The sequence below is a fragment of the Mesorhizobium muleiense genome (assembly GCF_900099905.1).
In the GTDB taxonomy this organism is placed as follows: Bacteria; Pseudomonadota; Alphaproteobacteria; order Rhizobiales; family Rhizobiaceae; genus Mesorhizobium; species Mesorhizobium muleiense.
Genome location: NZ_FNEE01000005.1, coordinates 111,372 through 166,548 on the forward strand (window position 1 = coordinate 111,372; position 55,177 = coordinate 166,548).

Genomic DNA, 55,177 nt, shown 5'->3' on the forward strand with positions numbered 1-55,177 from the left:
TCCTGGTGTTGGCCGGACCGAAAATATCGACAAGCTGGTAGAAGTCGGCGGCATTGTCCGGATGCAGCCGCACGCAGCCATGCGAGGCCGGCTGTCCCAAGCGCTTGACGAAATTGGTCGCATGCACGGCGTAGCCACCCTTGAAGAAGACCGAATGCGGCATCGGCGCGTTGTCATATTTCCTCGAATACCACATCTGGTGCATGCGGGTCGGCTTGAACGAGCCGATCGGGGTGACATGCCCCTTGCCGCCGGTCGAGACTTTCCACGCGAAGGTCGGTCGCCCGTCGACGAGGACTTCCATCGTCTGCTGCGAGAGCGAAATCCGCGCCACGATCTGATTGGCGGCATCGGCGACGCCGTTGCCGGCGCCGAACAAAAGAGCCGCGCCCGCGGTGACGGCGGCGGCGATGTTGATGAGCTTGGCGGAAATGGCCGTGTGCATGTTGTCCCCTGTCTGCCGGGCATGGCCGGCTCCAATTCGATGACTGGCTTGTCGTCGGGTCACGTTTCGAATTGATTTCGCACGGCGGTTTTTTCTGTTTCGAATCTGTTTCCTCTGGTTAACGGCCGCAGGCCCATGCCGAGGCGTTTGCAAGGGTGAAAGCAAGAACAGGACGGTCTGCCCGGTCGAGCCCGGACCGGAAAAGCTACTGCCATCTCCTGGCAGAAGCGCGGTCTTCCCTCACATGAAAGAAAGCTCGAAACCAATCGGCAACAAAGCGCGGACTCGAGCGGCATGATGTTGATACAGGCCACCGGCAAAGTTGACCCAACGAAAACAGCCGGCACAAACCAAGATGAACATGCAATCGAACGTGATCTCCTGGTTCAGGATAAGCATAGAAGCAGCGTTGATTTGCATGCCGCACTGTTTTCGCCACGGTCTGGATCGTGTCCAGCCTGCGCATAACCGGCTCAAGGCCCTCTGGCGGGTCGGTTTTGGGCTGAAGAAGATGCGCGGCACCTCCGGCAACTTGCAGCCGAGAGGACCGAAGGCCCGCGCCGCAACGGGGGGCTCCGATGGCGGCGCGGGCACTTCGGGGTTTTCCCTGAAGCGAACGTGAAACCAAATTTGGGGGACGAAAACGATGAACACGAAATTTGCAGCTTCGGTGCTTTCCGCACTGCTCTACGCACAGGGCCTGCTCGGCTTTGCCGGCCTCGCCACCGTGCTTCTCAGGGATCGTGCCCATGCCAGCGAATTCGTCGCGGCCAGCGAAATGCCGTCAGGTCCGTCGCTTCTCGTGGTGCGCTGAGCGCCTGGGCCTGTGGACAGTATGGGAGGGGCTCGCTGGTGAGGGGCTGGGCCTCAGTCGGCGAACTGCGTCGGCGGATCGAACCGGTAGCCCGCACCCCGTATAGTGGTGATGGTTTCGGTGTCGAGCTTGCGGCGCAGTCGCACGATGCGCGAATCGATCGAGCGATCGAAGGCATCGGCATTTTCGGCGGGCGCGGCGGCAATGATATCGTCGCGCGTCAAGACCTTGCGCGGACTGGCAAGGAACAATCTGAGCAGCGCCACCTGACCCGGCGACAACTGTTCTTCCGTGCCGGAGCGATGCATGACCATGGCCGACCGGAGGTCGACCGTCGCGTTCTCCAGCACGACCAATTCCCCGGCGTTCCGGCCGCGCCGTGCCAGCAAGCCGCCGATACGGGCGGCGAGTTCCCTGACGTTGAGCGGGCTCTCGACGACGTCGGCGGCGCCGAGCTCGAGCGCCAGAACCTTGTCGACGAGATCGGCCGGCCGGCAGATCAGGATGAAATCCGGCCCGCCCTCGCCGCCATGGCGCTTGAGCAGATCACGCCCTTCCGCCTGGCTGAGGCTGTCGCCGACGACAACGACATCGATGCCGTTTCCGGAAAGCAAGGATTCGGCCTCCCACGGCTGCCGCACTGCGCGCACGTCATGACCGCGCCGTTCGAGATGGTCGGCCAGATCGGTTGCGACCACTTCGGCGACGGAAACAAGCGCGATGATGGATCGTGTAGCCATTTTTTTCCACCCTGCAACCCGGCAACCCAAGATGAGTGCTGGACATGATGTTTATACCCAATCTACTTTCCGCTGGAAGCGGGAGCGAGAGCATCGTGCGGGCACGAATTGTCGTCGTCGAGGACGAGCCGGATCTGAGGGACGCGGTTGCCGAGTATCTCGACGCCAGCGGCTACGATGTCGCTACGGCCGAGAGTGCCAGCGCTGCGCGAACCTTGCTGGAAACGCAGTCGTTTCACTTGGCCATCCTCGACATCGCCATGCCGGGCGAGGACGGCCTGTCGCTTGGCCGCTGGATGCGCTCGAAAACGCCGATCGGCATTATCTATGCCACTGCCGCCGGCACCGCGCTCGACCGCATCGTCGGGCTGGAACTCGGCGCCGACGACTACATCGTCAAGCCTTACGAATTGCGCGAGGTGCTGGCTCGGGTCCGCAGCGTGCTGCGCCGCGTGCCGCAGCCGGCCGAGCCGCAGGCCGCCAAGGCCGAAACAACTGCCAACCGCCGTTCCATGAGCTTCGGACCTTTCCATGCCGATCTCGACGGTCGGTTCGTCACCGGCACCAATGGGACGGTCATCGACCTGGCCAAGAGCGAGTTCGACGTGCTGGAGGTCTTCCTGACGCGTGCCAACCGCTTGCTGACGCGTGCGGCGATCTCCGAGGCTATCGGCTTCGCGGAAGATCCTGAATCCTCACGTGCAGTCGATATCCGCATCATGCGGCTGAGGAAGAAGATCGAGGCGGACCCGGCCAATCCGAAATTCCTGCGCACAGTCCGCGGCGAAGGCTATATCTTCTCGCTGCCGACCGGCGAAGGCAACTGAGCGGCGCGACCACTGGTAACCACTCTCGGTGGCACGACTGTGAAATGACGGCTGACCCATGACGGTTGACCATGACGGCTGAAGCACGCAGCGATAGGCACGGCATCAGGCAGGGCGCGGCGATGGCCGCTGTTCACATCGTTCGCCGGCTTCACGAAGCTGGCGACTGGCAGCGCGAGATGGGCAGCATCCTTGAAGCGCTGTGCGGGGCCATGGATTGCCAGCGCGGCATCCTGTTTCGGCTGCGCGAACTGCCCGGCCAAGGCTTTGCCCAATCGGTGGCGGCCTACTGGATCGACCCCCGATATGGTGGCGAGCTGGCATCGCCGACGGTGATCATGCAGTCGGTTGTCAATTCGGACCCACTGCTGGAACGGTTGGCGGAGGACGAGCGGCAAGGCAAGATCTTCGCGGGACACACGCGCGACCTCGAAGGCTTTCTGAGAACCGACTTCGAAAAGCAGCACATCAAGTCGTTCCTGTCGGTGTCGGTCTTTGCGCATGGCCATCTGTGGGGCACGCTGGCGGTCAACGACTGCGTGAACGAGCGCGAATGGACCAACGAGGAAGAGGCAACGCTGCACATCGTGGCGCTGGCCATCGGCGACGCCATCGAACGATCGCTTTCCGATGCCCACGCCAGCGAAGTCATCCGCCGCACCATGCTGCAGGCCTCGCTCGACGCGATCATCGTCATCGACGAGACCGGTTCGATCATCGAGTTCAATCCGGCCGCCGAAAAGATGTTCGGCTACCAGCGCAGCGACATCCTCGGCAAGGACCTGCTCGACACCGTCGTTCCGGAATATTATCGCAAGGGCTATGTGTCGGGCGCCGAATACATGTCGGGCCGCGGAGCGCCGATGGTCGGGCAGCGGATCGAGACCGTCACCCAGAATGCTGCCGGCGAGGTCTTTCCGATCGAATTGACGGCAACCGAGATGCGGGTCGCCGACCGCCGCCTGATCTTCGGCTCGATCCGCGACCTTCGCGACAAATTGCGTGCCGAGGAGGAGATCGGCCGCCAGCGCGAAAAGCTGCACCAGAACGAGAAGATGGCGGCGATGGGCTCGCTGCTTGCCGGCGTGTCACACGAGCTCAACAACCCGCTTGCCGTGGTCGTCGCCCAATCGACTTTGTTGCACGAGTTCGCTTCAGACCCGCAGACCAAGGTGCGCGCCGAAAAGGTGCGTGCCGCCGCAGAGCGCTGCGGCCGCATCGTCAAGAGCTTCCTCTCGATGGTCCGCCTGCATCCGGCGTCGCAGGCCGAGACCGACCTCAACCAGGTGGTCCGCGCGGCGCTCGAAGTGACCGCCTACGGCGCCAGGTCGACCGGCATCATTATCGACACCGATTTCGCCAGCGGCCCGCTGCTGGCCATGGCCGACGCCGACCATGTGACGCAAGTGGCCGCCAACTTCCTCATCAACAGCCAGCACGCTCTGGCCGGCATCGGCGGCGACCGGCTGATCAAGGTTCGCACGTTTCGCAGCGATCGCGGCAATCCCTGTTTCTCGGTCGAGGACAACGGGCCGGGCGTGCCGGAAGCGATACGTTCTCGCATCTTCGAATCGTATTTCACCACCAAGCCGGTCGGCGTCGGCACCGGCATCGGCCTGTCGATCTCGAAATCGATCATCGAACGGCACAATGGCAATGTCTGGTTCGAGGAAGTTCTGCCGAGAGGCGCCCGTTTCGTCGTCCAGTTGCCGGCGATCGCCGGCGGCGCGGCCGCCGCCGGCGAAAGCCCGTCGCGCTCGAGCGGATTGCGCCATGCCCTGATCATCGACGACGAGCCGGATGTCGCCGCCTCGCTGTCCGACATTCTGGAGTTGATGGGCATCAAGTCGCGGATCGTGCCGGCCTGGGCGTCGGCCGCCGCGACCTTGTCGGGCCATATGCCGCCGGACATCGTCTTTTCCGATCTGCGCATGCCCGGCACCAGCGGCATATCGATCTATCGCGAACTGCTCGCCGAAAAGCCTGATCTGGCGCGGCGCTTCGTTCTGGTCACCGGCGACCTGATCGGCGCGAAAGCCGAAATCGAGGCATTGCCGGCGCCGCAGCGGCCGCAGATCCTGGAAAAGCCGTTCAGCACGCTGGACGTGCGCGGGGTGCTGTCGGCCATCGCCGAGCAGGCCGCATTGGGCAGCTAGGACTTCGGACCGGTGGAAATCGATTTTTGAAAAAATCCGATGCTCAACAAAGGGCTTTCCAGAGAAAAAAGACTCCCGGCCGAGGATGCGGCGGGAGCCTGCCTGGAGCGCTGGAGGGGTCGCTCGGGCATCAAAAAACGTTCGGGATATCGGTCAGCGGCGCGGCATTGGCGATCACGCGAACCGCGCGGGCCTTGTGAATGCCGGATTGCTCGGCAATGACGCGCAGGCAGTCCGCACTCTCGGCGCCCCAGGCCTGCCCCTTGCAGACAAAATCGATCTCCGGCATCGGCAGCCGCGCGGTCTTGGTCGTGGTCGGCGCGCCCTTGACGATGTTTGCCGGCGGGTTCAGCGAAGCAAAGGCGGGACCAACCGTCGGCGCGAACGCCATGCCGACGAATGCGGCGGCGCCCAGCACCACGAACAGCGCCATCGGATGGTCGTTGGCGCGCTGGCGCAGCGCCAGCTTCGGCCGCCGGTCGTTGCGCTCCGGCGCCTGCAGGCGGCGGTCATTGCCGGCAGTCCGGATTTTCGTATACATCGTGCTTCCCTTCGTCGATCTTCTTTTTCTGTGGAAACGAACATAGCCGCACCCTGTAACGTACGAACGACGCACGCAAACTGACCGTGTAACAGCTTTGAAACGGGAATTCGGCGGGCGGTCATGCAGGGGCGATGGCGTTCGTTGCCGAACTGTTTTCGTCCAGATGCGTGTTCACGGGATCAAATCGCGCCGCCGCTCTGGCCCGGCGACGTCCGGTCGTCACCTTGAGACGCCCCCGCCTGCGACGATGAGGCGCTGGTGATTACTGCGGATTAAATTCCCTCAGGATTTTCTGTGCCGCAATGCGCCCAGCCACGATTGCGCCTTCGACATAGCCCGGAAACGACGGCGACAATTCCGAGGATGCGAAATACACCGGCGGCGCGCCGGCCAGGATGGTTTTTTCGGCCTCGGTGGCGCTCGTATCGATGATGAGATCGGCGTAGCCGCCACCGCTCCAGCGATCGTCGGTCCAGTCGCGACAGCTGAAGTCGATGAAGTCGTCCGCGTCCGTGCCGAGCGCCTGCCTCAGCCGCGCCATAACCTCGGTGCGCAACGCGGCATCTCCAAGTTCCCGCCAGCGGAGGGCAAGCGGCCCGCCGACAAAGACGACCAACGCGGGGTGGCCGTCGTCCTTGCTGGCGTCACAGGCAAAAAGTGCCGGCGGATCGCGCCACATCACCATGCCGCTCAGGCCCCTGGCGCGCCAAAACGCGGTGGCATAGCGCATTTGTACTTTGATCACCGCGCCGCTCTGCCAGACGCCGAGAGCCCTTTGCAAGGCAGCCGGCAGCGGCGGCGCGAAGTCCAGCTTCGAAGCCATCATCGGCGGCATGGCGATCAGCGCTATTCGAGCCGTGATCGAGCCCGTCGTCGACGCGAGACGAACGCCTCCCGGTCTGCGCTCGATCGTTCTGACCGGCGTGTTCAATCGCAGGCGGTCGCCGAGATCGCCAGCCAGATCATCCGCCAGGGACTGCATGGTTTCGAGCACGAAATACTGCAGTTCCGACACCTCGTTGGTGATACGACGGTCATTGTCGATGAGGTGCCAAAGCGGCAGTTTTTCGAGCGCTTGGCACCACAGGCCCTGGATCATCGAGCGGAAAGCCGCCTTGGCCTCGCCGGGATCGTTCTGGCGATCGAGCCAAGCGGCGACGGTCAAGCCGGCGATAGCCGGATCGCCCGGTGCGATCGCGTTCATGCGGTCGCGGATCGACATCGAGGCGTGGTAGATTCGCTCGACTTGCTTTGCGCCGGTCAGCGGCTGGGCGACGAACTCGCCCTTGGCATAGGTCTCGACCAACGTCTTGCCGCGCGCTCGCACCAGGGCCATCAGTTCCGGCATGTCCTCGCACAGGAACTGACCGCCGCTGTCGATCCGCTCGCCAAGCCCGTTCCACTGGGACTCGACCCGCCCGCCGACGCGGCCGCGCGCCTCGAGCAGCGCAAGATTAATGCCGGCCTTGCTCAATTCATGCGCGGCTGACAGGCCGGTAAAGCCGGCGCCGACGATGGCGACATCGGTTCGTACCGTCTGGCGCTTCAAGAGCCGGCCCTGAAGGTCTCGACGTCCGCAATCATCCGCGGCTTGAGCTTCGGAGACAGCGGTCCTGTCGAGATCATCAAACCCCGCTCGATCGAATTGCAGGTCGCTGGCTGCTCCGCCGGGCGACCCGCTTTAGCCAATGGTCTTTTCCAGCATGCTTATCCAGTTGCGGTAGGCGATCTTCTCGATCAGCGCGCGACCGAAGCCGTGCGCGGCGAACGCGTCGAGCAGCTTCGGCAGGCCGGTGACGTCGCCGATCACAGCCGGGATCATGGCGCCGTCGAAGTCGGACCCGAGCCCGACGCCGTCTTCGCCCAAAGCATGCAGCAGTGAATCGACATGGCGCACCATGACGTCGAGACTGGTATCGGCATTCATCCTGCCGTCTTCGCGCAAAAACCCGGTCGCGAAATTCAGCCCGACCATGCCGCCCGAGTCGCGGATCGCGCCGAGCTGCCATTCGGTGAGGTTACGCGAATGGCCGCAGATCGCATGGACATTGGAATGGGTCGCGACCAGTGGTGCGTCGCTGATCTCGGCGACGTCGCGAAACCCCTTCTCGTTGAGGTGCGAAAGATCGACCATGATGCCGAGCTGGTTGCAGGCCTTGACCAGCGCCTTGCCGGCATCGGTCAGGCCAGGTCCGGTGTCGGGCGTCGACGGGAAACGGAACGGCACGCCATTGCCGAAAGCGTTCGGGCGGCTCCAGACGATGCCGAGCGAGCGCAAGCCGGCCGCATGCAGCACGTCGAGCATGGTCAGTTCGGGGTCGATCGCCTCGACGCCTTCGATATGGAACACCGCTGCGATCGCCCCTTGCGCCATCGCGTTTCGCACATCGCCGGCGCTGCGGCAGACGGTGAGCGCCGACGCTCGTTCCAGCCTGAACAGGATCGAGGCCATGGCGATGGTGGAAGCAAGCGCGTCGGCGCGCGCAATTTCGGGCGGCAGGGGCTCGATCTCGCTTGGCGCGGGAGGAACCGCACTGCGCTTGGATTTCTCGACCGGCGGCGGAAAGATTGCGAACATGCCGCCGGCAAAGCCGCCCTGTTTCGCACGCGGCAGGTCGATGTGGCCACCCGATGTTCCCTCGATGAACAGCCTTTCGACATCCGCGTCTTTCGACTGATAGAGCCTGAGCAGCGTGTCGTTGTGGCCGTCGAAGACGGGGACAAGATCGGTTTCGGTCATCAAGGGATCATTTCGGTTCGATTGGTCGGGCGGGCAATATCCTACTTAGGCAAGGCAATACCCACTAGGCAAGTCGAGCGCTCGAACGATCGGGCAGGAGACGCCGAATTGAAGGCGAGGGGCTTTGGGCGCGTTCTTGCCTTCTCCCCTTGTGGGAGAAGGTGGATCGGCGCGCAGCGCCGAGACGGTTGAGGGGTGTTGGACAGAGTGCTGTCGGTGCCAAGCTGGAGCACCCCTCATCCGACCGAGCTTCGCTCGGCCACCTTCTCCCACAAGGGGAGAAGGGGGAGCCACTGGCGCCGGGATCGACGCTATTGCTTCAGCACGTCGGCCCATTCCTGGTGACGTCGGAACTGGGCGTTGGCGAACGGGCAGAGCGGAATGATCTTCTTGCCCGCCGCGCGCGCGTCCTCGACGGCGCGGGTAACGAGCCTAAGCCCCGCGCCCTGGCCGCGAAACGCATCCGGCACTTCGGTGTGGTCGATGATGATCTGGTGCTCGCCGACCTTGGTAAAAGTCATCTCCGCCTCGGCGCCGTCAGGCCCGCGCAGGAGATAACGGCCCTTGGAACCGCGATCCTCCAGTTCGACCTCCGGCAATTGGTCAGGCATTGCTTACGCTCCTTCTGCCGGCGTAGCGGACAGGAACCGCCGCGCCGCCTCGATCTCGTTCGACTGCACCTCATGGCCGCCGTCGTGCCACTCCACTGTGACATCGGCGCCATCGGCGCGCAAATGGGCTTCCAGCCGCGACGTCAGGTTGGGCGGACAGATCGGATCGCGCCTGCCTGCTGTGACCAGGATGCGGCGGCCGGCCAAGCCGCCCTTCACCTCCGGTTCGAATGGAATCAGCGGATGCATCAGCACCGCCGCATCGAACAGAGAGGGCGCCGCGAACATCACCGAGGCCAGGATGTTGGCGCCGTTGGAATAGCCGAGGCCAAGCACCGACGCGGGCTTTGCCGCCCCGATATGCGCCTTGACGAAGCCAATCATCTTGTCCGTCGCCCGCGCCAGGTCGTCCATGTCGTAGACGCCCTCGCCGGTGCGGCGAAAGAAGCGCGCAGCACCGTCTTCCGAGACATCGCCGCGCGGCGAAACGATAGTCGCCTGCGGCGCGAGATCACGCCCGAGCGACAGAAGCTGGTTCTCGTCGGCCCCGGTGCCGTGGAAGACGAAGAGCAGCGATCCATCAGGCGAACCCGGCAGTGTCTTGTAGGTGTAAGCGTCGTTGCTCATGGCCTTGTCCTTAATGCATGTCGCGCAAAAGTGCGCAGCGGTTTTGCGATGACCAAACTAAAGGCGCGTCGCCCAACCTGGTCAAACGCGATGCGCTTTTAGTCTTCCAGCTTCTGCAGATGTTGCTCGAGATACGGCCTCAGATGCTGGTGCTGCGACGGCAGCTTCAGCGCCTCGCCGAGATGGGCGGCGTCCTCGTCGCGGTCGAAGCCCGGCTCGTTGGTGGCGACTTCGAACAGCACGCCGCCCGGCGTGCGGAAATAGATCGCCCAGAAATAATCGCGGTCGATCACCGGCGTCACCTGGTAGCCGGTGTCCATCAGCGCCTTGCGCACTTCGAGCTGCTTGGCGCGGTTTTCGACAGCGAAGGCGACGTGGTGGACCGAGCCGGCGCCGAGATCGGCAAAAGTGGCGCCCGGCAGCGATTCGATATCGACGATGTTGGCACCGTTGCCGTCCTTCACCGCCAGCCTTTTTACAGTTCCAGACGTGTCGACTTCCTCATAGCCCATGAATTTCAGCAGCTCTTCCGTGGCGCCGCCATCCTTCAGCCTGAGCGACACCGAGTGAAAGCCGCGGATCGCCTCGTCGGACGGAACATCGCCCTTCGCCCATGGCGCACGGGTGTCGGCCTTGTCCTCGACCAGCGCAAACCCGTCCCCATCGGGACCGGCGAAGCCAAGGCGCTTGTCGCCGAAGCTCTCTTCGCGCGACAGCCCGGCGACGCCCTTATCGGCAAAACGCTTTTCCCAATAGGCAAGCGTGCCTTCGGGCACCGAATAGACCGTGGTGCCGACCTCGCCAACGCCGTGGCGGCCCTTGCCGATGTTGGGGAACGGAAAGTAGGTCATCACCGAACCGGGCGTGCCGAGCTCGTCGGCATAGTAGAGATGGTAGACATCCGGCGCGTCGAAATTGACGGTTTTCTTGACCCGGCGCAGGCCGAGCTTTTTTGTGAAGAACTCGTTGTTCTGGCGCGCATCCCTGGCCATCGAGGTGACGTGATGCAGACCCCTGATCTGGTTGAGCATTTTCCTGCTCCTTCCTTGTCCTGTGCGGCCCATGCCGCGGTCCACGCCAATATGAGGAGCCGCCAGCCGGCGGCAAAGGCCGCAAACACAGAATAGACTGTGCTCTATAAGTGAACAATAAAGCGACTTTTGTTCACCATTTTGCGAACACCTGAGGCTTGTGTCGCAACAAAAATTCGGCTCCCGTGATCGGCAGGTATTCGCGACAGGTTTTCAATGAAGGACACCCGCATTGGTCAGAAAAGACAGACGCCCGAATGTTCTCCTGATCACCTGCGACCAGTGGCGCGGCGACTGCCTGTCGGCGGCAGGCCACAAGGTGGTGCGAACGCCGAATGCCGATGCGCTCGCCGCCGAGGGTGTGCTGTTTCGACAGCATTTTGGCGGGGCGGCGCCCTGCTCGCCGGCACGCGCCTGCCTCTACACCGGCCTTTACCAGATGAACAACCGCGTCTGCCGCAACGGCACGCCGCTCGACGCCCGCCATGGCAACATCGCGCTCTCGGCACGCAGTCTCGGCTATGATCCGACGCTGTTCGGCTATACCGACGTGTCGCCCGATCCGCGCATGCTGGCGCCAGGCGACCCGCGGCTGAAAAGCTATGAAGGCGTGCTGCCCGGCTTCACCGTGCGCCAACTCCTGCCGGAGCACCAGAAACCGTGGCTGTCATGGCTCAAAGCGCGCGGCATCGATAGCAGCGCCGGTTTTCCCGATATCCATCGCCCAGCGGACGAAATCGTTGCTGCCACGACGGACGGCGCCGTGACCACCTCACCGCCCGTCTACTCGAAGGACGAGACCCCAGCCGCCTTCCTGACCGGCGAATTCGTCCGCTGGCTCGGCGAACAGGAGCGCGGTACACCGTGGTTCGCGCATCTTTCCTTCCTCAGCCCGCATCCGCCCTTCATCGTGCCGGAGCCTTACAACAGCATGTATGGCCCAGCCGACGGAACAGCCTTCCGCCGCGCCGCGAACTGGCAGGCCGAGGCGCAGAGCCACCCCTACCTCGCCTATGAACTTGACCAGCAGCAGCGGGCAAATTTCCGCCCCGGCGCCGAGGGCAAGGTGCGCGACTGGGGCGACGACAATTTTGGCCGCATCCGCGCGCTCTATTACGGCATGATCTCGGAAGTCGACGCGCAGCTTGGCCGCATCTGGCAGGCGGTCAAGGCGGCGGATGCCTGGGACGACACCATCGTCGTGCTGACCTCTGACCATGCCGAGATGATGGGCGACCATTTCATGCTGGGCAAGGGCGGCTTCTTCGACGGCAGTTTTCATATTCCGCTGATCATCCGCGACCCGCGTCGCCGCAAGGCGGCCGGCGCCAGCGTCGACCGCTTCACCGAAGCGGTGGACATAGCGCCGACATTGCTCGATCTGCTTGGCGAGGTATCCCCGCCGCATCTCGACGGACAATCGCTGAAGCCGTTCCTGGATGCCGGGGAGCCGGGCAACTGGCGCGGGGCCGCGCATTGGGAGTTCGACTTCCGCTCGGTTGCCGACGGTCATGCCGAGCGCCATTTCGGCGTCGGTCCGCGCCAATGCAATCTGGCGGTCATCCGCACGAAACAATTCAAATATGTACATTTCGGCGGCGGCCTGCCGCCGCTGCTGTTCGACCTGGAGCAGGATCGGAACGAACTGACCAATGTCGCTGCCGACCCGACCTATCTGCCGGTCCGCCTGGAGCTTGCCGAAAGGCTGCTTGCCTGGCGGGCCGAACATCTCGATCAGTCGCTGGCGCTTGCCGAACTGACCGAGGATGGCGTGGTCGGCCACGTCGCAGGCCTGCCACCTTTCCCATCATGAAAAGGCCCGCGCCGTTGCCGCCGCGGGCCTCTTTCATCGTTGGCGCAAGCTAGCGCATCATCATGCGCTGGGTGTCGCGGTTTTGCGCATATGTGGCCTTGTCATAGGGGGCCTGCCCCTCGAGCTGCTCCTTGGTGAAGTTCGTGTAGAGATAGCGATTGCCATCCTTGTCGGTCATGAATTTAAGGTTGTCCATGCCGATCGCCACTTCCTTCTCGCCAACCCCGAGGAAACCGCCGACGTCGATGATGACGGCGTCGACCTTCTTGTCGCCCGTCAGCACGACGTCACCAATCTCACCGAGGTTGACATCGTTGGCGCCATAGACGGTGGTTCCAACCAAATCCTCGGAGCGGATTTTGTCGACCGGCATTTCAGTCAGCGCCGACTTGTCGATCGCCGCGGTCTGTGTCTGGTCGGGTGTTGCGTCAGGCGTTGTTGCAGCCGGTGCCTCGGCCGTCTTGTCCGCCGGTGCCGGAGCAGTGGTGTCAGGCGTTGCTGCAGCCGGAGCCTCGGCCGTCTTGTCCGCCGGTGCCGGAGCAGTCGTGTCAGGCATTGCCGCCGGGGCCTCGGCCGTCTTGTCTGCCGGTGCCGGAGCAGCGGGTTCAGGCGTTGCCGCCGGAGCTTCCGCGGTCTTTTCCGCCGGGGCTGGAGTGACAGCAGGGGTGGTGGTTACTGGCGCCGGCGTCGCCGCGTCAGTCGATGCGGTTGTCGCCGGGGCGGGATCATAGGGCTCGCGGTCGAACTCCGGCAGCGCCTCCAGGTCTTCCTTCGTGGTCTCGGCCACCAGCCAGCGATCGCCATCCCTCTCCGCCCACTTGGCCTTGTCGAACTGATAGGCGACATTCTTTTCGCCAACCTCGAGGAAGCCGCCGACGCCAATGATCAGCGACTCGGCCTTGCCATCCTTGGCCAGAACGATGTCGTTCACGTCGCCGATGTTTTGAGCGTCGTCGCCAGTGCCGTTATAGACGGTTTCGCCGATGATATTCGTGGCAAGGTTGCCGTCGGCACTCTTCACAGGTTCGGCCGGAGCTGCGGCGCTATCGGCTGGAGCCGCCGGAGCATTTTGCGCCGTTGTATCCGTCGAGGTCGATGGAGCGGGAGCCGTAGCCGTGGTGTCGGTGGCCGCAGGAGCCGGATCGTATGGCGTGCGGTCGAAGTCCGGCTGAGCCGTCAGCTCATCCTTTGTGGTTTCGGCAATCAGCCAGCGGTCGCCATTCCGTTCGGCCCATTGCAGCTTGTTGTAGTCGAAAGCGACATTCTTGGCGCCAACGCCAAGAAAGCCGCCGACGCCGATGACGACGGATTTCGCCTGACCGTTTTCATCGAAGACGACGTCACTGACCTCACCGATGTTCTCGGCATCGTCGCCGGTGCCGTTATAGACGGATTCACCAATGATATTGGTCATCAGGCTGCCCTCGGCCCGCGCAGCGGGAGCCGCCGGAGCGGTCTCCTGGACCGCCGGCTCCTGGGTGGGCGCCGGTGTTGTGGCTTCCTGCGCATACGCACCGGTCGCAATCAACGCTGCCAGTGCGGTGGTGGATAAAAGGGTGCGGATCATCGTAATCCTCCTCGTGCGTTATCTCTGGCCGCGAGCAAGGGAGCTCGGTCGCGGCGTTACACATTCACAACGTCGTGACCGCGCCGTTGTTCCGACACCAGGGCGAGCGTTGTGAAAAAACCACCCGAATCGCGCTCAATTATGCGTTTGGCCGGGTGAGATTGGCTCCTGTATTTTCGTTAGAGCTGCGGAACTTTTTTTCAACCGCCCCGTTTCGGCCCATGGCTCGGTCTGTTACGGCCGATGATTATCCAATGGTAGCCAAGAAAAATCGGAGCGGGGGAATGCGATTTGCGGCGGTGCTGAACCAGGAGGGCGGCACCCTGCGAACGGTTGATCTCTCCGCCTTCACCGACCGAATGCGCCAGACATTGGAGGCAGCAGGCCACCGCATCGATATCGAAATCGTTGCCGGCAGGGACATTGTCGCAACGCTGGACCGCATCGCTTCCAGGCATAGTGTCGACATTGTGCTGGCCGGTGGCGGCGACGGCACCATTTCGGCCGCGGCGGCTCGGTTGATGGGCAGCAAGAAAGCGCTTGCCATTTTACCGGCTGGCACGATGAACCTGTTCGCGCGCGGGCTCGGCATTCCACAAACCCTTGACGCGGCCGTGAAATCCTTTGCCGACGGTGAGGTTATTGCAGTCGATATGGCAACCGCCAACGGCAAGCCATTCGTGCATCAATTCTCGATCGGCATGCATGCCAGGATGGTCCAGCTTCGCCAAGCCATGGAGTATGGCTCGCGGTTGGGAAAGATGCGGGCCTCGGCAAAGGCTGCCTGGGCGGCGATCAACAACCCTTCGGCGATGAAGGTGACGCTGACCATCGGCGAGGCCGAGATCGTGACGCGCACCACCGGCATCGGCATCACCAACAATCTGTTCGGTGAGGGTCATCTGCCCTATGCCGACAATCCCGCCGGCGGCGTGCTCGGCATCTATGTCACGGTGGCGCGGCGGCGTGGCGAACTGGTCAGGGTCCTCTTCGACATGGCGCGCGGCAAATGGCGCGACAGCGAGCATGTGGAGATCCACCAGGCTGACCGGGCCGTTTTGAAACTCCACTCGGCTGCGAAGAAATTTCGCGCCGTCATGGATGGCGAACTGGTCAGGCTTGACCGCGAAACGACGATCGAAATTCATCCTGGTGCGCTGAACGTTCTCGTCCCGGCGCGCGCCGTCCAAGCGAGGGCAGCGTGATGCATCCCGGCACAGTCGATCGGAAGGCTTCAGCCTCTGGGAATCTCGCCCTGCTCGTTCCTGGGAAGCTCGCCCTGTTCGGTTGTCGGCGTCCGGTCTATCATGTTGCCGTAGATCTCGGCGATGCCCCAGGCGATAAACGCCAAAAGCAGCGCAGCGATCAAGATACGGAAGGTGTGCCACCCCCAGCGTCCCTGCCGGGCTTTGTCTTCAGGAACGATCTTGGGCATGATCGGCCTCCATTTCGGTTGGCGCTGGCATTTCGTTTGGCGCTGGCATGTCGGTTGGCGGCTGGCGGCGCGGCTGGCAAAATGTGGTTGGGTAACGGTTCCTCAGGGCGAAGGTTCCGGTTTCAGGGCCCGGCAACTGGGCCCAGCGCGGATGGCTGCAAGCCGATGCATCTGGGGGACTTGTGGATAGCAGGGTAGTGACAAAGCCGAATCTGCCGGTCGATGTCCTTAGCGTGGTAACGGCGCAGGATCGGCTTGCCGTGCTCCATGATCTCGATGCAATCGACACGGCGGCCGATCCTGACTTCGACACTATCAGTGGGCTCGCCGCCGCGGTGATGCAAACACCTGTCGCGCTGGTGACGGTCGTCGATGTCGAGCGGCAGTGGTTCAAGTCCTGTGTCGGCCTGGACGAGACCGAGGCCGCGACCGATACATCCTTCTGCGCCCACACCATTGCTGCCGGCGACCAGCCGATGGTGGTGACGGATGCGACCATGGATTCACGCTTCAACGCCAGCCCGCTGGTCACTGGCGAGCATCATTTCCGTTTCTATGCGGGTGCGGCGATTGTGGTGGCCGGCGCCCGGATCGGCACGCTCTGCGTGCTCGACCGGAGGCCGCGCGGGTCGCCGTCTGCCGCGCAGCTCGAACAATTGACGGCGCTCGCCAGCCTCGCTGCCAGCCTGTTCGCATTGAAGGACGCCACCCGCAACGCCGCCAGCGCCGCTGCGGCACTGGCGCGCGAGGAAAAGCGGCGCGGCATTGCGCTCGATGCCGCATCGCTCGCGAGCTGGGCATGGGATATCCATAGCGATATGATCGAATGCGATGCCCGATTGTCCGAGCTGTTCGACCTGCCGCGCTCGACCCGGCTGAGAGCACGCGATATCCTCGCCGCCATCGACCCGCGTGACGCCTACCAGACCGAGACGCGCTTTCGCGACGTGCTGAGCGGCGGCGACGATTATTTTGGCGAATACCGCGTGAAGGGCCTCAGCCCCCCGCGCTGGCTCGCTACGCGCGGCCGGGTCATCGAGCGTGACGGCGACGGCAAGCCGACGCTGATCTTCGGCGTCAACTACGACATCACCGAACGCAAGCTCGGCGATGAGCGGCAGCGGCTGTTGCTGCGCGAGCTGAACCATCGCGTCAAGAACACGCTGGCCACCGTCCAGGCGCTGGCGACGCAGACAGTTCGCCATGCCCGCCAGCCGAGGGATTTCCTCGACGCCTTCAGCGCCAGGCTTCAGGCGCTGGGCGCCGCCCACAGCCTGCTGTCCGACCGCGAGTGGCGCGGCATTGGCATCCGCGAACTCGTGCAGATCGAGGTCAAGCCGTTCGACACCGCCGATCAGCCGCGCATGACGATCTCAGGCGCCGATCTGCTGCTTTCGCCTGACCAGGCAGTCGGGCTTGGCCTGATCCTGCATGAACTGGCCAGCAACGCGCTGCAACACGGAGCGCTGTCGGCGGCGTCGGGCAAGGTCGATCTCGACTGGAAGGCACAGGTTCGGAAAGGCGCCCGGCGCCTGGTGCTGACCTGGCGCGAAAGCGGCGGGCCTGAAGTTGCCTCGCCCGAACGCCACGGCTTTGGCTCGATCCTGATCCGCCGCAGCCTGGCCAAGGTCATCTCCAGTGAAGTGACCCACGAATTCCGGCCGGAAGGCGTGTTCGCCGAAATATCGATGCCGCTGGAGGATCTGCCGAAGTGACCGCTCGACCATGGATCCCGAACCGAAGGTCCGCGTCAGGGGAAAGTGGAACCCGGTTTTTCGGATCATTGCCGACAAGAAGAAGAAACGCTTCGGGCTATTTCGCCTCGCCGGCATCCGGATCGTCGGCATCAGGCTTTGTGTTCTCGCGGTAGATGGCGTAGGCGGCGAGTGCAATCGCCGGGGCGAGTATCGTGCCCAAGCCGCCTTTCCCCTTGAGTAGCGCCGGCAGCACGGCGAGCGCTGCCGTGATGCCGACCGCCTTCATATCGGCATTGCGCCTCCGCGCCCGGCGTCGGGCGCGCGCGCCAGCCGACAGCTGATGGATGAGCAGGAGGAGCCCTGCGATCAGCAGGAAGCCGACCCCGAAACCAAGGCAGGCTGCCATCGGCCCATAGCGACCCGCCACCCAGACATAGGCCGCTCCGACGAGGAAACCGAGGCCGCACAGTGCGGCAAGTGCTGCGAGCGCATAGACGATCGCAGCCGTGCGCGCGCGGCGCACGGCTGCAACGACTTCACCCGAGGCAAGAGCCGAGATCAACGATGCCAGCATTCCCATCTGGGCTGAGACTAGCGGCGTGCGAGAAGCGCAAACAGAAAGCCGACGCCTGCCGCGATTGCCAGCGACGTCACCGGCTTTTCGCGCACGCTCGCCACCACTTGAGCTTCGATATCCTTGGCGTTGCTGCGCATATTTTCAAAGGCTGCTTCGCCTTGGGCGCGCAATTGCTCGACCCCTTCCGCAGCAACGCGACGAGCAGCCCCGTAACCGTGTTGGCCGGTCTCGGCCAGCTGTTCGGTGAGTTTCTGAATGTCGACTTTCAGCTGCCTGATGTCTTCTTCAAGGTCCGAATTTGGCCGGCTTTCGTTCGGGGACTTTCCTGCGGCAGTCGCCATTGCTTGACTCCTTGCGTTTGCTCGGGTCGAAACGTTCGACCCACCCCAAGGTTCCGAAATCGGAACAACTGCCATGAAAGGGTGTTTACGCAGCCGAGTCCAGCCCGGCACGTCTCCGCTAGCCGCTCAGATCAGCGGTCGGCGACCTTCGCTCAACCCTTGTCGACCACCTCGCAGCCGCCGTCGCGCCAGAAGATAGGCTTGCGGTCGATCAGCTTTCGGATCGTCTTGTTGGTGTGGACCAGCGACAGGCCGAGCGTATCGGCGAGATGCAACGGCCGCAGTGGGCAGTTCTCACCCGAATACCGGCGGGCGGACAAGGAACGGCCGTTCTGGCCAGACATTTCAATCCCTCTTCGAAGCAGGCCCGCTTCCGGAAGGCGATAGCGAACGCCCTGCAGGCGTCGAGGTTCCGCCATCTGCGGCGGCATGTCTTTTTTAAATGACAGGATGCGAAATATTTAAATGACAGGATGCGAAATAACTTTAAATGACAGGAAGCCAAATAGGGATCATGACTCCTCTATCCCTTGCGCTCCCTATTCCCTGCGCCCCACGGAGACATTGCCACGTGCCACCCTTGCTGGACGGATTGCGGATTCTTGTTCTGGAGGATGAATTCCTGATCGCCATGGATGTCGAGCAGCTTTGCCGCGACTATGGCGCCGGCGATGTGATCGTCGCCCGCGATCTGGCTGAGATCGATCGGCAGAGCGTTGCCTCGCAATTCGACGCTGCCATCGTCGATCTCATGCTGGGCGGCGCTTCGACACTCGATTTCGCTTCGCGGCTGCGCGAATCGGGCGTGCCTTTCGTCTTCGCCTCGGGCTATTCCGACATGGACGAAATCAGGGTGTCCTTTCCGGATGTCAGATTGGTCACCAAGCCCTATTCGGGAGACGATCTCGTGCAGGCAGTGGCGGCGGCGTGCGGGCGCGGCCCTGTTGTTTGATGTCCGCAAACCGGAGCCCGATTACCGGGCCCGACATTAATTACAGGGTCCCACATTACCGGTGGTGCGTATTCAGGCGGCGTTCGACCCCGTCACCTGAGCCGAGATCGCATCCGGGCCAAACTCGTCGTCGCCGGAAATCTTCAGGATTTCCTGCAGCCGCGTGCGGGCGCGGCTGACGCGGCTCTTGATCGTTCCGACCGCACAGCCGCAAATTTCGGCGGCTTCCTCGTAGGAAAAGCCCGACGCGCCGATGAGAATGATGGCTTCGCGCTGGTCCTCTGGCAATTGCTCGAGCGCGCTCCGAAAGTCCTTGAGGTCGAGCTGGCCGTGCTGGGCCGGATGGACGGCTAGTCTGGCGGTCATGATGCCGTCGCTATCCTGCACCTCGCGGCCGCGCTTGCGCATCTGCGAATAGAATTCGTTGCGCAGGATGGTGAACAGCCATGCCTTGAGATTGGTGCCCGGCTCGAAGCTCTCATGCTTGTCCCACGCCTTCACCAGCGTCTCCTGCACCAGATCGTCGGCCTTATCGGCGTTTTGCGTCAACGACACGGCAAAGGCCCGCAGGCTCGGAATCGAGGCGAGCAAATCCGTCTTGAAGCTCTGGGACACGGCCGCCATGCCTCAATCCTTTTTCCGTGCAGGTGCAGGTTGGGCCTGTTCCAACTGTCTGAGCAATTGGGCGAAACGATCCGGCACGCTATCGGAGACCAGCTCGTCGTAATATTGTTTGAGTTTGCGGCCGATTTCCGAGTTTGGCCCGAGCGGGTCGCCGGAAGCAGCCCGGCGCCGGTTCGTTGCAGCGCCAGCCGTGTTGTCTTTGCTCATGTCGTCATTTCGCCCTTTGTCCCAGTACCCTGCCGCCCTTCAATACGCGACGCAAAGCAGGCGGCCCCCTCGTCTGGTTGCCCGTCCCGATCTCAAACGCCTTCGGCGTACATTAGTTCCAAGCCCTCGGAACTTTTTGGGAAAGCCGGCGTTTATGTTTTCAGGGTTTATTCTCGGGGCTTGTCATCAGCTTGGCCTGCAATCTATGCAATTACGTCAGAGGGAGACGTCCATCATGAGCCTGTCCGCAACCATCGCTCCACACCTGCCGTTCCTGCGCCGCTTTTCGCGGGCCGTCTCCGGATCGCAGGAGAGTGGCGACGCGCTGGTCGCCGCGATGCTCGAGGCCATCATCGCCGACGTCGACATCTTTCCGAACGCGTCGAATGACCGCATCGCGCTCTACAAGGTCTTCGCCAGGCTGTTCACATCGGTCGCCATCCGCGTTCCGCAGGAACACCCGCAGTCGGCGTGGGAACAGCGCGCCGCCGCCAATCTGAACGCGATCTCACCCCGCCCCCGCCAGGCCTTCCTGCTGGTCGCCGTGGAAGGTTTCAGCGAAGACGAGGCGGCGGAGATCCTCGACGTCGACGATCAGGAGTTCTCCGAGCTTCTTGCCGAGGCCAGCAACGAGATTTCCCGCCAGGTGGCAACCGATGTGCTGATCATCGAGGACGAGCCGCTGATCGCCATGGACATCGAGCAAATGGTCGAGAGCCTGGGCCATCGCGTTGTCGGAACGGCGCGTACCCATGCCGAGGCGGTGGCGATGTTCACCAAGACGCGACCGAAGATGGTGCTGGCCGATATCCAGCTTGCCGACGGCAGCTCGGGCATCGAAGCGGTCAACGAGATCCTGTCGACCACCCCGGTGCCGGTGATCTTCATCACCGCTTTTCCCGAACGCCTGCTGACCGGCGAGCGGCCGGAGCCGGCCTTCCTCGTTACCAAGCCGTTCAATCCGGAGATGGTCAAGGCCCTGATCAGCCAGGCGCTGTTCTTTGACCGGCATGCGAAAGCCGCCGCATAGGGCCGGGCAGCCCGCCCTGAGCGGCCCTTTTCCACAGTTCCTCCGATCGCCCGTTTTCCACAGATGAGTAACGCTGGCCGCTTGCGGCCGGCACACGTCACTTGCAACTCACCTGAGCATGACGATCCAATTCGAGCGGGAAAGCTTTACAGGGATCGTCTTTTTCGGAAAATGCTGGAACAAACGCCAGCGAAAGACGTTTTTGGCATACTATTCGAAGGAGATGGACCATGCTTTACTGGGCCCTCGTATTTCTCGTCGTTGCGATCATTGCAGGCGCTCTTGGCTTCGGCGGCATCGCCGGCACGTCGGCTGGTATAGCGCAGATATTGTTTTTCATCTTCCTCGCTTTCCTGATCATTTCGCTTATTGCGGGCTTGTTCAAACGCGCGTCGTGAACTGCGATCGCACACTGGGAGCCGCACCCCTCAAGCGGTTTCCAGCTACCGCCGGGCGGTGTCCTTAGCCGGACGTCGCTCGGCGGACTTCTTTTTGGAACCCAATTTTCCGTCAGCCGTTCAGCCTGCATTGGGCGGGTGAAGTGAACGATGCAATCCAGAGCCGGAGACATGAGAGACAGCGGACGGAGCGATGAGATCATCGCTCTGCAGTCCGCTGAGAGTGGAATGCAGCTTGGCCGGGCCCTTCTCCATGCGCTGCACAATGCCGGCATTTCGGTCCTCTATCAGGATCGCGAGATGAAAACCGTCTGGGCCCGCAACATGCGCCCGCCCTGGATTTCCGACACAGTTGTTTCCGACACGGTTGTTTCCGACATGGGGGTTTCCGACACGGGCGACGGCAACGGCATCCTGCCGCTTGCGCAGGCGGAGCGCATCGGCGCAGCCAAACGCAAGGTCGTCGCATCCGGCAATCCGGAACATCTTGAGCTCAGCATTCCCGCCGACGATGGCGTCCGCTGGTTCCAAATATGGATAGACGCGGATCATGACGACGGCGGCGCCGTGCAGGGCGTCGTCACCACAATGGTCGAAACGACCGAGCAGAAACGTCGCGAGCAAACCCTGAAGACGCTGCTGCGCGAGGTCAGCCACCGGTCGAAGAACCTTTTGGCCATCATCCAGAGCATCGCCACCCAGACCAGCCGTTATTCGGACACGCTCAGTGATTTCCTGACGCGCTTTCGCGGCCGGCTGCAGTCGCTTGCCTCATCCCAGGACCTGGTGACCTCGTCCAACTGGCGGGGAGCGGCATTGCGCGAACTGGTGTCGGGCCAGGTCGGCCGCTATGGCGCCGACCCTGTGCGCAGCCTGCGTTTTCGCGGTGCAAACCCATACCTCAATCCCAATGCCGCCCTGCATATCGGCTTGGCCATGCACGAGCTTGCCGTCAATTCTGTCAGCTACGGCGCTCTGTCGCGAGCCGACGGCTTCGTCGAGGTGACGGCCGATCTGACGGCGGCTTCCGCTGGCGAGACCGCGCTGTCGCTGACATGGGCCGAGGCCATCGGAGCCAATGACAATCAGCCCAGCGAGAAGCGTTTTGGCAGCGTCGCGCTCGAGCGCGTCGTGCCTGCGTCGTTGAACGGCACGGCGAAACTTGAAATCAGCGGGGATCGTCTCGAGTACCATCTCGTCGTTCCTCGCGGCAATTTCGAGACGGATTGAACGGGCAACAGCCGAGCCCAAGAGAATTGGCCGGAGGGGGTTGGGGGCCAAGAGGGGTGGGGATTGATACCGGCCGCGCCGGCTTTAACCATCTGTTCACCATAAGGTTCGATGCTGTTTTTCTCAGGCACCACTCCGCATGACGTTTTCGATCGCAGTTTGCTGCGCAGTACGGGAGAAATGGCTTTGACGGTTGCCGACATCAACAGGCTGGAACAGGCCGCACGCGTTTCGATGAGCGGGTTCCAGGATCCCGAAGCATCCGCAATGCGGTCGCCCCGTGCTTCCCTGCCGATTCCCGGCCTCGCCGCAATCGGGCTGGCTGCAGTGGTCGTCCTGGCCGCCGCGTTCCAGTTGGTCTGATGCATGTCACGCGAAAAGCATGCCCTCGGGCTTGAACCGGGGGTGTGCAGCGGTTTGCGATAACAATTTGAAGCAAAGCGTCGGTCGCAAGTGGCCGGCATCGCAGGAACTTTGGCGGATGTGGCCCGTTCTATGGCCGGAGGACCGTCGCCATGGAACATATCGCTGCCGTGCTGCTTGTCATCGGCTGTTCGAACACGATGACCGAGTGCCGCGAATTGCCCGTATCGGTGAGCGTTTTCGAAACCGCTCAGGAGTGTACAGCCGCGCGTCCGTTTGCCATGGGCGATGTGCAGGGCCAGGCTCCGCGCATCATTGCCAAATGCCTTTCCGTCGATCCGGCACTTGAGGATGATTACGACCGGATCGTCTGGAACGTGCGCCCGGACGGCACGCTCGACGCTTCCGTGGAGATTTCCGACCTCGAGGTCGCCTCGAGCGGCGCGCGCCCCGAAAAAGATTCTCTTAGCCAACAATGAAATCGAGCAGGGCAAAGCACTTTTTCGCGTGATAAATGACGGGCGGAGCTACAAGTGAGGACAAAGGCGAGGAGTGACCCTATGCGGAAGATGATTATTGCCATGGTTGCCGCAATCGCGGTCAGCGGTTGCAGCACCACCGAACAGGATGTCGGCGTCGGCGCCGGTTTCGGCGCTCTGGCCGGCGGCCTGATTGACGGCGGCAAGGGTGCGCTGGTGGGCGCAGCCATCGGTGCCGGTACCGGCCTGCTGGTGCGCAACCTGCGCAATGGCTATTGCCAGTACCGCGACAACCGTGGCCGTCTGTTTACGGCGCGCTGCTGATCCGTTTCAAACGCAAGAGGCATTGGAAGCGGAGACCGGACGAGCCGGTCTCTGTTTACTTGGCCGGTTTATTTGGGGCGCTGCATTTGGGCGACTTCGAAAACGCTCGGTTTGCGCCAGCCTTTCAGTCCGACAGCGGGATCCTGATTTCCACGCTCAACCCGCCATCGTGAAAATCGCGATTGATCGTACCGCGCAATTCGCGCGTCACGTTCAAATCGATCAGCTTGGTGCCAAAACCGGTTTTGACAGGTGCTTCGAGTTTCTTCTGGCCGGCTTCGCGCCAGTTGAGAACCAGCGTCCGGCCGCTCCTGTGGCCTTCGACCGCCCAGTCTACCTTGAGCGACCAGTCGCCATTCCTGGTATTGGCCGAATTGCCGGTTTCGCCATATTTCAGCGCGTTCGTCGCCAGTTCGTGAAAGGTCAGGCCGAGCGCTTGCGTCGTCGTCTCGTCGAGCAACACCTCTGGCCCCGACAATATCCCGTCGGGAAGCTCCTTGCCGAACACCTGGCCAAGCTCGATGCGCAAGAGATCGCCAAGATCGGCCTTCTGCCAGCGCGAGCGCGTCAGCATGTCCTGGGATGCCGCCATCGCTTGCAGCCGGGCCGAAAAGGAGGACGAGAACTCGTTGACGTCGGTGGCGTGCGACGCCGTCTGGCGCGCGATCGCCAGCACCCGCGTGATCGAGTTCTTGATGCGGTGCTTCATCTCCTGCAGCATCAGGTCTTTTTCGAGCAGGCTTTTTTCCGTCGTCTCATGAAGCAGCGAAACCGCGTCATAGGCCCGCTCCTGATATCGGGCCACCAGCGCGATCGTTCCGGCGAGCAGCAGTCCGAACAGGCCGAGCATCACCGGAATGGCGCGCGAGGAAGGTTGCGAGAAGGCGCTTGTCGGCCTGAACAGGACCGTCCATGGACGCCCGGCGATGGTGAGTTCGCGAGAAACCAGCAACCTGTCGCCGAAGCTCGACGCCGGCGGCGTTTCCGACTGGAACAAAAGATGGTCGGCATCCACCTTGCCGTCATAGATTTCGATGTTGACCGGCAGCAGCGGCGTCCGGCTGAGCGCGGTCTGGAACAGGTCGCGGGCGCGGAACGCCGCATAGAGAAAGCCTGTTGTCGACGATCTCGACGCATCGATGCCGTCCGCCGCGGTTTCGATGTTGAGCCGCACGAAGACCAGGAAGCCGGTGAAGGTCTGCGCAGCACCTGTTTCCTGGCCTAGCTGCACGCGCCCGCTTGCGTGCTGCTGATTGTCGGCCATCGCCCTTTCGATCGCCTCGCGCCGCACCGGTTCGGTGAACATGTCGTAGCCGATGCCGGATTGATTGGAAGGATCCAGTGGCTCGAACAACGTGATGGGCGCACGCCATGGCAGCGTTGTCGTGGCCGGATAGATCGCATCGCTGACGCCATAGTCGTGCTGGATGGCACGCTCGACCGCTGCCTCGTCGCCGGCTCTCACCAGCCGGAGAAAGCCGATGCCGCGCAGGCCGGCGAAATTGTCGTTGATACCCAGCGCATCGAAGAACGCCTTGAACTCGCTCCGCGAAATGTCACCATTGCGAGCCTCGAACAGTGCGTGTGTCGATCGCAGCATCGACAGATGCAGGTCGATGCGGCTATCGATCCGGTTGAGGGCGTCGTCCGCCGTCGCCTCGAATTTGATGCGCGCCGCTTCCTGGGTGGCGAAATAGGCGAATCCCGCCATTGTCAGGCTGATCAGCGCGACGGCAATGAACGCGACGATCGGGAAGAACTTCTTCAAGTTGCTGCTGCGGCCCATGGTTCCCCATCTTATGGGCAAGTCCCCGTGGCAACACAATGGCGCGGCCAAACCATCATGACGGCTGGCATATCACATGACAGGTAGTTGGCGCTTCAGGCGGCGATCTTCAGCGCGCCTGGTCCCGGAATGGCGCCGGGCGGGCACTTGCCCAGAATGATCATGCCGAGCACCTCGTCCTGGGTCACGTCGCCGGTGCGCGCCGTTCCAACGACCCGGCCATTCTTCATGACGCAGACGCGGTCGGCAAGCTCGAACACATCGTGGATGTCATGGCTGATCAGGAAGATGCCGATGCCGTCGGCCTTGAGCTGCATGACCAGTTCGCCGACCTGCGCCGTTTCCTGCGGTCCCAGTGCCGCCGTCGGCTCATCCATGATCAGGATGCGGGCGTTGAACAGGATGGCGCGCGCGATCGCCACCGACTGCCGCTGGCCGCCCGAAAGCTTGACCACCGGCTCCTTGAATCGCTGAAAGCGGGGATTGAGCCTGCCCATCACCTTGCGCGCCTCGGCCTCCATGGCGCCATCGTCGAGCGTGCCCCAGCCGGTCATCAGCTCGCGGCCGAGGAACAGGTTGGCGGCGGCGTCGACATTGTCGGCGAGCGCCAGCGTCTGGTAGATCGTCTCGATGCCGTATTTCTTGGCGTCGCGCGGATTGGCGATCGAAGCCTCCTCGCCATTGACGAAGATTTGGCCCGAATCGCGCTTGTAGGCGCCGGACAGGATCTTGATCAGCGTCGACTTTCCCGCACCGTTGTGGCCGAGCAGCGCCACGACCTCGTCCGGGAAAAGGTCGATCGACGCATCGTCGACGGCGCGAATGCCGCCGAAGGCAATCGAGATGTTGCGCATATCGATCAGTGGCGTGGGAGCAGTCGTGTCAGCCATGATCGTTCCTCTCCATGGTTTTGCCGAACATGATGCAGGACCGAAACGGATGTCCACTTTTCGCTGACGCAGACCTTCGGCTCGGGATCATGCTCAGACCCGCTTGCGGTAGACTGTGTCGAGCCAGACGGCGACGACCAGCACGGCGCCGACGACGACGCTCTGAAGCGGCGAATCGATGCCGAGCAACACCATGCCGGACTGCAGCGACTGCATCAGAAGCGCGCCCAGCATGGCGCCGAGCACCGTGCCGGAGCCGCCGGCCAGCGACGTGCCGCCGATGACGGCTGCTGCGATGACCAAGAGCTCGTCCAGCGTGCCCAGCGCATTGGTCGCCGCATTGAGGCGGGCCGAAGCAATTGCCGCGCTGATCGCGGCCAGAACGCCCATGATCATGAACACTTTCATGGTCACCCAGCGCGTGTTGATGCCGGCGAGTTCCGCCGCTTCCGGGTTGCCGCCAATGGCAAAGACGTAGCGGCCGAAACGGGTGCGCCTGGTGATGAAGGTCATGACGATGCCGACTGCGACCGCGATCAGCACCGGTATGGCGATGCCATGGGCGATGAACAGCCCACCTTCGGGAACGGTGATGCCGGTCCGCTGCGTGTATTGGCGCACGATGCCGATCGGCCACGGATAGGAATTGGCGATCCAGACGGCGCCGAGGATGGCGGCGCAGGCGACAACACCAAGCAGGCTCTCCGCCCAGACCGGGCGCAACGGAAACTTGAAGCGCTTGCGCTGCGACCGGCCGTTGAGCAGCATCAAGGCGACGGCCACACAGGCGAGAATGCCGACGATCCAGCTCGCGGTCGCCCCGATCGAGCCACGCGGCCCGCCACCCATGAGTTGGAAGGTGGCATCGAGCGGCGCGACGGTGCGCCCGCTCGTCATCAGCCACGCCATGCCGCGCCAGATCAGCAGGCCGCCCAGCGTCACGATGAAGGCCGGAACCTCGAGATAGGCGATGATGAAGCCCTGAAGCGCGCCGATCATGAGGCCGAGCACCACGCCGGCAGCCAGTGCGATGACCCATATCCAGGGATTTCCAAGCTGGAATCCCATGACGCGGATGAGGAATTCTGCCTGCGCAACGCCCATCACCATGCCGATCACGCCTTCGACGGAGCCGACCGAAAGATCGATGTTGCGCATCACGATGACCAGCACCATGCCGGTCGCCATGATCGCGACCGAGGAAGTCTGCACCGACAGGTTCCAGAGATTGCGCGGCGTGAGGAAAAGCCCACCCGACAGGATGTGGATTCCAACCCAGATGATCAGCAGCGCGCCGACCATGCCGAGCATGCGTATGTCGAGCTCGGTTGCCTTGAGGAAGCGGCCGAAGGGGCTGAGCTCGGATTCACGCGCCCGATCGGCAGCCGGCGTGTTGGAAGTCGTGTCGGTCATGATGTCCTCCCACCGTTGCCGTCTGCCGCGGATGCCGGAAGCAGCATAAACGTTACCCGCGAGACGCGGGAAAACAACTCTTTTGAAAAAAACGCCGCGGCGTGAAACCGCGGCGTCTCAGGTTTTTTGGCGAAGGCGGATCAATTGCAGACCGGGACGGTGCCCGCCGCCACGCCGGCGCAGACCTCTTCCTGCTTGATCCAGCCGGCGTCGATGACGACGTTGAGATTGTCCCTGGTGATGGCAATCGGCGTCAGGAACAGCGACTTGACGACATTGCCGCCCGGCGTGGTGAAATCCTTGACGCCGGCAATGTCTGTCATCGGCTTGCCGTCGGCCAGCTGCGAGGCGATCTCGGCGGCGTTCTTGCCGAGCTCGCGCGCGTCTTTCCACACCGATACGGTCTGTGTGCCCAGCGCGATACGGTTCAGCGCGGCATGGTCGCCGTCCTGGCCCGAAACCGGGACGGATCCGGCCAGGCCTTGCGCCGTCAGCGCCGCGACGACGCCACCGGCAGTGCCGTCATTGGCGGCAACCACCGCATCGACCTTGTTGTCGTTGGCGGTCAGGAACTGTTCCATGTTCTTCTGGGCGTTGGCGGGAAGCCAGCCGTCCGTATAAGCCTCGCCGACATTCTTGATCTTGCCGCTGTCGATGGCATCCTTGAGCACTTCCATGGAGCCGGCGAACAGGAAATCAGCATTCGGGTCGGCGCCCGAGCCCTTGATGAAGACGTAATTGCCTTCCGGCGCCACCTTGAACACTTCGCGGGCCTGCATGCGGCCGACTTCCTGGTTGTCGAAGGTCAGATAGAAGACGTCCTTGTTCTCGATCAGCCGGTCATAGCCGACGACCGGAATGCCTTCGTCCAGCGCCTTCTGCACCGCCGGACCGATGGCCGAGGCATCCTGCGCAAGGATGATCAGCGCGTTGGCGCCCTGCGAGATCAGGCTCTCGACGTCGGTCAGCTGCTTGCCGGGATTGGACTGTGCGTCAGCGGAAATATATTTGTCGCCGGCGGCCTCGATCGCCGCCTTCATGGCGGCTTCGTCGGTCTTCCAACGCTCTTCCTGGAAGTTCGACCACGAGACGCCAATGACCTTGTCCTTGGCCTGCGCGGCCGACGCGAGCGTCAGCGACATGGCGACCCCCGCCAGAATGGCGGCTGCGAATCTCTTCATGATATTCCTCCCTGCGCCGCGTAGGGCGCGACCAACTGGCCCGAAGGCCGGCACAAAGGCTCTATTTTTTCGAGCCTCGAAAAAATACTGGTCCAACGCCGAAGCACTGTCAACACCAATTCTGATGGATTTTGACGTGCTGTCGGGCTTTTTTTCGAGGCTCGGAATAAATAATGACAGCCCCCTCCGCTTCTGCCAGTATTTGTCGGACATTACCGACGGCTTCCGATTCATGAGCGGCCGCGGCATTAGGGAGGACGTAAAAGATGTCGGTGGGAATCCGTCATGACGATCTGCGCCGGCGCAACCGGGCGATGGTGATTTCGGCCGTGCGCCGGGCAGGCCAACCGTCGCGGACCGAGATCGCCGCGACCACCGGCCTCAGCCATTCGACCATATCGGCGATCTCTGCCGACCTGATCCAGGAAGGCATCCTGGCCGAGAGCAAGGCGAGCGAGACGGTTTCGCTGAAACGCGGCCGGCCGCAGGTCGGCCTCAGCCTCAATCCGCAAGCCGCTGCGGTGTTGGCCGTCGTGTTGTCGCTGAATTTCCTGTCGGTCGCCGTCATCGATTATGCCGGACAAGTGGTCGCCGAGGAACAGCGCCGGCTGGACACGCTGACCATGTCGCGCGACGCGCTGATCGGCGAATGTGTCGCCATCGTCCGGCGCCGACTCGAAGATCCCGACCTCGATGTCCAAAGCGTCGCCCGCATCGCGCTGGCGATCCAGGGCATCACCGATTCCCACGCGCGCGCCATGTTGTGGTCGCCGATCACGCCGCAGACGAACATCGCCTTCGCCGACATTCTGGAACGCGAGTTCGGCATCCCGGCCATCATGGAGAACGACTGCAACATGATGGCCGTGGCGCTGCGCTGGCGCCACCCGGATCGCTACCGCGATGACTTCATCGCCATCCTGCTCTCGCACGGCATCGGCATGGGGCTGGTGCTGAAGGGCGAGCTGTTCACCGGCACCCACTCCTCAGGCGGCGAATTCGGCCACATGATCCATCGGCCGGGCGGCGCGCTTTGCCGCTGCGGGCGGCGCGGCTGCGTCGAGGCTTATGCCGGCAACTACGCCATCTGGCGCAACGCAAGGCTGTTGAGCGAGAACGCCGAGCCGGTCGCCGATGTCAGCGACGCCGAGATGCGGGCACTGGCGGCCCGGGCGCGCGAGACGGACGGACCGGAGCGCGAAGCCTACCGCAAGGCCGGCGAGGCGCTCGGCTTCGGGCTCGGCAGCCTGTTTGCGCTGATCGATCCGGCGCCGGTGGCCATGGTCGGCGCCAGCGCTGCCGCCTTCGACCTGATCGAGCCGGCGCTGCGCGAGGCCATCGCCCAGACCGCCGGCGGCCAGCATTCGGGTTCGATTTCCTTCGACACCGAGCCGAACGAGTTGCCGCTGATCCGCGAAGGCTGCGCCATGCGGGCGCTAAGCTTCGTCGACCAGGAGATTTTCGCGCCGAGCATCCAGGCACGAGCCGGCTCGGTCGGAAAGAACGTGGCTTGAAGGATTCCCGGGTCGCGACTTGGGGTGTGTTGAGATTCAGGTCAGGCCGAGTCGAGAATGGTGGGTTCCGAGATCCGGAGCGGAGCGTACTTTGGGGTACGCCGGAAGCGCAGGTATCAGCTAGTCTTCCCTGATCGCATAGCCGGCGCCGCGGATGGTGCGGATGACATCGGGCATGCGACCATTGTTGACCGCCTTGCGCAACCGGCCGACATGGACGTCCACAGTGCGCTCGTCGATGTAGATCGTCTCGCCCCAGACATTGTCGAGCAACTGGCTGCGCGAGAAGACCCGACCCGGGTGCCGCATCATGAATTCGAGCAGCCGGAATTCGGTCGGCCCGAGCCGGATCTCGCTCTTCTTGCGATAGACCCGGTGCGATTCACGATCGAGCATGATGTCGCCGACCTTGAGCACGCTGGACAGCACTTCCGGCTTGGCGCGGCGCAGCAGCGCCTTGACCCTGGCCATGAATTCCGGTGTCGAGAACGGCTTGACCAGATAGTCGTCGGCTCCGGTCGAAAGGCCGCGCACCCGGTCGCTCTCCTCGCCGCGCGCGGTCAGCATGATGATCGGCAGCCGCTCGGTTTCGGGGCGCACCCGAAGCCGCCGGCAAAGCTCGATGCCGGAAACCGCCGGCACCATCCAGTCGAGCACCAAAAGATCGGGCACGTTTTCCTGCAGCCGGATTTCGGCCTCGTCGCCGCGCGTCACCACCTCGACCTGATAGCCTTCGGATTCCAGATTATAACGGAGGAGGACGCCCAGCGGCTCTTCATCCTCCACCACCATGATGCGCGGCGCGATCATCGGCCGGTCACTCCTGTCATGTCGCCGGCGCCGACATCGTCGTTTCGTCGAGCTTCGGGCGATCCGCCGGCAATTGCTGCCCGGTCACGACAAAGTAGGCGTTTTCGGCGATGTTGGTGACGTGATCGCCGATACGCTCGAGATTCTTGGCGCAGAACAGAAGGTGCGTGCAGGCGGTGATGTTGCGCGGATCCTCCATCATGTAGGTCAGGAGCTCGCGAAAAACCGCCGTGTATTTCACGTCGATCTTCTGGTCGTCGGCGCGCAGTTCCTTCAACGCGCCGGCATCGCGCGACACATAGTGCTCGACCACGCCGCGCAGCTGCACAAGAACGAGATCCGCCATCGCGTCAATACCGTGCGACAGATTACGCGGCGTCGCGCTCTGCCCGACTGCGCTGACCCGCTTGGCTATGTTCTTGGCCAGATCGCCGATGCGCTCGAGATCGCCCGCCATGCGGATTGCGCCAACCACGGCGCGCAGATCCTGCGCCATCGGCTGCCGCTTGGCGATCAGCGTGATGGCGCTGTCGTCGAGCTCGCGCTGCCGCGCATCCATGATGGCGTCGTCCGAGACGACGCGCTGCGCCATCGCATTGTCCGACGCAAGCAGCGCGCGGATCGAGGCCGCTACCATTGCGGCGGCGAGCTCGTCCATGTCGCGGATCAGCCGGTCGATGTGCTCCAGTTCCTCGTCGAAAGATGCGACGGTGTGTTCACCCATGGTGCTGTCCTCGTGTTCGAAATTCGCCGGACCGCTCAGCCGAACCGGCCGGTGATGTAGTCCTGGGTGCGCTTGTCGTCGGGGTTGGTGAACATCTTGTCGGTCGCGCCCTCCTCGACCAGATAGCCGAGATGGAACATCGCCGTGCGTTGCGACACGCGCGCCGCCTGCTGCATCGAATGGGTGACGATGACGATCGTATAGTTCTGGCGCAGTTCGTCGATCAGTTCCTCGACGCGGGCGGTGGCGATCGGATCGAGCGCCGAACAGGGCTCGTCCATCAGGATCACTTCCGGCGACACGGCGATGGCGCGCGCAATGCACAGGCGCTGCTGCTGTCCGCCGGACAGGCCGGTACCCGACTCGAGCAGGCGATCCTTGACCTCGTTGAACAGGCCGGCCTTCTTCAGGCTCGATTCGACGATGCCGTCCAACTCGGCCTTGGTCCTGGCCAGGCCGTGGATGCGCGGACCGTAGGCGACGTTTTCGTAGATCGACTTCGGAAACGGGTTCGGCTTCTGGAACACCATGCCGACGCGAGCTCGCAGCTCGACGACATCGATTTTCGGGTCGTAGACATCCTCGCCGTCGAGCGTGATCTTGCCGCTCACCCGCGCGATATCGATGGTGTCGTTCATTCGGTTCAGGCAACGCAGGAACGTCGACTTGCCGCAGCCCGATGGGCCGATCAACGCCGTCACCTGATGCTCGCGGACATCGAGATCGACGTCGAACAGTGCTCGCTTTTCGCCGTAGTGAACGGAGACCTTTTCGCCCTTCATCTTGATCGAAGGGGCGTTGGTTGCGCTGCTCAGTTTCTGCTCGACGCCGGCTTCCGTCATGATGTTCATATCCTCTACTCCTTACCAGCGCCGCTCGAAGCGCCTGCGCAGTATCACCGCGATGGCATTCATGATGACCAAAAACACCAGCAAAATCAAAATCGCCGCCGAAGTCTTCTGCTGGAACCCCGCTTCCGGGAAATCCGCCCACATGAATATCTGCACCGGCAGGATCGTTGCGGGATCGGTGAAGCCGCCGGGAATGTCGACTATGAAGGCGACCATGCCGATCATCAGCAACGGCGCGGTTTCGCCCAGCGCATGCGCCATTCCGAGGATGGTGCCGGTCATGATGCCCGGCATCGCCAGCGGCAGGACGTGATGGAATACGGTCTGGACCTTGGAAGCTCCGATGCCAAGCGCCGCCTCGCGGATCGACGGCGGCACGGCGCGCAGCGAAGCGCGCGAGGCGATAATGATGATCGGCAAGGTCATCAGCGCCAGCACCATGCCGCCGACCACCGGGGCTGAGCGCGGCATGCCGAAGAAATTCAGGAATACGGCAAGTCCAAGCAGGCCGAAGACGATCGAAGGCACCGCCGCCAGATTGTTGATATTCACTTCGATCATCGTCGTCAGCCGGTTCTTGGGCGCAAATTCCTCAAGATAGATCGCCGCTGAAACGCCGATCGGGAAGGCGATGGCGAGGGTTACGATCATGGTCAGGAACGATCCGACGACCGCGCCCCAGACACCGGCCAATTCCGGCTCGCGGCTTGCGCCGGTGAAGAAGAAGATCGAGTTGAACCGGCTTTCGATCAGGCCGGCGCTCTTCAGCGTGTCGAGCCAGACGATCACCTTGTCCGAAATCTTTCGCGATGCTTCCGGCGTCTCGATGACGCGCAGGAATGCCTGGCCGCTCGCGGCGGGCGCCGTGCTGTCCAGCGCCTCGATCACCGTGCCTTTTGCGATCACCGTGCCGTTGGCCGCAGGCGACAGCGAGGTCAGCTTGACCGTGCCGCCATTGAACGCGACCAGCAGCGACGACGCGCCGCTCGTCAGCGTAAACATGCCGTTTTCGCCCTCGGTCGCACCATGGCCGCGCGCCAGCGCCAGCATGGCATCGTCGCCGAAGGTCAGATCGATGTCGCCGCTGGTTCCCGAAGGCGTGACGCTTGTCGAAATCGCTTCGTCCGAACCGACGTCGGCAAGCAAACCCTTGAGATAGAGGTCGGCAAAATCGTCAAGTGGAACCGCATAGTCCACCGTTCCTCCGAGCATCCCCGGATCAGCCGCAATATCCTTGCGCAGGAACACGCCTGTGCCGGTGGAAATCAGCCCGCGCAGCAGGCGCTTGTCCTGGCGGCTCGTCACATCCGGAAATTTTGCCGTAAGCGCTTCCTGAGCGATGGCGTCGTAGTTCACTTCATCGAGTTTCGCCGGGTCGACCTTGGCCGCTGAAAGATCGATCGGCAGCGTCACATAGTTCTGCCGCAGCGCCGGAATCGCCTGCGTGACGATCGTCGACAGGAGCAGCACAAGGAACAAGCCGGCCAACGCGACAGCTGCGGCGCCGAGCCATTTGAACCATTTTTCCGTGCGGTAGCGGCCCTTCAGCCGCGCCTTCGCGGCATCGTCGGTATGAATGCTGGCCGGCCGTCCGACGGCGCCGAATGACGAGATCGCATCAGTCATATTGCTCTCGGTATTTCTGGACGACGCGCAAAGCGACGATGTTGAGGGTAAGCGTGATGCAGAACAGCACCAGGCCGAGTGCGAAGGCTGCAAGCGTCTTGGCGCTGTCGAACTCCTGGTCGCCCACCAGCAGCGTCACGATCTGCACGGTCACGGTGGTGACCGCTTCGAGCGGATTTGCCGTGAGGTTTGCCGCCAGCCCCGCCGCCATGACCACGATCATCGTTTCGCCGATTGCGCGGCTGACGGCAAGCAGGATCGCCGAAACGATGCCCGGAAGGGCAGCGGGAAGGACCACCTTGCGGATGGTTTCCGACTTGGTCGCGCCGAGGCCGGCTGAACCGTCTCTCAGGGATTGCGGAACGGCGTTGATCACATCGTCGGAAAGCGAGGAAACGAAGGGAATGATCATGATACCCATGACCACGCCTGCGGCGAGCGCGGATTCAGACGCGACGTTGAGGCCCAGGCTTTCGCCGATACCGCGGAAGTAGGGCGCAACCGTCAGCGCGGCGAAGAAGCCGTAGACGACGGTCGGAATGCCGGCGAGGATTTCCAGAACCGGCTTTGCGACCGCGCGGACGCTTTTGGAGGCGTAATCCGAAAGGTAGATCGCAGCCATCAGCCCGATAGGCGCAGCCACCAGCATGGCGATGAAGGTGATGAGCAACGTGCCGGCAAAGAGCGGCACCATGCCAAAAATGTCCTCGTTGACCGCCCCGGCCTCGGCTCCCGCGCCGGTGAAGGCGCTCTGCGGCGACCAATGCGTGCCGAACAGGAACTTGTAGAACGGCACCTGTTGGAAGAACCGCAGCGACTCGAAGATAAGCGACAGGACGATGCCGATCGTCGTCAGGATCGCGACCACCGAACAGGCGATCAAGAATGCGCGAAGAACGCGCTCGACCACGTGGCGCGCCCGGTAGGCCTGTGCGATGCGTGAATAGGCCCAGTAAAATCCGGACGCGGAAAGCACGAGTGCGACGGTCCAGATGATCCAGGTGCTGGTCGCATGGACCGATTTGTAGAGGGCGGCGGCCGCCTCTTTCGTCGGGTCGGCGAAGCCGACAAGCCCGCCAAAGGCCATCGCGCGAGCGTCGCGGATGAAAGCTTCGACCTGCGGGACGCCCATTCCCGACAACTCGGAGGCGAAGCGGTCGGCAATGATCGATGATTCAATTCCCGGCGTCACCAGCGACCACAACACGATCGCAAGCAGCGCGGGACCGGCAGCAAAAAGCGCCAGAAACATGCCATGCTGGCCAGGCAGCGAATGCAGTCGCGCGACGTCGCCATTGACGCTGGCAATAGCGCGGGTCCGACCGAGCCAATAGGCAGCAGCGGCCAGAACCACCAGAAGAACAACGAGATAACCGACCATGATTCGGGACGTCCCCTCGACCGCCGGTCATTCACCGGCTCAAAGCACGGGACCTAAGATCCCGCGCTTTGTGCTTTAGGATATGAGGGGTCAGAGCGGTAGGCTCAGACCCCGAAACATCAGGAGCCCATGCCCTTCAGGGCCTTGGCGTTTTCGGCCGACTTGGCGCGCTCGGCGTCCGGCAGCGGGATCAGGCCCTTGTCGGCCAGATAACCATCAGGACCCCATGCAGCATCCGAGGTGTACTCGGCGATGAACTCCTGCATGCCGGGGATGACACCGACATGCTCTTTTTTGGCATAGACAAAGAGCGAGCGGGAAACGCCGTAATCGCCGGATGCGATGTTCTCGAAAGTCGGCTCGACGCCGTCGACCTTGTGGCCCTGCAGCTTGTCGGCGTTCTGGTCAAGGAACGAGAAGCCAAAGACGCCGAAGGCATTGGGGTTGGCTTCCAGCTTCTGGACGATCAGATTGTCGTTTTCGCCGGCCTCGACAAAAGCGCCGTCTTCGCGGATCTCGCCGCAGCCCTTTTCATTAGCCGCCTTCACTTCTTCCTGGCAGGCCGCATCCATGACGAGTTCGACGAACGCATCGCGCGTGCCGGATGTCGGCGGCGGGCCAAGCACCTCGATCTTTGTCGCGGGAAGCGATGCATCGACATCCGACCAGTTCTTGTAGGGGTTGGGGACGACCTTGCCGTCAACAGCGACGTTCTTGGCGAGCGCCTTGAAAACCTGTTCCTTGGTCAGATCGACGACAGTCCCTGCCTTCGAGTTGGCCAGTACGATGCCGTCGAAGCCGACCTTGATTTCGACCGGCGTCACGCCGTTTGCCTTGCAGGTTTTAAGCTCGCTATCCTTGATGGCGCGCGAGGCATTGGTGAAGTCGGCGGTATTTTCGCCGACGCCCTGGCAAAACAGCTTCATGCCGCCGCCGGTGCCAGTCGACTCGACGACCGGGGTCTTGATCTTTCCGCTCTGGCCGAGCTTTTCAGCGACAGCCGTCGTGAAGGGGAACACTGTGGACGAACCAACGATTTGAATCTGGTCGCGCGCGGCGGCATAACCAGCCGACGCGGCGAGCGCAAGCGCCGCGGCCGACGCCGTAAGGAGGAATTTCTTCATGTGGCCTGCTCCTGTTCGGAAAAATGGTCTCTCGGCGCCATTCCTTCGGCGCCCGCTGAGGCCATAGCCCCCGATTATTACAGTCACATGACAGTTTGATGTCAGCCCGGTAACCGCCGCACAGCCCTGTCAAAAGGAAGGGCCGCGGGTCTCGCCGGTACAGCCGTGGTTTGCCGCTGGAATCAGCAGCTTGCGCGAATTGCGGCCGGCATTTGCCTGGACGGGCGAACAATTGGCGCCGAAAAAGAAAATCCGGGCGGGAGCGCGTTGCATGCGGCCAAGGAGGTCATGGCCGTGCCATCGCCGAAGCAGGTCCGTTGGGGTAAATCTGACCCTGCTTCTTGCCGGCGGTCGCTGCTCCCGCCCGTAACTGGAGGAGCGGAACTCGAATGCGCTTATTGTTCCAACCGGACGCATGCTTTGGTATGGTGCGATCGCACCATAGTCTTGTCGCAACGCGTCGCCGAATCGGCTGGACCCGATAGGCTGACGTGGCTATCTCGCGCTTGGATTTCCCCGTCCGCGGACCTTTTCGAGCAAGGCGCCGCCTGGGGCTAATGGGCTTAGGGCTGATGGGCTTGGGCAGGCAATCGCACATGCCCGACCCCAATCGCGCCAAAGTCGCGCCAGGGACGCTGCGGCACTTTGATTTTTGCGCATGATCCCCAGCGAAATCGATTCCGATTCTGCGGGTCATGCGCTAGCCTTGCCCGCAGTGTATTCCGACGGTTGTCGGTAGAACCGAAGCCACGTTATAGATCCCGCAAGGGTGTTGCCGATGTTGCGACGGATCCTGCCTTTTTTCGTGTGCCCGATGCTGCTGCTAGGGGGCGGCTGCTCGCGCAGCTACGACGGCACCGTCGTCATTCCAAGGCCGCTCGATGTCCGGCGGTTCTGGGACCGGCCGCAGCAGCAGGCGCAAGCCGAACAGCCGCAGTTGCTGCAGACCGATGTCTTTCCTGCGGCGCCCGAAACGCCTGAAACAGCGGCGGCCCGCAAAATCGGCACCTCCGCGGCGCCGAGGAGGAAAATCGCCAGGATTGCCAAACAGCCGCCGACGCCGTCATCCGAGCCGGCGAAACCGCTCACCTGCAGGAACGTCAGCCAACCCGGAAAACGGGTCCGCATGGTCTGCGAATAGCCAGCCGGCATTCAAGCGCTGGCAGCTAAAAGATGCGCGCCCCGAAAAACGTTGCTGCGCAGCTGCGCAGCGGTTCGGTCCGCGCAGGCCGAGAGCATGAGCCGACTGGTGGGTTTCGGGCTGCCTGATCGGCGCTGCCGGCAGCCGCGTTGAACCTTATCCGGCCTTCGACGTTAAACAGCCATTGCAACGCCGCGCGTCGCTTTGGGCGCACAAAGCATGCTGTGGCGTTCGCATGGTCCTTTCCGAACCGAAGGGCAGCGGAGCAGAGATCGATCCCGATCCCTTGGCGCTGGATGGTCAAAGGAGACCGAACACATGTCGATTCACTTCAATGTCTCGGAACTCACCAAAAATCTGTTTCAATCGCCCAGAAACCTGTTTCACCCACTGACACTGGACCATGAGCGCGCGCCGAGACCCCTCAGCCCTGAGCAAAGTCTTTTGCTGGAATGCTATTTGGCCGGTCAGATTCCGGAATCGGCCTGGAGCGACTACGTCTTCGAGACGCCGGAATTGGCACGCCATGTCAATGCGAGACGCGGGCAACACTGATATCTGGTGAACCGGTCCGCTCGCTCGAGGTGACGCCACCGAACAACGCTTGGCTGAATCGGCGGCCCGATCAGCGTGCCGTTGCGCTTGAAGCTGAGGGTGCCCGACGACAATAGCCCTCGAGACAAAAAGGCCGGCACATGGCCGACCTTTCCTTCCACCTCGACCGCGCCAGTACATCCGTGGTCACGGGTTGGAGGTGAATTGCCGACCAGTAGATAGGGATTTGGTTAACGAATCCTTAACCGACGGGAACTGCTCGTCGACGTGTCGTGGCCAATCTGATTTGCGTCTTCGTGATCAGTGCGGAAAGTCGTCTTTAAATGCGGCACATATTATTAATCGTTGTACACCAACGTGTTAGCGTATGAGGCATATCGAAGTAACCAATGCATGTCGCGCAAAAGCGTGCCCTCGTGCCTGACCCGAAGGTGCGCGGCGTTTTTGCGATAACGACATGCATAAAAACAAGAACTTAAAGCGCGTCGCATTGGATCCGTTCAGCCGCAGCGCGCTTTAGCCTATTCTGGAAGTCGACTTATGGCCGTGCTTGGCGCTCTCCCTCCTGGCGTTCGCTGTCGACCAATTCGCGAAGCTGATTGGCAAGGAGTGGTCGACTGCCTGTGCCGGGGGTTTCCGAAGCGTGACCGGAGTTACTGGATACAGGCGCTGACCCGTTTGGCGCAGCGGCCTCCCGTCGCCGAGTTCCCACAATACGGCTTGGCCTTGGAGAAGGCCGATCGGATCGTCGGCGTTGTGCTGACCCTGTATACCCGTTATCCCGGGCAGGAAGGCGACGAAGTCCGCTGCAACCTTTCAAGCTGGTCCGTCGACGCAGAATTCCGTCCCTATGGCGCCAAATTGGTCACGACGATTCTCAAGCGAAGGGACGTGACCTACACCAATATTTCGCCGGCGCCCGCAACGTTGAAAGCCAACTGGGCACTCGGCTTTCGCCCCTTCACCACCGGACAATTTGCCTTCTTGCCGGCTTTTAGTTCGGCGCAGCGGTCATGTCGCGTGCTTGAAGCTCGTCCCGATCTTGCGGAAATGGCGATGATGTCCGACAGCGAGAGATACATACTCTCGGAGCACTCAGCACTTGGCTGCCGGTCATTGATTTGCATTGCGACGGAGCAGCGTTTCCTTTCGTATTGATGCCGCGCCGGATATTGCGCGGTCTTATCCCATCCTATCAGATCGTCTATTGCCGCTCTCTCGCGGATTTGAGCCGGTGCGCCGGTGCCATCGGGCGCTTTCTCTTGCGAAGCGGCATCCTGCTTTGCGTCGTCGACGCCAGGGAGCCGATTGGAGGTCTGTTCGGGTGGTACCGCGCCAACAGCGGGCTGAAATATTTTAGGGGTCCCAGACCACCCTCGCTTGGAGATCTGTCGTTCACCGAGCTTGTGATGTTCGGTCCCTGAACGACAAGCGCGGCATCAGTCATGCCGCACCGCTTCGCAGCTGAAATGCCAAAAGCGAACCCCCGCCTCCCGGGGCGAGGGTTCCATTTTTGAAAACGACGATCTGTTACTGAACAGGGGCTGTCTGAGCTGGCGGGGTTGCGGGTGCCGGCGTCATCGTGTCGGCTGGAGGCGGCGGCAATTGGCCAGCGGTCGTCGCCTGCGTTCCTCCCGATTGAGTTTGGTCACACGCCGCCAGGGCAGCAAGCGCCAGGCCGAACGCGGCGAATAAGGGTAGTTTGCGGGTCATATACAGTCCCTTCCATGGACGCCACCCGCAGGCCTGATCATCAGGACCGCTGCCTCCAGGTCAACCGTCGCTTCGTCGTCGACGCTTCAAACATTCTTACGTCCCGTAAAAGGCGGCGGGCCTTCGGGCTCGGTTTAGATCGGCCTGGGCAAGCAAAACCGTGAGAGTGAAAGCCTCACGCCCCGGCCTGCGACTTCACATGGGCGATATAGCCGCGCACGTCGGCCGCCGGCTCGGCATAGGCCTTGCCGAGCTTCTTTTCGATCGCCGTCATGTACTCCTTCGCCCATTGGGGCAGCGCGTAGTCGATGGCGGCCAGGAATTCGAGCGTCGCCGCCAGGCGGATGTCGGCGATCGACGGGTTCTTGCCGCCGATGAACGGCTTGCCGTTCCTGAAGAAGCTGTGAAAGACCTCCAGCGGCTCGGCTATCGCTGCTATAGCGGCCTTCTGGGCTTCCGCCTTCTTGTCGGGATGAGCGTCGCTGTGGCCGACCTCGCCGGCATATTGCGGGAAATTCAGCGCAGGATAGGTGGCGCGCGCGACATAGGGGTAGAGCGTGCCGATCAGATAGAACATGGCGCTGTCGATCATCGCCCGCTTGGCCGGCGCCTTGGGATATAATTTCTCCAGCCCGTGCTTGTTGGCGAGATACTGCATGATGGCGCAGCTTTCCCACAACACGCCCCTGGGAAGGCCCTTGTCCTCGATCATCGGCGTCAGATGGGCCGGGTTTCGCGCCATATACTCGGGCGAGCGCGTGTGGCCCCATACGTCGGTCTCGGAATGGTCGAGCCCGGCCGCGCGCGCAAACACCCGTACGCTCATATTGTTGACGCTCGGCTTCAGCATGCTGAGCATCAGTGCTGATTTCGCCTTGGTCTTCCGCGCCGATTTCGCGGACGCCTTGTCTGCAGCTTTTGCGGCGGCTTTCGTTGCCGACTTGGCGGAAGCGCCTGACGCCTTGGCCGCAGGCGTTGTCGCCTTGGCCGCAGGCTTTGTCGCCTTGGCAGCTGGTTTCGTGGCGGCCTTGGCAGCCGGCTTCTTCGCACTTTTCGTGGTCGTCTTTGCCATTGTGTTCCTCCCTTTTTTGGCCTGTCGTCAGAATGGATTTTTCGGCGCGCGGTCCTCCGACAAGGTCGCACGGGAGCGCTCGACCAGCGCCTGGATCGCGTCGGCGAGATGCACTTCGGCGATTGCGTAGTCGCCGCGAGCGACGCGAAGCTTGTGCGCCTGCATCAGCACGTCGGCATGGGTAAATCCCGCCGGCGGCTCGAAACGGTAGGAAGCGAGCTCGATCAGCAGGCCGAGCGGATCCTCGAAGTAGATCGAATCCATAAAACCGCGATCCTTGACGCCGCTGTGCTTGATGGCGCGCTCGTCGAGCCGGGCGACCGCCTGCAGGAAGGTGACCCGCGACACCGCAAACGCAATGTGATGGACGCAGCCCGGATCGGTCGGCGTGCGCCGTTTGACCGGCGTGCGGCTCTCGTCGGTGAAGATGGTGATCAGCCGGCCGTCGCCCGGATCGAAATAGAGGTGGCTTTCGCTGGCCTTGTCGAGATTGGGCTGCTCGAAGATGAAAGGCATGCCAAGCACGCCCTCCCAGAAATCGATCGAAGTCTGGCGCCCGGCGCCGACCAGCGTTATGTGATGGACGCCCTGAGATTGCAGTTTCTGCATTGGCCTTCCTCCCATGATCTCCGCGTCCCAGGAAGAGCGTCGATCTATTCGCTGCGCGACAGATTCGTCCCCGGCGGCGTTCTGCGCACCGTCCTGGGCCCTTGGCCCCTGGCTACATGACGCGATGCTAATTCAATTGAAAGGGCCGCGCCAGAAGCGGCGAATCTGGCCGTGACAGACGGCGGGGCCAGCATACGGAAAAGTTTTGAAATCCTTGGTACGCCCAAGGGGAATCGAACCCCTGTTCCCGCCGTGAGAGGGCGGTGTCCTGACCGCTAGACGATGGGCGCGTTCAAGAACCGGCGATATAGGCTGACGGCTGGGAAAAAGCAACTGGGCTTCTGGCAGTCAATGATCCCAGGAAAATATCCGTTGCAGGCCTATCGTTTTGGCTCAATCAAGTCCCAGAGATTTCCATGGAGATCGGCGAAAACCGCCACAGTGCCATAGGCCTCGCGGCGGGGCGCCTCGCGGAATTCAACGCCCCTTTTGAGCATTGCCGCATGGTCGCGGACAAAATCGTCGGTTTCGAGAAACAAAAAGACGCGTCCGCCGGTCTGGTTGCCGATGCTATCCCTTTGCGCATCATCCGACGCTTCGGCCAGCAGCAGCTGCGCGCCTTGTCCGTTCGCCGGCGCCACCGTGACCCAGCGCTTGCCGTCGCCGAGATCGACGTCCTCGGTCAGCAAAAAGCCCAGCCTGTCGACATACCAGGCGATCGCCTCGTCGTAATTGGCGACGACAAGCGCGACGGTGGCGACGCGGCGATTTTCGGCGAAACCAGTCATTTATTGCGGATCGAAAAGCGGCCGATGATGCGGCGCTCAGTGATGTCGTAGACAAAAATGGCGCGGCTGCCGTCGGCAAGCTCCGCATCGATGGAGACGCGGTTGCCGGAAAGCGACTGGCTGATGACCCTGGCGCCGACCGGCATCACGATGTCGCCGGTCAGCGGCTCGCCTGATGGCACCTGGATGTCGCCGGCAAGGGATGGGGCTGCCGGTGGCGCGGTGCGCGTTTTGTAGACAAGGGCTGCAATCACCACCATAAGGGCGAGGAACAGCAGGCCGAGATTGATGGCGACGAAGCGGACGAGCTTCTTGCGCACCTTTTCGACTTCGGGGTCGAGCGGCTTTTCCTCGTCTTCATCGGCAGCAGCCATGGCAAACCATTCCGGAACGATTTTCGATGAGCGCTCATAACGAAGAGACCCCGATATTGATAGAGGATGGATTGACGGGCGGATCGCCAAACGGGGGATCGCCAGACGGATCGGTCGTGCTGGAAGCAGGCCCCGATGCGGCCGGCCAGCGGCTCGACCAATGGCTGGCGGGCAAGCTCGGCCCGGACATGTCGCGCAGCCGGGTGCAGATGCTGATCCGGCAGGGCGCCGTCAAGGTCGGCGGCCAGCCGGTCATCGAGACCAAACGCAAGATGGCGGCCGGTGAACGCGTAGCGGTCGACATGCCGGAGCCGGAGCCGGCGGAGCCGCAAGGCGAGAACATCCCGCTCGACGTCCTCTATGAAGACAATGAATTGATCGTCATCGACAAGCCGCCGGGGCTGGTCGTCCATCCCGGCGCCGGCAACTGGACCGGCACGCTGGTCAACGCGCTGATCCACCATTGCGGCGACAGTCTTTCCGGCATCGGCGGTGTGCGGCGGCCGGGCATCGTCCACCGCCTGGACAAGGAGACCAGCGGCGTCATGGTCGTGGCCAAGACCGACCGCGCCCACAAATCATTGTCGGAGGCCTTTGCCGACCATGGCCTTACCGGCGATCTCAAACGCGCCTATCTGGCGCTGGTCTGGGGCATTCCGATGAGACCGACAGGCACGGTCGACGAGCCGCTCGGTCGCGCCGCCGACCGCGTGCGCCGTGCCGTGGTGCCAGAGGGCCGCGACGATGCCCGCCACGCCGTCACCCATTTCACGGTGGTCGAGCGCTTTGGCGAGCAGCAAAAGGAGTTTGCCACGGCGAGTCTGGTCGAATGCCGGCTCGAGACCGGCCGCACCCATCAGATCCGCGTCCACATGGCTCATATCGGCCATCCGGTCGTCGGCGATCCCGATTACGGCCAGGCCTTTCGCACCAAGGCGAACCGGCTGCCCGAGCCGCTGAAAGGCCAAGTGAAGGCCCTTCCGCGACAGGCATTGCATGCCCGCCTGCTTGAATTTCGGCATCCGACTACCCATTTACCGATGAGGTTCGAGGCGCCGCTACCGAGCGACATGGAGGAACTCGTGGACGGCTTCCGCAGACTCTGAACCGGCTTCATCCATTCAAAACCAGATCGGCAAAAACCTGACCCGCGTTGTTCACTTTGGCGTGACACACTGTTTCGTGTTGAACCAAATGCTGTCCTTTCTGGTTTTGTTCCTGTATACATCCGCTGTCGCGAACGAGCCTTTTGGCGTTCGTGATTTATGCCCGCCGCGTTAGGGGGCACCACTCCAAGAGAGAGGGGCGCTATCATGGCCCAGTCACTACCCAGTATCGTTTCCGGCGAAGGCGGCCTCAGCCGCTACCTGGAAGAAATCCGTCGCTTTCCGATGCTTCAGCCGCAGGAAGAGTACATGCTCGCCAAGCGTTATGCTGAGCACGAGGACACAACGGCTGCGCACAAGCTCGTCACCAGCCACCTTCGGCTCGTCGCCAAGATCGCCATGGGCTATCGCGGCTACGGCCTGCCGATCGGCGAGGTGATCTCGGAAGGCAATGTCGGCCTGATGCAGGCCGTCAAGAAATTCGAACCGGAGCGCGGCTTCCGGCTCGCCACCTACGCAATGTGGTGGATCAAGGCGTCGATCCAGGAATACATCCTGCGCTCGTGGAGCCTGGTCAAAATGGGCACCACCGCCAACCAGAAGCGCCTGTTTTTCAACCTGCGCAAGGTGAAGGGCAAGATCCAGGCGCTCGACGATGGCGACTTGAAGCCCGAGCAGATCGCCGAGATCGCCACCCGCCTCAACGTGTCGGAAGCGGAAGTGGTGTCGATGAACCGCCGCCTGTCGGGCGACGCTTCGCTCAACGCGCCGATCAGGGCGAGCGAAGGCGAGTCCGGTGAGTGGCAGGACTGGCTGGTCGACGACCACGAAAGCCAGGAAGAGGCGCTGATCGAGCAGGACGAACTGGAGAACCGGCGCGGCATGCTGTCCGGCGCTCTTGCCGTGCTCAACGAGCGCGAGCGGCGCATCTTCGAGGCGCGCCGTCTGGCCGAGGAGCCGCTGACGCTGGAAGAGCTGTCGGCCGAGTTCGACATCAGCCGCGAGCGCGTGCGCCAGATCGAGGTGCGCGCCTTCGAGAAGGTGCAGGACGCGGTCAAGGCCGCAGCCAAGCGCCAGATGCAGGCGCTGCGCACCATCGAGGCGCAGCCGGCGGCGTAAAACCTCCGGCGGAAACAAATAGCGGCGGCGCCAGGTAACTGGCGCCGCCTTTTTTGTGGGTCCTCGGTGTGATCAGCCTGGCTGGCTCGTAGCGGCGTTATAGCAATTTTCCCCAAGCCCTGGAAACCGCAACGCTGCAAATTGTGGCGGCAATGTTCCGGCGCCGACACGGGCTTCCGTCGCGAAATTTCACGAGGTGGCGCTTGCGGCAAGCGGGCGCGACAACGGGCCGCCGGGGCTGCGCTGGGCAGTTGAGCTCGCCTGTTTGGAAACCAAAGGCAGTATGACGATGACGATTTCTCCGTTTCTCACCGCTCTCGAATCCGAAGGTCCTCCAGCCGACCGAGCGAAAGACATGAACCTGTATGGATGGCTAATTGGAAGCTGGGAAATGGACACGGTCCACTACCGCGATGACGGCACAATCCAGAAATGGGATGGAGAATGCCATTTTGGCTGGGTGCTCGAAGGCCGCGCGATTCAGGACGTCTGGATCAGGCCCAAGCGCCCTGCGCCATCCACGATGTATGGCACGACTTTGCGCATCTTCGATCCTGGGATCGATGGCTGGCACATCATATGGAACGACCCGCTCAACCGAGATCACTCGCGCCAGATCGGGCGGGCCGAGGGTAAGGACATTGTCCAACTCGGCACTGATTCGCGCGGTCTGAAAACTCGATGGCGTTTCACTGAGATCACCGCCAACAGCTTCCATTGGATCGGCGAGGAAAGATCTTCCGAGTCCGACCCTTGGCAAATCACGTATGAACATTTAGTCCGCCGAACAAAGCCCTGAAGCTAGACTGGCTGGCCTCTGCGCTGCCCCTCATCCGGCTGCCGCCACCTTCTCCCCGTATAGTGACGGGGAGAAGAGGCAGCGTCAGCCAAAGCGTCCTTCTCCCGGGGGAGAAGTGCCCGGCAGGCGATGAGTGGCGGCGCCGAGATTGCAAAAGTTGGACCCGCGCCCCTCAAAGGCAATCCAACGGAAATTTCAAATAGCGGCGGCCGTTGGATTCCGGTTCCGGCAAGCGCCCGCCATTCATGTTGACCTGCAGCGCGTGCAGGATCAGCCTCGGCATCGGCAGCGTCCTGTCGCGCGCCTCGCGCAACGCAACGAAATCGGCCTCCGTCCTGCAAGCGGCAACATGGGTATTCCCGGATTTTTGTTCCGCGACCGTGCTCTCCCACAAGGGCTCGCGCCCCTCCACCTGGTAGTCATGACCGACGAACAGACGTGTCTCGTCCGGCAGCGCGAGGATATTTTGGATCGAGCGCCAGAGTTGCGCGGCACTGCCGCCGGGAAAGTCCGCTCTCGCCGTGCCGCTGTCCGGCATGAACAGCGTATCATGGATGAAAGCGGCGTCGCCGATCACATAGGTGATCGAGGCCAGCGTGTGGCCCGGCGAAAAAAGCACCTTTGCCGGAATGCCGCCGACCGTAAAGGTCTCGCCGTCGGCAAACAGCCTGTTCCACTGGGATCCGTCGGCAGGAAACCCCGGCCAGTTGTAGATTGCCTTCCACAGTTTCTGGACGTCGACGATCTTCTCGCCGATCGCCGTCGGCGCTCCTGTCTTCGTGCTGAGATAGTGTGCCGCCGAGAAATGGTCGGCATGCGGGTGGGTGTCGAGGATCCATTCGACAACCAGCCGTTGATCTCTAACGAAGTCGAGCAGGGCGTCCGCATTTTTCGTGGCAGTGGCGCCGGACTTCTCGTCGAAATCCAGGACCGGATCAATGATTGCGCATCGTCGCGTCTGCGGGTCGGCAACGACATACTGGATGGACCCGCTCGGCTTGTCGTAAAAGCCTGCGACCTGCAGCCTGGCCGATGTCGCGTCCAATCCCGGCTCCCACAATTCCCACCCGGCAGGAATGGTTTTCCCTGCCGGGGTAAAAGAAGAGCATGGTCATTCGCCAGCGCCGCGCCGTCAAGCACCGCATGCTTCGCCGGGGCAAAAAAGCCGAAAATCCTTCCGTGCCGCCTTCTCAGGCGGAGGGCTGCTTGGTCTTCCGGAGATACGGCAGGATCGTCTCGAAGGCGCCGAAACGCTTGACCGCATCCTCGTTGGAAACAGCGGCGGTGATGATGACGTCCTCGCCCTGCTTCCAGTTCGCCGGCGTCGCCACCTGGTGCTTGGCGGTCAACTGTATGGAATCGATCGCACGCAGGATCTCATCGAAGTTACGGCCGGTGGTCATCGGATAGGTGAGAACCAGCTTGATCTTCTTGTCGGGGCCGATGACATAAACTGAACGCACCGTAGCGTTGTCGGCGGGCGTGCGGCCTTCCGAGGTTTCGCCGGCACCCGCCGGCAGCATCTCGTAGAGCTTGGCGACCTTGAGGTCCTTGTCGCCGATCAACGGGTAGTTCACCGATTGGCCGGTCGCCTTTTTGATATCATCCTGCCATTTGCCATGGCTTTCGACCGGATCGACGGAAATGCCGATGATCTTGACGTTGCGCTTCTTGAACTCGCCTTCCAGCCCGGCCATCGTGCCGAGCTCGGTCGTGCAGACCGGCGTGAAATTCTTCGGATGGCTGAAAAGCACCGCCCAGTCGTCACCGATCCATTCGTGGAAGTTGATCGTCCCTTGCGTGGTTTCGGCCGTGAAATCCGGCGCGGTGTCGTTGATACGAAGGCTCATGATGCGTCCCTACCCTGTGATTGCAGCCGGCATGGACCATCCACCGGCCCTGCTTCCGCCTTTTTACCACTGCGGCGTCATCCTTCATACGCCTGTTGCACCGGTACCGGGGCCGGCGACGACAACTTTTTCGCCTTTTGTCGCAAACAGCAGCATTCCCGCCCATTGATGCCGGCGCAATAGGGCGTTGGGCGCGATGGCAGTGGAAGTCTAGGCCTTGTTCACCGCCAGCGTCGTCGCCAGATCTTCCATGCGCTGGGCGAGCGCGCCAAGCGCCTGGGTCAGCACGGAATCGTTCTTGTCGGCCTTGGTCAGCGCGTCGTCACGCGTCTTGCGCAGTGTCAGCACTTCGCTTTCCATGCCCTTGACGCGTTTTTGCAGTTCCGAAAGCTCGTCCATGACCATGATGCCGGCCATCACCGTCAGCCGCTGGTCGCCGATTTCGCCGAATGAGTCTTTCAGATGCGAGACATAGCGGTCGAAGCGCTCGGCAAGGTCGATCAGATGCTCTTCCTGGCCTTCGTCGCAAGCCATGCGATACTGCTTGCCATCGATGGAAACCGTGACTTGTGCCATTGGGCCAGCCCCTATCTATCCAACACGGCGCGGATGGTTTCCATGGCGGTCACCAGCCGACGCGACACTTCCTTGTTGGCGTCTTCCAGCCGTTCGGCGCGCGCTTCGGAATTGTCGAGTTCCTGCGCCAGCCGCGAGCGGTCGGCGTTCATGCGCTGCACCTCCGCCTCGGCTTCCGTATAGTCGCGCTCGTGCTCGAGCTTGGCCGCGACGGCGTTTTCCAGCCCCTCGATGGCCTTACCCAGCCTGGCGATGACTTCCTTGAGTGTCGTTTCCCCGGTCATGGCTTTCGTCCTGCGCCCTGCCCATCACCGAATCATCCACGTTCAGAACGCGTTATGTCTGAAACATTACGCGCCGTGTGAAGCCAACGTCAATAAAGCTCTCGCGACTGTCCCCTGCTAACGCTAATTTAGGCCACCAAAGCCCTCCTGGCGCCATCGCAAGACCGGCAAAAGCGCCGGTTTACTGACCAACAAGATCGGCAAAAGCGCGCCGGTTTGTTGACTAAAAAGCCGCGCCTGCTATGTGTCGCGCACCCCTTTCCAGGGCTCTCCCAAGGCCCCGAACCCCGACACTGGAGGAAGCATGACCTCGCGTGAACAACATGACCGGATGGCCAATGCGATCCGTTTTCTTTCCATGGACGCCGTCGAGAAGGCCCAGTCCGGCCACCCCGGCCTGCCCATGGGCTGCGCCGACATCGCCACGGTGCTGTTCACGCGTTTCCTGAAATACGATGCGAAGAACCCGCATTGGCCCGATCGCGACCGTTTCATCCTGTCGGCCGGCCACGGGTCGATGCTGCTTTATTCGCTGCTTTATCTGACCGGCTACGAGGACATCACCCTCGACCAGATCAAGCACTTCCGCCAGGTGGGGTCGAGGACGGCAGGCCATCCCGAATATGGCCATGCCGCCGGCATCGAGACGACGACCGGCCCGCTCGGCCAGGGACTTGCCAATTCGGTCGGTTTCGCGCTCGGCGAGCGCATCATGAATGCCGCGTTCGGCAACGACCTCGTCGACCACTACACCTATGTGCTGGCCGGTGACGGCTGCCTGATGGAGGGCGTTTCCCAGGAAGCCATCGCGCTTGCCGGACATCTCAAGCTGAACAAGCTGATCGTCTTTTGGGACAACAACAACATCTCGATCGACGGCCCGGTTTCGCTGGCCGACAACACCGATCAGGTCGCCCGCTTCCAGGCGTCCGGCTGGAACGCCAGCCACATCGACGGCCAGGATCCGGAAGCGATCGCCTATGCCATCGAGGCGGCGCGCCATTCCGACAAACCGACGATGATCGCCTGCAAGACGACGATCGGCTTCGGCGCGCCGACCAAGGCCGGCACCAACAAGGCGCACGGCTCGCCGCTCGGCGCCGAGGAAATCGCCGGCGCGAGAAAATTCTTCGGCTGGGATTATCCGCCTTTCGAGCTTCCTGCCGATATCCTCGATGCTTGGCGCGACGCCGGCAAGACCGGCATCACGGCACGCACCGACTGGGAAGGCCGCCTTGCCAGGGCCGACACGCAGTTGCGCCGCGAATTCGAGCGCCGCATCAGTGGCACGCTGCCGGCTAATTTCGACTCCGTCATCACCGACTACAAGAAGAAGCTCTCTGCGGACAAACCGAAGGTCGCCACCCGCAAATCGTCGGAAATGGCGCTCGAAATCATCAACGGCGCCGTGCCGGAAACCATCGGCGGCTCGGCCGACCTGACCGGCTCCAACAACACCAAGACCAGCCAGACCAAGAACATCACGGCAGACGATTACGGCCAGCGCTACGTTCACTACGGCATCCGTGAGCACGGCATGGCCGCCGCGCTCAACGGACTGACGCTGCATGGCGGCCTCATCGCCTATGGCGGCACGTTCATGTGCTTTTCCGACTATGCCCGTCCGTCGATGCGGCTCGCCTCGCTGATGGGCATCCGCTCGATCTTCGTCATGACCCACGATTCCATCGGTCTCGGCGAAGACGGCCCCACCCATCAGCCGGTCGAGCATCTGGCCGCACTGCGCGCCATTCCGAACCACAATGTCTTCCGCCCGGCCGACGCGGTCGAAACCGCCGAATGCTGGCAGTTGGCGATCGAACAGGAAAAGACGCCTTCGACGCTGGCGCTGACCCGGCAGAACCTGGCGGCGGTGCGCAACGACTTCGTTGCGGAAAACCTTTGTCGCCAGGGCGCCTATGAGCTTGCCGCTGCCAGTGGCGATGCGGCGGTGACGATCTTCGCTTCGGGCTCCGAGGTCGAGATTGCGCTGGCGGCGCGCGAGGCATTGGAGAAGCACGGCCATCCGACCCGCGTCGTCTCTGTGCCCTGCTTCGAATTGTTCGACAAGCAAAATGCTGATTACCGCAACAAGACGATCGGCAACGCGCCGGTCAAGATCGCCATCGAAGCCGGCATCCGCCAGGGCTGGGATCATTTCATCGGCATCGACGGCATCTTCATCGGCATGACCGGCTTCGGCGCCTCTGGCACGATTGAACAGCTCTATCCGCATTTCGGCATCACCGCCGAAGCAACGGTGAAGGCGGCGGAAGCCCGCCTGCACGGCGAGTAAATATGCTGGTCTCCAGCGAAGCCGCACATGGCGGTTTCGCCGGCAGCCGCGACCTAATGGACTTAAATCCAACCCATCGACGGCTGGATTCTTTGCCAGCCCGCCGTTATGAAGCTGCGGACTTGATCTTCGGCCTCCAACTCCCAGGGAGAGAAAAATGACCGTCAGAGTTGCCATCAACGGATTCGGCCGCATCGGCCGCAACATCCTGCGCGCCATCCACGAATCCGGCCGCAAGGACATCGATGTCGTCGCCGTCAACGACCTCGGCCCGGTCGAGACCAATGCACATCTGCTTCGCTACGACAGCGTGCATGGCCGCTTCCCGCATGAAGTTACGGTCGACGGTGACCAGATCACCGTCGGCAGCGAAAAATTCAAGGTCACCGCGATCAAGGACCCGACGCAGCTGCCGTGGAAGGAGCTCGGCATCGACATCGCGCTCGAATGCACCGGCATCTTCACTGCCCGCGACAAGGCCGCGGCGCATCTGACCGCCGGCGCCAAGCGCGTCCTCGTCTCGGCGCCGGCCGAGGGAGCCGACCTCACCGTCGTCTATGGCATCAACCACGACAAGCTGACCAAGGACCACATCGTCATCTCGAACGCCTCCTGCACCACCAACTGCCTGGCGCCGCTGGCAGCCGTGCTGCATGAAGCCGTCGGCATCGAGAAGGGCATGATGACGACGATCCACTCCTACACCGGCGACCAGCCGACATTGGACACCATGCACAAGGATCTCTACCGCGCCCGCGCCGCAGCGCTGTCGCAGATCCCGACCTCGACCGGTGCGGCCAAGGCGATCGGCCTGGTGCTGCCCGACCTCAAGGGCAAGCTCGACGGCATCTCAATCCGCGTGCCGACCCCGAACGTCTCGGTCGTCGATTTCAAGTTCATCGCCAGGCGTGCGACCACGGTGGAGGAAATCAACGAGGCGGTGATCGCCGCCTCCAACGGCAAGCTGAAGGGCGTTCTCGCCGTCACCCGTCATCCGAACGTGTCGATCGACTTCAACCACGACCCGCACTCCTCGATCATGGCGCTCGACCAGACCAAGGTCATGGACGGCAACTTCGTTTCGGTGCTGTCCTGGTACGACAATGAATGGGGTTTTTCCAACCGCATGGCGGACACATCAGTCGCCTTCGGCAAGACCATCGCCTAACGGCAGAACCATCTTCTTGCGACTTGAAACGCCCGGCCTGTCCGGGCGTTTTCATGAGAGCGCCCAGCGCCCTTTTGAATGCGCAACGACGCTCTAAGGGTTTGTCTGGCAAGACCCGCGCCTTGAGCGCCAAAACACTCGAAAATCAGCGGCATAGGGCAAAAAACCACCCTCACGCCTTGCACCGGTCATGTCTTCGCCTCACTCTCCCGTAAAGCGAGAGGGACACGAATTCGAGGGGCAATTGGCGGATGGAGCATGCGATCTATCTCATGACGCTGGTCGGCGCCGCGCTCGTCGTCGCCGCCGCGTTTTCGAGCCTGATCGCCTTCCGCTTCGGCGCCCCTCTCTTGCTGCTGTTTCTCTGCATTGGCCTGGCCACGGGAACCGACGGCCTCGGCATCCAGTTCGACAATGCGCGGCTGGCTTATTTTGCCGGCTCACTGGCGCTGGCGGTCATCCTGTTCGATTCCGGTTTCGGCACACCGCTCAACGCCCTGCGGCAGGCGGCCGGACCGGCGCTGTCGCTGGCGACCGTCGGCGTCCTTCTGACCACCGGGCTGTTCGGCGCCGTCGCCCACTATCTGCTCGATCTCAGCTGGCTGGAATCCTTCTTGCTCGGGGCCGCTGTCGCCTCGACCGACGCCGCAGCGGTGTTCTTCCTGCTGCGCGCCGGCGAGATCAATTTGCGCGAACGCGTGCGTTCCACGCTCGAGGTGGAATCCGGCACCAACGACCCGATCGCCATCTTCCTGACCATAAGCCTGGTCGAGATCATCGCCGCCAACGCCAGCCCCGAGGCCAGGGTGCTGGTTACCGACCTCGTCCTCGGCTTCCTTCTCAACATGGGGCTTGGCGCCATCGTCGGCATTTTCGGCGGCCTCGCCATCGTTCGCCTCGTCGACCGGCTCAATCTCGACCACGGGCTGCTGCCGATCTTCGTGCTGACGCTGTCGCTGATGGTGTTCGCCGCCGCCGGCGCCATTGGCGGCTCCGGCTTTCTGGCGGTCTATCTCGCCGGCCTCATTGCCGGCAATTCCGACATCCGCGCCGTCACCATCCTCAAGCGCTTCCAGGACGGCATGTCGTGGCTGGCGCAGATCATCATGTTCCTGATCCTCGGCCTGTTCGCGACGCCCTCGCAATTTCCGGCGATCCTGCTGCCGGCGGTGCTGCTGGGCCTGTTCCTGATATTCGTGGCGCGGCCGATCGCCGTCTGGCTTTGCCTGATGCCGTTTCGTCTGCCGCGCCCGGAAGTCGCCTTCGTCTCATGGGTGGGTCTGCGTGGCGCCGTGTCGATCCTGCTCGCCATTACGCCGCTGCTTGGCGGTCTTGAGAATGGCCGCCTGATCTTCAACACCGCCTTCATCGTGGTGCTGGTGTCGCTGGTCATCCAGGGATGGACCGTCGGACCGCTGGCGCGCCGCCTCGGCCTGATCGTGCCCGCCCGCCTGGGTCCGCTGGACAAGGTCGAACTCGAATTGCCTGGCTCCGCCCATCACGAACTGCTCGCCTACCGCGTTGCACCTGGCAGCCCGGTGGCGCGCGGCGAGCGCATTCCGCGCTGGGCGCGGCCGTCGCTGGTGCTGCGCGACGGGCGCTCGATGCGCTTCCAGGACATGGGCAGGCTCGCCGCCGGCGACCATGTCTACATCTTCGTGCCGGATCGCTATCCGGCCCTGCTCGACAAGCTGTTCGCCAGCCGCGCCGTGGTCGATCCCGAGGATGCCGACTTCTTCGGCGCCTTCGCCGTCGATCCGGCGCGCTCCGCTGCGGAACTGGAAGCCGCTTACGCGCCGGGCCTGACCGAGGAGGAACGCAAGCTGACCGTCGGCGACCTGGTGACGGCGCGGCTCGGCGGCCATGCCGAATATGCCGACCGCGTGCTGATTGGTCCGATCGAGCTGATCGTCCGCGACGTCGACGACAAGGGCAGGATCACCGGTCTCGGTCTTTCCCTGGAGCCGACCGCGCCGGTGGCGCGGGTGCCGGTGTTCCTGAGTGCCGGCGAAATCGCCGACCGCATCGTTGGCTTTGTGCGCAATTGGCGCAAGCGGACCAAAAAGCCGGGTGCCGAGGCGCCGGACGACGCGGAACCGGCTCCACAGCCAGTGATGGAAAAAACAACCGGCGAGGGCTGACTGCTTGCGACGCGAGGCGCGGATCATATTTTCCGTGAACGCCGATGCAGGTCTTGCATCGTCGTTGATGCGGGGTAAGGTCCCCGCGATTTTTCGCGAAAGGGAACAGCATGGCCGGCTTTAAGACACTGGACGACATCGGCAATATCGACGGCAAGCGCGTGCTGGTGCGCGTCGACCTCAACGTTCCCGTCGCCGACGGCAAGGTCACCGACGCCACCCGCATCGAGCGCATTGCGCCGACCATCGCCGAGCTTTCCGGCAAGGGCGCCAAGGTTATCCTGCTTGCCCATTTCGGCCGGCCCAAGGATGGGCCTTCGCCCGAATTCTCGCTTGAGCCGATCGCCAGGGCGGCCGCGGAGGTGCTTGGCCGCCCTGTCGGCTTCGCGGCCGATTGCATCGGCGACAAGGCCGCGAGCGCCGTCGCCGCCATGAACAACGGCGACGTGCTGCTGCTCGAAAACACCCGCTTCCACAAGGCCGAGGAGAAGAACGACCCGGCCTTCACCGAAAAGCTGGCCACCAATGGCGACATCTTCGTCAACGACGCCTTTTCCGCCGCCCACCGCGCCCATTCGTCGACGGAAGGGCTTGCGCAGCTGCTGCCGGCCTTCGCCGGCCGTACCATGCAAGCCGAGCTCGACGCGCTGGAAAAGGGCCTCGGCAATCCCGTCCGCCCTGTCGTCGCCATCGTCGGCGGCGCCAAGGTCTCGA

The 55,177-nt window shown here is 62.6% G+C and carries 57 protein-coding genes, 1 tRNA gene and 1 pseudogene (2 of these 59 only partly in view); 24 read left to right on the forward strand and 35 right to left on the reverse strand.

What is annotated here, in order from left to right:
* Positions 1-445 carry the 5' portion of a L,D-transpeptidase gene (locus tag BLT09_RS11820; RefSeq protein ID WP_091593203.1) on the reverse strand. It extends 17 nt beyond the left edge of the window, so only the first 445 of its 462 coding nucleotides appear in the window; its start codon is at positions 443-445; its stop codon lies off the left edge, out of view.
* A 240-nt stretch (positions 446-685) separates the two neighbouring features.
* Complete coding sequence (locus BLT09_RS34265; RefSeq protein ID WP_167366407.1) at positions 686-1,099, reverse strand: hypothetical protein; 414 nt, start codon at positions 1,097-1,099, stop codon at positions 686-688.
* Here BLT09_RS34265 and BLT09_RS11830 point away from each other — a divergent pair.
* Positions 1,092-1,259 (forward strand): hypothetical protein, encoded by a 168-nt coding sequence (locus BLT09_RS11830; RefSeq protein ID WP_023797130.1) that lies wholly within the window; start codon positions 1,092-1,094, stop codon positions 1,257-1,259. The genes BLT09_RS34265 and BLT09_RS11830 overlap by 8 nt on opposite strands.
* Before the next feature lie 53 nt (positions 1,260-1,312).
* Here BLT09_RS11830 and BLT09_RS11835 read toward each other — a convergent pair whose 3' ends face one another.
* Entirely contained in the window at positions 1,313-1,999 is a 687-nt protein-coding gene (locus tag BLT09_RS11835) for a response regulator transcription factor (protein ID WP_091593205.1), read from the reverse strand.
* Positions 2,000-2,046: 47 nt separating this feature from the next.
* Between BLT09_RS11835 and BLT09_RS11840 the strand changes: the two genes are divergently transcribed.
* Positions 2,047-2,826: a response regulator gene (locus tag BLT09_RS11840; protein ID WP_208602500.1), complete on the forward strand. Its 780-nt coding sequence runs from the start codon at positions 2,047-2,049 to the stop codon at positions 2,824-2,826.
* 71 nt (positions 2,827-2,897) lie between these two features.
* On the forward strand, positions 2,898-4,982 hold the full coding sequence (locus BLT09_RS11845) for a PAS domain S-box protein (protein WP_167366408.1): 2,085 nt from the start codon (positions 2,898-2,900) through the stop codon (positions 4,980-4,982).
* A gap of 130 nt (positions 4,983-5,112) precedes the next feature.
* Here the strand turns inward: BLT09_RS11845 and BLT09_RS11850 are convergent, their stop codons facing one another.
* From BLT09_RS11850 to BLT09_RS11880, 6 genes are all read right to left on the reverse strand, one after another.
* Positions 5,113-5,523, reverse strand: a complete 411-nt coding sequence (locus BLT09_RS11850) for a hypothetical protein (protein ID WP_091593207.1) — start codon at positions 5,521-5,523, stop codon at positions 5,113-5,115.
* A 265-nt stretch (positions 5,524-5,788) separates the two neighbouring features.
* Positions 5,789-7,075, reverse strand: a complete 1,287-nt coding sequence (locus tag BLT09_RS11855; protein ID WP_167366409.1) for a flavin monoamine oxidase family protein — start codon at positions 7,073-7,075, stop codon at positions 5,789-5,791.
* A 132-nt stretch (positions 7,076-7,207) separates the two neighbouring features.
* Positions 7,208-8,266 (reverse strand): dipeptidase, encoded by a 1,059-nt coding sequence (locus tag BLT09_RS11860; protein WP_091593209.1) that lies wholly within the window; start codon positions 8,264-8,266, stop codon positions 7,208-7,210.
* A gap of 311 nt (positions 8,267-8,577) precedes the next feature.
* Positions 8,578-8,877: a GNAT family N-acetyltransferase gene (locus BLT09_RS11870; protein WP_023797123.1), complete on the reverse strand. Its 300-nt coding sequence runs from the start codon at positions 8,875-8,877 to the stop codon at positions 8,578-8,580.
* 3 nt (positions 8,878-8,880) lie between these two features.
* Positions 8,881-9,504, reverse strand: a complete 624-nt coding sequence (locus BLT09_RS11875) for an alpha/beta hydrolase (RefSeq protein WP_091593213.1) — start codon at positions 9,502-9,504, stop codon at positions 8,881-8,883.
* 98 nt (positions 9,505-9,602) lie between these two features.
* On the reverse strand, positions 9,603-10,535 hold the full coding sequence (locus BLT09_RS11880; RefSeq protein WP_091593215.1) for a VOC family protein: 933 nt from the start codon (positions 10,533-10,535) through the stop codon (positions 9,603-9,605).
* Between the two features lie 232 nt (positions 10,536-10,767).
* On the opposite strand from BLT09_RS11880, the gene BLT09_RS11885 reads away from it, so the two are divergent.
* Positions 10,768-12,348, forward strand: coding sequence for an alkaline phosphatase family protein (locus BLT09_RS11885; protein ID WP_091593217.1), 1,581 nt, complete (start codon positions 10,768-10,770; stop codon positions 12,346-12,348).
* A gap of 49 nt (positions 12,349-12,397) precedes the next feature.
* On the opposite strand, the gene BLT09_RS11890 is transcribed toward BLT09_RS11885, so the two are convergent.
* The gene (locus tag BLT09_RS11890) at positions 12,398-13,915 is read right to left on the reverse strand and encodes a PRC-barrel domain-containing protein (protein WP_091593219.1); all 1,518 of its coding nucleotides are present in this window, start codon (positions 13,913-13,915) and stop codon (positions 12,398-12,400) included.
* 284 nt (positions 13,916-14,199) lie between these two features.
* Between BLT09_RS11890 and BLT09_RS11895 the strand changes: the two genes are divergently transcribed.
* Positions 14,200-15,120 carry a diacylglycerol/lipid kinase family protein gene (locus tag BLT09_RS11895; protein ID WP_091593221.1) on the forward strand — a complete coding sequence of 307 codons (921 nt, stop codon included), beginning with the start codon at positions 14,200-14,202 and terminating at the stop codon, positions 15,118-15,120.
* Positions 15,121-15,149: 29 nt separating this feature from the next.
* Here the strand turns inward: BLT09_RS11895 and BLT09_RS11900 are convergent, their stop codons facing one another.
* Positions 15,150-15,350 (reverse strand): hypothetical protein, encoded by a 201-nt coding sequence (locus BLT09_RS11900; protein WP_023797117.1) that lies wholly within the window; start codon positions 15,348-15,350, stop codon positions 15,150-15,152.
* A 182-nt stretch (positions 15,351-15,532) separates the two neighbouring features.
* Here BLT09_RS11900 and BLT09_RS11905 point away from each other — a divergent pair, with 182 nt between their 5' ends.
* Positions 15,533-17,065, forward strand: a complete 1,533-nt coding sequence (locus BLT09_RS11905; protein ID WP_091593222.1) for a sensor histidine kinase — start codon at positions 15,533-15,535, stop codon at positions 17,063-17,065.
* Between the two features lie 97 nt (positions 17,066-17,162).
* Here the strand turns inward: BLT09_RS11905 and BLT09_RS11910 are convergent, their stop codons facing one another.
* The 3 genes and pseudogenes from BLT09_RS11910 to BLT09_RS33650 all read right to left on the reverse strand — a co-directional run.
* Entirely contained in the window at positions 17,163-17,627 is a 465-nt protein-coding gene (locus BLT09_RS11910) for a hypothetical protein (protein WP_091593224.1), read from the reverse strand.
* A gap of 11 nt (positions 17,628-17,638) precedes the next feature.
* A complete protein-coding gene (locus BLT09_RS11915; protein WP_091593226.1) occupies positions 17,639-17,965 on the reverse strand; it encodes an ElaB/YgaM/YqjD family protein in 327 nt (108 codons plus the stop codon).
* A 126-nt stretch (positions 17,966-18,091) separates the two neighbouring features.
* Positions 18,092-18,252 (reverse strand): annotated as a pseudogene (locus BLT09_RS33650) (Crp/Fnr family transcriptional regulator); the annotation flags it as partial.
* A gap of 344 nt (positions 18,253-18,596) precedes the next feature.
* Here BLT09_RS33650 and BLT09_RS11925 point away from each other — a divergent pair.
* Complete coding sequence (locus BLT09_RS11925) at positions 18,597-18,917, forward strand: response regulator (RefSeq protein ID WP_268931463.1); 321 nt, start codon at positions 18,597-18,599, stop codon at positions 18,915-18,917.
* A gap of 72 nt (positions 18,918-18,989) precedes the next feature.
* On the opposite strand, the gene BLT09_RS11930 is transcribed toward BLT09_RS11925, so the two are convergent.
* Both BLT09_RS11930 and BLT09_RS11935 read right to left on the reverse strand, forming a co-directional pair.
* A complete protein-coding gene (locus BLT09_RS11930) occupies positions 18,990-19,541 on the reverse strand; it encodes an RNA polymerase sigma factor (protein ID WP_023797110.1) in 552 nt (183 codons plus the stop codon).
* 3 nt (positions 19,542-19,544) lie between these two features.
* Positions 19,545-19,748, reverse strand: coding sequence for a NepR family anti-sigma factor (locus tag BLT09_RS11935; protein WP_091593232.1), 204 nt, complete (start codon positions 19,746-19,748; stop codon positions 19,545-19,547).
* 235 nt (positions 19,749-19,983) lie between these two features.
* Here BLT09_RS11935 and BLT09_RS11940 point away from each other — a divergent pair, with 235 nt between their 5' ends.
* From BLT09_RS11940 to BLT09_RS11965, 6 genes are all read left to right on the forward strand, one after another.
* Positions 19,984-20,778, forward strand: a complete 795-nt coding sequence (locus tag BLT09_RS11940) for a response regulator (protein WP_091593233.1) — start codon at positions 19,984-19,986, stop codon at positions 20,776-20,778.
* Positions 20,779-21,008: 230 nt separating this feature from the next.
* Positions 21,009-21,176: a DUF1328 domain-containing protein gene (locus BLT09_RS11945; protein WP_023797107.1), complete on the forward strand. Its 168-nt coding sequence runs from the start codon at positions 21,009-21,011 to the stop codon at positions 21,174-21,176.
* A gap of 150 nt (positions 21,177-21,326) precedes the next feature.
* On the forward strand, positions 21,327-22,406 hold the full coding sequence (locus BLT09_RS11950) for a sensor histidine kinase (RefSeq protein ID WP_091593236.1): 1,080 nt from the start codon (positions 21,327-21,329) through the stop codon (positions 22,404-22,406).
* A 180-nt stretch (positions 22,407-22,586) separates the two neighbouring features.
* Positions 22,587-22,769 (forward strand): hypothetical protein, encoded by a 183-nt coding sequence (locus tag BLT09_RS11955; protein ID WP_139172587.1) that lies wholly within the window; start codon positions 22,587-22,589, stop codon positions 22,767-22,769.
* A gap of 152 nt (positions 22,770-22,921) precedes the next feature.
* Entirely contained in the window at positions 22,922-23,248 is a 327-nt protein-coding gene (locus BLT09_RS11960) for a hypothetical protein (protein WP_091593240.1), read from the forward strand.
* Between the two features lie 81 nt (positions 23,249-23,329).
* A complete protein-coding gene (locus BLT09_RS11965) occupies positions 23,330-23,572 on the forward strand; it encodes a YMGG-like glycine zipper-containing protein (RefSeq protein WP_091593242.1) in 243 nt (80 codons plus the stop codon).
* A gap of 124 nt (positions 23,573-23,696) precedes the next feature.
* On the opposite strand, the gene BLT09_RS11970 is transcribed toward BLT09_RS11965, so the two are convergent.
* The 4 genes from BLT09_RS11970 to xylF form a co-directional block, all read right to left on the reverse strand.
* Entirely contained in the window at positions 23,697-25,340 is a 1,644-nt protein-coding gene (locus BLT09_RS11970) for a CHASE domain-containing protein (RefSeq protein ID WP_091593530.1), read from the reverse strand.
* 113 nt (positions 25,341-25,453) lie between these two features.
* Positions 25,454-26,248 carry an ATP-binding cassette domain-containing protein gene (locus BLT09_RS11975; protein WP_091593244.1) on the reverse strand — a complete coding sequence of 265 codons (795 nt, stop codon included), beginning with the start codon at positions 26,246-26,248 and terminating at the stop codon, positions 25,454-25,456.
* 93 nt (positions 26,249-26,341) lie between these two features.
* Positions 26,342-27,661: a sugar ABC transporter permease gene (locus BLT09_RS11980; protein ID WP_091593246.1), complete on the reverse strand. Its 1,320-nt coding sequence runs from the start codon at positions 27,659-27,661 to the stop codon at positions 26,342-26,344.
* Between the two features lie 140 nt (positions 27,662-27,801).
* The gene (gene xylF / locus BLT09_RS11985) at positions 27,802-28,842 is read right to left on the reverse strand and encodes a D-xylose ABC transporter substrate-binding protein (RefSeq protein WP_091593248.1); all 1,041 of its coding nucleotides are present in this window, start codon (positions 28,840-28,842) and stop codon (positions 27,802-27,804) included.
* A 266-nt stretch (positions 28,843-29,108) separates the two neighbouring features.
* Between xylF and BLT09_RS11990 the strand changes: the two genes are divergently transcribed.
* Positions 29,109-30,356, forward strand: a complete 1,248-nt coding sequence (locus tag BLT09_RS11990; RefSeq protein ID WP_091593251.1) for an ROK family protein — start codon at positions 29,109-29,111, stop codon at positions 30,354-30,356.
* 120 nt (positions 30,357-30,476) lie between these two features.
* On the opposite strand, the gene phoB is transcribed toward BLT09_RS11990, so the two are convergent.
* The 6 genes from phoB to BLT09_RS12020 form a co-directional block, all read right to left on the reverse strand.
* Positions 30,477-31,166 (reverse strand): phosphate regulon transcriptional regulator PhoB, encoded by a 690-nt coding sequence (gene phoB / locus BLT09_RS11995; protein ID WP_031254097.1) that lies wholly within the window; start codon positions 31,164-31,166, stop codon positions 30,477-30,479.
* 16 nt (positions 31,167-31,182) lie between these two features.
* The gene (gene phoU, locus BLT09_RS12000) at positions 31,183-31,890 is read right to left on the reverse strand and encodes a phosphate signaling complex protein PhoU (RefSeq protein WP_023797095.1); all 708 of its coding nucleotides are present in this window, start codon (positions 31,888-31,890) and stop codon (positions 31,183-31,185) included.
* 35 nt (positions 31,891-31,925) lie between these two features.
* Positions 31,926-32,741 (reverse strand): phosphate ABC transporter ATP-binding protein PstB, encoded by an 816-nt coding sequence (gene pstB, locus BLT09_RS12005; protein ID WP_091593253.1) that lies wholly within the window; start codon positions 32,739-32,741, stop codon positions 31,926-31,928.
* Positions 32,742-32,753: 12 nt separating this feature from the next.
* A complete protein-coding gene (gene pstA / locus BLT09_RS12010; protein WP_091593255.1) occupies positions 32,754-34,367 on the reverse strand; it encodes a phosphate ABC transporter permease PstA in 1,614 nt (537 codons plus the stop codon).
* Entirely contained in the window at positions 34,360-35,748 is a 1,389-nt protein-coding gene (pstC, locus tag BLT09_RS12015; RefSeq protein ID WP_091593257.1) for a phosphate ABC transporter permease subunit PstC, read from the reverse strand. The genes pstA and pstC overlap by 8 nt, the downstream gene beginning before the upstream one ends.
* Before the next feature lie 119 nt (positions 35,749-35,867).
* Positions 35,868-36,872 (reverse strand): PstS family phosphate ABC transporter substrate-binding protein, encoded by a 1,005-nt coding sequence (locus tag BLT09_RS12020; RefSeq protein ID WP_091593258.1) that lies wholly within the window; start codon positions 36,870-36,872, stop codon positions 35,868-35,870.
* Between the two features lie 778 nt (positions 36,873-37,650).
* On the opposite strand from BLT09_RS12020, the gene BLT09_RS12025 reads away from it, so the two are divergent.
* From BLT09_RS12025 to BLT09_RS12035, 3 genes are all read left to right on the forward strand, one after another.
* Positions 37,651-38,013 carry a hypothetical protein gene (locus BLT09_RS12025; protein ID WP_091593261.1) on the forward strand — a complete coding sequence of 121 codons (363 nt, stop codon included), beginning with the start codon at positions 37,651-37,653 and terminating at the stop codon, positions 38,011-38,013.
* Positions 38,014-38,331: 318 nt separating this feature from the next.
* A complete protein-coding gene (locus BLT09_RS12030; protein ID WP_091593262.1) occupies positions 38,332-38,568 on the forward strand; it encodes a hypothetical protein in 237 nt (78 codons plus the stop codon).
* 540 nt (positions 38,569-39,108) lie between these two features.
* Positions 39,109-39,726, forward strand: coding sequence for a hypothetical protein (locus BLT09_RS12035; protein ID WP_236473454.1), 618 nt, complete (start codon positions 39,109-39,111; stop codon positions 39,724-39,726).
* Between the two features lie 730 nt (positions 39,727-40,456).
* Here BLT09_RS12035 and BLT09_RS12040 read toward each other — a convergent pair.
* The 5 genes from BLT09_RS12040 to BLT09_RS12060 form a co-directional block, all read right to left on the reverse strand.
* Positions 40,457-41,353 carry a glutathione S-transferase family protein gene (locus BLT09_RS12040; RefSeq protein WP_091593264.1) on the reverse strand — a complete coding sequence of 299 codons (897 nt, stop codon included), beginning with the start codon at positions 41,351-41,353 and terminating at the stop codon, positions 40,457-40,459.
* 27 nt (positions 41,354-41,380) lie between these two features.
* Positions 41,381-41,962: a VOC family protein gene (locus BLT09_RS12045; RefSeq protein WP_091593265.1), complete on the reverse strand. Its 582-nt coding sequence runs from the start codon at positions 41,960-41,962 to the stop codon at positions 41,381-41,383.
* 215 nt (positions 41,963-42,177) lie between these two features.
* Positions 42,178-42,252, reverse strand: a tRNA-Glu gene (locus tag BLT09_RS12050).
* A 90-nt stretch (positions 42,253-42,342) separates the two neighbouring features.
* Entirely contained in the window at positions 42,343-42,750 is a 408-nt protein-coding gene (locus BLT09_RS12055; RefSeq protein ID WP_091593267.1) for a VOC family protein, read from the reverse strand.
* The gene (locus BLT09_RS12060) at positions 42,747-43,124 is read right to left on the reverse strand and encodes a fimbrial protein (protein WP_091593269.1); all 378 of its coding nucleotides are present in this window, start codon (positions 43,122-43,124) and stop codon (positions 42,747-42,749) included. Before BLT09_RS12060 ends, BLT09_RS12055 begins: the two co-directional genes overlap by 4 nt.
* Positions 43,125-43,150: 26 nt before the next feature.
* On the opposite strand from BLT09_RS12060, the gene BLT09_RS12065 reads away from it, so the two are divergent.
* From BLT09_RS12065 to BLT09_RS12075, 3 genes are all read left to right on the forward strand, one after another.
* Positions 43,151-44,230: an RluA family pseudouridine synthase gene (locus BLT09_RS12065; RefSeq protein WP_091593272.1), complete on the forward strand. Its 1,080-nt coding sequence runs from the start codon at positions 43,151-43,153 to the stop codon at positions 44,228-44,230.
* Between the two features lie 207 nt (positions 44,231-44,437).
* Positions 44,438-45,349 carry an RNA polymerase sigma factor RpoH gene (rpoH, locus tag BLT09_RS12070; protein WP_023797074.1) on the forward strand — a complete coding sequence of 304 codons (912 nt, stop codon included), beginning with the start codon at positions 44,438-44,440 and terminating at the stop codon, positions 45,347-45,349.
* Between the two features lie 196 nt (positions 45,350-45,545).
* Positions 45,546-46,148 (forward strand): hypothetical protein, encoded by a 603-nt coding sequence (locus BLT09_RS12075; RefSeq protein WP_236473455.1) that lies wholly within the window; start codon positions 45,546-45,548, stop codon positions 46,146-46,148.
* 172 nt (positions 46,149-46,320) lie between these two features.
* Here the strand turns inward: BLT09_RS12075 and BLT09_RS12080 are convergent, their stop codons facing one another.
* The 4 genes from BLT09_RS12080 to BLT09_RS12095 all read right to left on the reverse strand — a co-directional run bounded on the left by BLT09_RS12080 (position 46,321) and on the right by BLT09_RS12095 (position 48,858).
* The gene (locus BLT09_RS12080) at positions 46,321-47,193 is read right to left on the reverse strand and encodes an MBL fold metallo-hydrolase (RefSeq protein WP_091593275.1); all 873 of its coding nucleotides are present in this window, start codon (positions 47,191-47,193) and stop codon (positions 46,321-46,323) included.
* 145 nt (positions 47,194-47,338) lie between these two features.
* The gene (locus BLT09_RS12085; protein ID WP_091593278.1) at positions 47,339-47,998 is read right to left on the reverse strand and encodes a peroxiredoxin; all 660 of its coding nucleotides are present in this window, start codon (positions 47,996-47,998) and stop codon (positions 47,339-47,341) included.
* A 210-nt stretch (positions 47,999-48,208) separates the two neighbouring features.
* Positions 48,209-48,574, reverse strand: a complete 366-nt coding sequence (locus BLT09_RS12090) for a cell division protein ZapA (RefSeq protein WP_023797070.1) — start codon at positions 48,572-48,574, stop codon at positions 48,209-48,211.
* Positions 48,575-48,585: 11 nt separating this feature from the next.
* Entirely contained in the window at positions 48,586-48,858 is a 273-nt protein-coding gene (locus BLT09_RS12095; RefSeq protein WP_023797069.1) for a DUF4164 domain-containing protein, read from the reverse strand.
* Between the two features lie 304 nt (positions 48,859-49,162).
* On the opposite strand from BLT09_RS12095, the gene tkt reads away from it, so the two are divergent.
* The 4 genes from tkt to BLT09_RS12115 form a co-directional block, all read left to right on the forward strand.
* On the forward strand, positions 49,163-51,154 hold the full coding sequence (gene tkt / locus BLT09_RS12100; RefSeq protein ID WP_091593280.1) for a transketolase: 1,992 nt from the start codon (positions 49,163-49,165) through the stop codon (positions 51,152-51,154).
* Positions 51,155-51,311: 157 nt separating this feature from the next.
* Positions 51,312-52,322 carry a type I glyceraldehyde-3-phosphate dehydrogenase gene (gap, locus tag BLT09_RS12105; RefSeq protein ID WP_091593282.1) on the forward strand — a complete coding sequence of 337 codons (1,011 nt, stop codon included), beginning with the start codon at positions 51,312-51,314 and terminating at the stop codon, positions 52,320-52,322.
* A 251-nt stretch (positions 52,323-52,573) separates the two neighbouring features.
* Complete coding sequence (locus BLT09_RS12110; RefSeq protein WP_091593284.1) at positions 52,574-54,463, forward strand: potassium/proton antiporter; 1,890 nt, start codon at positions 52,574-52,576, stop codon at positions 54,461-54,463.
* Positions 54,464-54,573: 110 nt separating this feature from the next.
* Positions 54,574-55,177, forward strand: the 5' portion of a protein-coding gene (locus BLT09_RS12115; protein WP_091593286.1) for a phosphoglycerate kinase. Its footprint extends 593 nt past the window's final position; 604 of the gene's 1,197 nt are visible here — the first part of the coding sequence; its start codon is at positions 54,574-54,576; its stop codon lies beyond the right edge, outside the window.

Coding starts and splice junctions, on each gene's coding strand:
- BLT09_RS11830 (WP_023797130.1), top strand. CDS start 1,092: ATGAACACGAAATTTGCAGCTTCGGTGCTTTCCGCACTGCTCTACGCA.
- BLT09_RS11835 (WP_091593205.1), bottom strand. CDS start 1,999: ATGGCTACACGATCCATCATCGCGCTTGTTTCCGTCGCCGAAGTGGTC.
- BLT09_RS11840 (WP_208602500.1), top strand. CDS start 2,047: ATGTTTATACCCAATCTACTTTCCGCTGGAAGCGGGAGCGAGAGCATC.
- BLT09_RS11845 (WP_167366408.1), top strand. CDS start 2,898: ATGACGGCTGAAGCACGCAGCGATAGGCACGGCATCAGGCAGGGCGCG.
- BLT09_RS11850 (WP_091593207.1), bottom strand. CDS start 5,523: ATGTATACGAAAATCCGGACTGCCGGCAATGACCGCCGCCTGCAGGCG.
- BLT09_RS11860 (WP_091593209.1), bottom strand. CDS start 8,266: ATGACCGAAACCGATCTTGTCCCCGTCTTCGACGGCCACAACGACACG.
- BLT09_RS11870 (WP_023797123.1), bottom strand. CDS start 8,877: ATGCCTGACCAATTGCCGGAGGTCGAACTGGAGGATCGCGGTTCCAAG.
- BLT09_RS11875 (WP_091593213.1), bottom strand. CDS start 9,504: ATGAGCAACGACGCTTACACCTACAAGACACTGCCGGGTTCGCCTGAT.
- BLT09_RS11880 (WP_091593215.1), bottom strand. CDS start 10,535: ATGCTCAACCAGATCAGGGGTCTGCATCACGTCACCTCGATGGCCAGG.
- BLT09_RS11890 (WP_091593219.1), bottom strand. CDS start 13,915: ATGATCCGCACCCTTTTATCCACCACCGCACTGGCAGCGTTGATTGCG.
- BLT09_RS11895 (WP_091593221.1), top strand. CDS start 14,200: ATGCGATTTGCGGCGGTGCTGAACCAGGAGGGCGGCACCCTGCGAACG.
- BLT09_RS11900 (WP_023797117.1), bottom strand. CDS start 15,350: ATGCCCAAGATCGTTCCTGAAGACAAAGCCCGGCAGGGACGCTGGGGG.
- BLT09_RS11910 (WP_091593224.1), bottom strand. CDS start 17,627: ATGGGAATGCTGGCATCGTTGATCTCGGCTCTTGCCTCGGGTGAAGTC.
- BLT09_RS11915 (WP_091593226.1), bottom strand. CDS start 17,965: ATGGCGACTGCCGCAGGAAAGTCCCCGAACGAAAGCCGGCCAAATTCG.
- BLT09_RS11925 (WP_268931463.1), top strand. CDS start 18,597: ATGGATGTCGAGCAGCTTTGCCGCGACTATGGCGCCGGCGATGTGATC.
- BLT09_RS11930 (WP_023797110.1), bottom strand. CDS start 19,541: ATGGCGGCCGTGTCCCAGAGCTTCAAGACGGATTTGCTCGCCTCGATT.
- BLT09_RS11935 (WP_091593232.1), bottom strand. CDS start 19,748: ATGAGCAAAGACAACACGGCTGGCGCTGCAACGAACCGGCGCCGGGCT.
- BLT09_RS11940 (WP_091593233.1), top strand. CDS start 19,984: ATGAGCCTGTCCGCAACCATCGCTCCACACCTGCCGTTCCTGCGCCGC.
- BLT09_RS11945 (WP_023797107.1), top strand. CDS start 21,009: ATGCTTTACTGGGCCCTCGTATTTCTCGTCGTTGCGATCATTGCAGGC.
- BLT09_RS11950 (WP_091593236.1), top strand. CDS start 21,327: ATGCAATCCAGAGCCGGAGACATGAGAGACAGCGGACGGAGCGATGAG.
- BLT09_RS11955 (WP_139172587.1), top strand. CDS start 22,587: ATGGCTTTGACGGTTGCCGACATCAACAGGCTGGAACAGGCCGCACGC.
- BLT09_RS11960 (WP_091593240.1), top strand. CDS start 22,922: ATGGAACATATCGCTGCCGTGCTGCTTGTCATCGGCTGTTCGAACACG.
- BLT09_RS11965 (WP_091593242.1), top strand. CDS start 23,330: ATGCGGAAGATGATTATTGCCATGGTTGCCGCAATCGCGGTCAGCGGT.
- BLT09_RS11975 (WP_091593244.1), bottom strand. CDS start 26,248: ATGGCTGACACGACTGCTCCCACGCCACTGATCGATATGCGCAACATC.
- BLT09_RS11980 (WP_091593246.1), bottom strand. CDS start 27,661: ATGACCGACACGACTTCCAACACGCCGGCTGCCGATCGGGCGCGTGAA.
- xylF (WP_091593248.1), bottom strand. CDS start 28,842: ATGAAGAGATTCGCAGCCGCCATTCTGGCGGGGGTCGCCATGTCGCTG.
- BLT09_RS11990 (WP_091593251.1), top strand. CDS start 29,109: ATGTCGGTGGGAATCCGTCATGACGATCTGCGCCGGCGCAACCGGGCG.
- phoB (WP_031254097.1), bottom strand. CDS start 31,166: ATGATCGCGCCGCGCATCATGGTGGTGGAGGATGAAGAGCCGCTGGGC.
- phoU (WP_023797095.1), bottom strand. CDS start 31,890: ATGGGTGAACACACCGTCGCATCTTTCGACGAGGAACTGGAGCACATC.
- pstB (WP_091593253.1), bottom strand. CDS start 32,741: ATGAACATCATGACGGAAGCCGGCGTCGAGCAGAAACTGAGCAGCGCA.
- pstA (WP_091593255.1), bottom strand. CDS start 34,367: ATGACTGATGCGATCTCGTCATTCGGCGCCGTCGGACGGCCGGCCAGC.
- pstC (WP_091593257.1), bottom strand. CDS start 35,748: ATGGTCGGTTATCTCGTTGTTCTTCTGGTGGTTCTGGCCGCTGCTGCC.
- BLT09_RS12020 (WP_091593258.1), bottom strand. CDS start 36,872: ATGAAGAAATTCCTCCTTACGGCGTCGGCCGCGGCGCTTGCGCTCGCC.
- BLT09_RS12025 (WP_091593261.1), top strand. CDS start 37,651: ATGTTGCGACGGATCCTGCCTTTTTTCGTGTGCCCGATGCTGCTGCTA.
- BLT09_RS12030 (WP_091593262.1), top strand. CDS start 38,332: ATGTCGATTCACTTCAATGTCTCGGAACTCACCAAAAATCTGTTTCAA.
- BLT09_RS12035 (WP_236473454.1), top strand. CDS start 39,109: ATGGCCGTGCTTGGCGCTCTCCCTCCTGGCGTTCGCTGTCGACCAATT.
- BLT09_RS12040 (WP_091593264.1), bottom strand. CDS start 41,353: ATGGCAAAGACGACCACGAAAAGTGCGAAGAAGCCGGCTGCCAAGGCC.
- BLT09_RS12045 (WP_091593265.1), bottom strand. CDS start 41,962: ATGCAGAAACTGCAATCTCAGGGCGTCCATCACATAACGCTGGTCGGC.
- BLT09_RS12055 (WP_091593267.1), bottom strand. CDS start 42,750: ATGACTGGTTTCGCCGAAAATCGCCGCGTCGCCACCGTCGCGCTTGTC.
- BLT09_RS12060 (WP_091593269.1), bottom strand. CDS start 43,124: ATGGCTGCTGCCGATGAAGACGAGGAAAAGCCGCTCGACCCCGAAGTC.
- BLT09_RS12065 (WP_091593272.1), top strand. CDS start 43,151: ATGAGCGCTCATAACGAAGAGACCCCGATATTGATAGAGGATGGATTG.
- rpoH (WP_023797074.1), top strand. CDS start 44,438: ATGGCCCAGTCACTACCCAGTATCGTTTCCGGCGAAGGCGGCCTCAGC.
- BLT09_RS12085 (WP_091593278.1), bottom strand. CDS start 47,998: ATGAGCCTTCGTATCAACGACACCGCGCCGGATTTCACGGCCGAAACC.
- BLT09_RS12090 (WP_023797070.1), bottom strand. CDS start 48,574: ATGGCACAAGTCACGGTTTCCATCGATGGCAAGCAGTATCGCATGGCT.
- BLT09_RS12095 (WP_023797069.1), bottom strand. CDS start 48,858: ATGACCGGGGAAACGACACTCAAGGAAGTCATCGCCAGGCTGGGTAAG.
- tkt (WP_091593280.1), top strand. CDS start 49,163: ATGACCTCGCGTGAACAACATGACCGGATGGCCAATGCGATCCGTTTT.
- gap (WP_091593282.1), top strand. CDS start 51,312: ATGACCGTCAGAGTTGCCATCAACGGATTCGGCCGCATCGGCCGCAAC.
- BLT09_RS12110 (WP_091593284.1), top strand. CDS start 52,574: ATGGAGCATGCGATCTATCTCATGACGCTGGTCGGCGCCGCGCTCGTC.